The following is a 56,624-nucleotide window of genomic DNA, read 5'->3' as shown; positions in this document are numbered from 1 at the left end:
ACTTCGCCGGTCGAAGGGTTCCAGATATCGTGCGTGCGGGCCGAGCCGCCGCCTGCTCCCCCGGCAATGAAGTGATCAATGGTGCGCAACTTATTCATCAGCTCCACTCTCGCGCGGACGTATGCGCCTTACCTTCTATGACAGAAAGCCCGAAGCCTGCCGCGGAGGCAGACAAGTTCCTCAAACAGGAAGCTACCCTTTCTCACCTATATGTCAACGGTATCGTAGAAATTTGGCGCAGCGAGCGTGGGCGTGGGCCGTCAGCACGATGCAGGCGTATAGCGGCGAGTCATCATAATCCCTTCCTAGTCATCGCAATAAACGAAATTGCTGCACATCAATCTTGCTGCCGCCGTCAGTCTGATAACGGTCTAAAACATAAATCAAATTGTTTGTGACATGTATCACAAATAGAATGCTCTTGGTCTAATATTTTGCGCAATGAGTTAATTAACAGATTTTCGGGCTTTGATGCTTGTAAGCGCCGTTCCGGTTTGCACTATTTTTGCGCTAGCCGGAAGCGCCGTTCGACGGCGCTTCACTGGCGCTTTCCATGTATATGTTGACGATTGCGTGGGATCTTCGCGCCATGTTGTTTGGCGAATAACGGTCGCCACCGCCCGCGAGGACGAGAGCGAGCCATGCTGCGCTCCTGACGAATAAAAGCTTTCAGAAGTTCGCGTTAGTGCGTACATCGCTACTAATCTGCGACCAGAAATTTGCACTATTCTGGGTTAGAATTTCTCGACCCAGAGGCGTTGGGCGGGACTGTCAAGTGACGATCTGATTGACCAAGGAGAAGGAACGTTCGTGAGCTGGTCGATCGGGACCAGCAGCAGACACCGCGCTGCTAGCCCGGATGGTCAGCTTTCGGACAAGACGATTTGCTCGCCCAATGTCCGGGCTTGGGGCACAAAACAGCTACTCCCTAGCTTCACATTCGCGGTTTCACCGCTAACTGGTTCGCCCTCCCTTTACTAATAACGCTTCAAGCATATCAACTTCGTCATCGCTAAGTTTTCCGAAATCAAACTCTTCGTCCGTCTCACGTTCCTCAAGCAGAGGCATGATGAACTTCAGCAATTTGATTTTTTGATCAGGGGTCCCGTTTATCAGACTCTTCACGAGCGATAAGACAGCTGCTTCCTTAATCGTCTTGCGTTGTTGGTGACCGTCAATCGTCACGTTGACCATCTTGCCTAGATGTTTGGCAAGCAGCGTCTGGATCCCAGCACTGCCTTTCGGGCGCCCCCGCGGATTACCTGACTGGCCTGATTGGAACCGCGTTGCCTTCGGCGGTTTGCCGTAGCCAACCTCGTAACCTTCATCATCGTTCACAGCCGTTACCTCCGGCTAGTTCGTTCCCGCTGATCTTGGCAGCTTGATCTGCAGTAGAACCGGGTTCGTATTTTTCGCCGGTCGACAAGTTCACGGGCTTAGTGCCCGTCATCCGCCAATAGCGATCGAGCGCGACGTCCACGTAAGCAGGGTCGAGCTCAATAGCCCCGCATCTACGTCCGGTGCGCTCGGCAGCAAGGATGGTCGTGCCTGACCCTGCAAAGGGGTCGAGCACGAGATCGCCCCTCGAAGAGCAATCAAGGATTGCGTCAGCGGTCAAACCAATCGGCTTGATTGTCGGGTGCATGGTTAGCTTGCAATCGCGGTCTGGCTGGAAGCTATTCATGCCCTCATATTCCCACACATTCGTGCGGTAGCGACCGTGCGCGCCCAACTGGACATTGTTCTGGTGGGGCGCGCTTCCAGCCTTGAACACCGCGACGAGCTCGTGACGCGAGCGGTAAAGAGTGCCCATGCCTCCGTTGGACTTGACCCATACACAAATGTTCTTGAGTTCGGAGTAGACGGTGCTTCCCGCTGCGATCAAATCCGCGATGTGCCGCCAATCCATACAGATAAAATGGATTGAACCGTTATCGCTAGCATCACGCATCCTTGTGCACGCACTGCGGAGAAAGTTCGAAAACACCCTGGGGACATTTCACCGGATGCCTGAACGAATTCTCGATGGCGAGCTTTGCCTAGGCCCGAAACATGGCCACTGATCGGGACGTTGTAAGGCGGATCAGTGAAGATCAACTGTGCCTTGTTGCTGTCAAGCAGGACTTGATAGCTCGCTGGGTCGAGCGCATCGCCGCAGAACAGGCGGTGAGCCCCCAGCTGCCAAAGGTCACCGGGACGGGCGATAGGTGCTAGTTCTCCTAAAGAGGCAATATACTGATCACCATTTTCACTACCTTCCCCTACCCTGTTCTCGCCAATCACCAGGTCGATCTCGCCCATTGCGAAGCCAAGGTCAGTGATTTCGAAGTCGAGGTCCATCTCGAGCAGACCCTGAAGTTCAATTGCGAGGATTTCGTCGTCCCAGCCAGCTAACTCTGCTAGCCGGTTATCAGCAATGATATAGGCTTTGCGCTGCGCCTGGCTAAGGTGGTCGAGGCGGATTGCAGGCACGGCTTCGAGGCCAAGCTTACGCGATGCCTCAAGTCTTCCGTGACCAGCAACGACCTGGTTCGCCTTGTCAATCAGGATCGGGTTGTTGAACCCGAAACGCTCGATCGACGTTGCGATTTGTCCAATCTGCTTTTGACTATGGGTCCGAGCGTTCCGCGGGTCGGCGGACAACTCGCTTGGACTGAAATACTGAACCGATAACGACGTCATCGCTGTCTTCTCCTTTGCGATCATTAGAAAGCAAAAAAAGCGGCTCGCCAATGCTGAAAGGTTGCAGTTCTTCGTGTTACGCAATGCGCGTAACTATCTGACGCGAATTGCGAAAGTTTGTTTCGCAATGCGCGAAACTAGTTCCAGATGTGGAACGTATTAACTGAGCCGTTAGCCTACCGATCTGGGATAAATTTAACCAAAATCGATCAACGAAGTCCGGATTTGTAAGCGGCGTTAATTTAGCCGATTTTATCCCTGTTCGCACCAAACCAATTGCCTGTTGGATCGATTTAATTCCCTGTTCTGGTTATTAGGGAAATTGAGCGCCACGACCGCAGAAAACCTAGCAATAGCGCCGTTGGTAAAGGCGAAATCCTTTTCCGAAACTTCGATTTCCCTGTAAATACCCTGAAAGCAGGGAAAATATGCCTAGAGAGCAGTTCGCAGCAGACTGCGTGCTGCACCAAACAGTCCTGCAAGTGTATACGATAAAGCACTGGACAACCGATAGCTGTGATTTTCGGCCCAGTTCCGCGCGGTTTTGCTCAACGCATCTCGCGATGCTGCAGTGAGAGACATACGTCTGCAATCAGCAAAGGGTCAGGAGAAATCAGCGTTTGTCTCAACTGCTAGGTGAGCAAACTGCACTCGCTGAATTATATGGCAGCTTTGCGCCCGATCTCGGTCATTGTGATCACTCTAAAGTCCGCCGAATGAGGACGGTGAAAGCACCTTCTAGATCCGGCCAGAAAAGGCTTGAGGCAAAAGCGCTATTTCAAACAGTTGCGCGGGGATCTATTCCGCCAAGATGGTTAAAAAAGTTTTCCGAGATTTGATCGCAAGGCTTGCGAGGCCTAAAATGGCTGGATTGTAGCCTGAAAAACAAGAGAGCAAGCCGAATGCTTTCATTCAGCGCTTGGACAAGCAAGTAGCCCTGGAGCAAGAGCTAATGTCACTCATATGGACATCCTGTATCGTAACCTAATCGGCGCCACATATCGGCCTAATACCTGCCTGTTAATTCGCTGCGCTTATTCGTGCCATCCTCCGAAGTCTAAGCGCAGTTCCAATGAATTACACGCAGAAAGCCAGCGCCGGGGCGAATGTAAAAGGGGGAAATGACGTGTAAGTTCCCTGTTTAGCAGGGATGTCGCAGCGAGAGTGGTTCGCTCCGGACTGCGTCGCGCCCCAATTGTGGTCAGAGATGGACGCTCGCTTTTCGATACAGCAACCGACGCAGCGCCGTAAGCCACTGCTTCTGCCTGCCGCGCCATTCCAACTTTCGAGCCGACTCGGTACTTACTGCACAATCCTCAGTTCCTAGCGAGTTGCGAGCGCAGAGGCACACACCATGCGAAGTCAAGCCATGCCTCAGCGCAGGCGCGAGCCTTTGCCTTCGCGATCGATCGCCATCAGTATGCCGAATGCGATCATGACCGTAAGCATGGCCGAGCCCCCATGGCTTATCAGGGGCAGCGGCATACCCATGACCGGCGTCAGGCCGGTCGCAGTCAACATGTTCATCGCGATATAGAGGAACAGCATCACGACCAGCGCCATGGCGGACAGCTTGCCGAACCGGGACCCGGCGCGTGCCGCAACCTGGAACCCCCACCGCAGTAGAAAGAAATAGGCGGCTAAAACGGCAAGTCCGCCGATCATGCCCCACTCCTCAGCAAGGGCCGCGAAAACGAGGTCGGTGTGGTGCTCAGGAAGGTAGCTTAGCCGGGCCTGTGATCCTTCGAGGAAACCGCGCCCCCAGAAGCCGCCCGATCCGATTGCGATCTTCGATTGGATAACGTGGTATCCCGTACCGAGGGGATCGCTTTCCGGATTGAGGAAGCTGAGCAAGCGCTTCTGCTGATAAGGTTCGAGCAGAAAGAGATAGGCAATAGGCGCTGCCACGAGTGCTGCAGCGCCGGTCCCCACGAATATGCCGAGCGGTAGTCCCGCCAGGAACATCATGACGAAGCCCAGTCCGAGCAGAAACACTGCCGCATCGAGGTCAGGCTGGATCAAGACGAGAATTGCTGGCAACGAGACCGCCACGATCGGCGGGACGACCCCCCTCCAGGAGTTGACGTAGCCGGTAGGCAACTGCTCGTAAAAGCGCGCGAGCGAGATTATGATGGCGATCTTCATCAGTTCGGACGGCTGGATCGTCAGCACGCCCAGATTCAGCCACCGCTGGCTGCCTCCGCCCACCTGACCGATAAGTTCGACAAGGATGAGCATCGCCAGCGAAGCGATGTAGGCGGGCCAGGCGATCCGGCGAAGGAACGCCAGCGGCAACCGCCGAACGATCAGCAGTACTGCGCCCAGCAACAGGCAGAAGCGGACGATGTGAGGCAGCGCCCAAGGCGTCCAGCTGCCTCCAGCAGATGAGTAGAGCACCAGACTACCGAAGCTCGCCAGAAGGACAAGCAGGGTCACGACCTTCCACGGTAGGGCGGCAATGGCCGGCGGGACGACGTCACGCATTTCGCTGTAGGTCCTGCTGCAAGGAGAATTGCCGATCCACTGGGGTAGCCGTCAAATTCTAAGCTGATTGCCGACCCCGATCGCGCCGAGTGCGAGCAGCGGCAACCCCGTCCTGGAAGGCGAGGCGGTCGAAACTGGATGGGGAGGGGACTGCGCCTCCATCAAAGCGATACCGCTTCGGCTGCCTGCGCACCGACGGCCTTGTTATTCACCCTGAAGATGTTCCAGCGGACTTTCGGCCCGATTGCCGCGTGCGCCGCCGCTCCTATAGTCCAGTCAGTTTCCGGTTGATAGAAGATTATTCGCTCGATCGACGGTCACGTCTTACAGTTAGTCGTCTAGCCACCGGCGCACGCCAAACCAGCCCAGCACCGACACCGCAACCAGAAAACAAAGGCCCGTCACGCCCCAGAAGGCCCAAGGACGGTCGGCGAACGGAATGCCCTCGACATTCATGCCGAGCAGCCCGGTGATGAAGGTCAGGGGCAGGAAGATGAAGGCAATCACCGCAATCGCGAGCGAACGCTTGTCGACGATCTCGGCCCGCAAGTCGGTCAATTGTTCGTGGAGAAGCGCAGCACGTTCGCGAACGGTTTCCAACTCCTCGGCCATGCGGGCAAAGCGGCCAGCCGCCTCGCGCAATTGCAACCGATCCTCGCTGCTGATCCAAGCGAACGGAAGCTGCGCCATCGACCCGAGCGCGTCACGGTCCGGCGCGACGAAGCGCCGAAGCGCGATTGCCTGCGATCGCAAAACGGCAATGCGGCGGCGAAGGGCATAGATGTTGGCCGTTTCGATCTCGGCTTCGCAGTCGTCGAGCTGATCGCCCAGATTGGCGACTTCCGGATCGAGCTCGGTGCTGATCGCATGCGCGAGCGCGGCGACGAAATCCCCGCCGTCGGAAAGTTTCCCTGCCCGCATGGCGGCTTCGACGCGAGCCATTGCGGTCAACGGATTGCGGGTTACGGAGGTGACGCGCTTGTCCTCCACCCAAACCCGGATGGAAACGAGCTGATCGCTGTCTCGCACGGCTTCCAGCGCATTGCCCCTGAGATTTATGAGCGCAGCATCATTTACTTCATCGCACCGGGGGCGGGTTTCGCTGGCAAGCAGCGCATTTGCAGCGAGATCGGGAACGTAGGATGGCAGATCGGCTCGGCCGTTGTCTCCACGCCGTTCGGTATGCAACCAGACGAAGCCGTCACCTCGATAAGTAGCGCCCTCGCTCGCAGAGATCTCGCGGAAAGCGCCGTTCTCCATCAGAAGAGCACGCATGGTATTCGGGATAAGCTCATCGGGCATGCCAGCGATCTAACGGAAATTTTTCGCCGGGCCACCATTTCCCAGCCTTGAGGCACGACGATCGAAAGCATCAACCACTAATTTACTAGTCGCGGCTATTATCGCCGCAACAGGGTTGCTCCCCTGTTTGGACCCCTGAAGGCCAGTGTACGGACATGCGCTGGCCTTCAACCATCCCGCCTTCAGGCAATCCTCCCATTCCGTCCCGTCTTGAAACGTGGTGATCGGTAGGCTGTCGAGGATTACGAACCCGCCTCATGAAGCCGCTGCGCAGCGATGCATCCTGCGCAAATCACGGTAAAGGCCAGCGCGATCTACCCATGCGCTGGCCTTTGCTAACTCGGTTTCGCTTGCCTAATACGCTCACCGCCGGACGGACGGCGCCGCGATGACAACCGGCGAATACTCCGTTGCTACGCGCCGTCCGAAATGCTTCTTTTCGAGTGAAGAAGCGAGCCGATCGCGCAAACGACGGCGTTCTCGGCATTTTGCGGGTCGGCCAGAACTCCGTTCAGCGTGATTTGCAGGCGATATTTGCCGATCTCGCTGGTTCCGAAATTGATGGTGCAGTGAGGTCCACGCCCCTTCGCAGTGCTTACCTTGTCTTTATTCCGCGTCGTTTCGGCCAAAGCCTCTTCGGCAGCTTCCTGAAGCTCGCTGCGCATAGCGAACAGGTCGATGTCGGGCTCGAAGGTCATCTCGAACTTGTGCTCGGAATTGCCAACCGAATGGGGGCGGACTTTGACGGGAAAGGTGAACAGCAAGCTTTACGGCAGAGTGACTATCCTGCCGGTAGGGACGATCGAACCGCCGGAGTTTTCGAATTCTTCCAGCTGGGCCGCAAGCAGGCTGAGATCGAGAACCTCTCCCTTGGTTGCGCCTACTTCGACCACGTCCCCTACAGAAAAGGCTCTCGTAAACGTGCGCAGTGCCGCTCCGGAGAGACACAGAATCAGTTCTTTGGTTGCCACGACGAGCGCCACGACGACCGCCGTCAACGACAGGGCGAAGGTTCGCAGCTGCGGCGCCCAGATCATGACCAGCCCGATTACCGCGACAAGGAGGAGCAAGTTGCGGAGGTTCGCTGTCCAACGCCGGGCTACTTGTTCGGTCAGGTCTTTTCGTCGCCGCAAGGCTCGGCCCACGATCAGCCTCGCCGCGAACAGAACCAGCAGGAGGGAAACCGAAGCAAACGCATCCGAGGTATAGAATGCGGACGGAATCTCGAAGCTCATTTGTTCTCCGTTCACCGCGGCTTGTTGCAGGTCATCCGGGGTTTCTTGTCGTGCGGCTGAATTGCTGGACACGGCGGCACTTGTAAACCTTCAGTGCGATCATATTTGCCGCGCGTTACCGGGCCCCTCTGGCGAGATCTGCTTCTGCATCGCGATGTCGGAACAAGTGGTTTTTCACGATCATTTGATCTGATGAGGTTCACGATGACATTATTCAGCAACGACAGCAACGCAGGAACCATTGTGGTCAAAGCGCGCCAATGGAACTAGCGCTTTACGTGCTCGACGCAGCCATTGTGGTGGCTGCCGTGGTATCGGCATGGTTCTGGCTGCAGGCCGCGGGCCGTCCCCAGCGCAGAGTCAGTAAATTTGAGGATTTCAATCACGCGGACCTGAACCGTCTGGTAACTGCGCTCAATCGTGCCCGCATCCTCAATGCCCGGGCTGCCGTAGCAACGGCGGCGGCAGCCCTGCTTGGCGGTCTGCATATCGCATTGGGCCTCCTGCTATAACATAACTGCTGCGGGGTCTCGGCCGTCATTTCGGTCGAGAGCTGCCCTGAAGTAGCCGCCTTTCATCGGAATATCTCGATGGAATTTGACGATGAGCTGGCGCATCGCTAAAAGTCGATGGATGCAGACTGTTGCCGCTCTAGATTCCCTTGCTGCCCTCTCTCATCCGACCCGCCTGGATGCCTTCCGGCTTCTCGTGCGTCACGAGCCGGAAGGCCTTTCTACCGGGCAACTCGTCGACGCTTCGGGCCTCAGCCAAAGCACCTTCTCCAGTCATCTTGCCATCCTGGTTGCCGCTGGGCTCGTCGTTCCCGAAAAGCGCGGGCGGCAGATGATCCAGCGCGCTAACATCACTGCCCTGCGCGACCTGATGCTGTTCTTGGCGAAGGACTGCTGCGAGGGACGCGCGGAACTGTGCGAGCCGCTCGTCGCGGAGCTTTCGGACTGCTGCTGAACGTCGCAATTCCGCTGCGCGCTTTTCGAAGGATACGCCAATGACCACCGATGTCGTCATTTACCATAACCCCGAATGCCGGACGTCGCGCAACACGCTGGCGATGATCCGCAACGCGGGGATCGAGCCGCACGTGATCGAATACCTCAAGACACCGCCGTCTCGCTCCATGCTCGAAAGCCTGACCGCGCACATGGGGATCAGCCCTAGGGATTTGCTGCGTCAAAAGGGCACACCCTATGCAGAACTGGGTCTCGACGATGAGAGCCTGCGCGATGCAGCGCTGATCGACGCGATGATGGAGCACCCGATCCTCATCAATCGCCCGCTCGTCGTTTCGCCGCTCGGTGTTCGTCTGTGCCGCCCGTCCGAGGCGGTGCTCGACATCCTCACAGGTCCTCAAAAGGGTGTATTCACCAAGGAGGACGGCGAGCAGGTCGTCGATAAAGCCGGTCAGCGCATCGGCTGATGCTCCTCGCATTGCTCATCTTCGTGGTTACCATTACGCTGGTAATCTGGCAGCCGCGCGGGCTCGGCATCGGGTGGAGCGCAATGGGCGGCGCGCTGGTGGCGCTCGCTACCGGCGTCGTCTCCCTGGCAGATATCCCCTTAGTCTGGGACATCATCTGGAACGCGACGGGGGCGTTCGTCGCAATCATCCTCATCAGCCTGATCCTCGATAGAGCGGGTTTCTTCGAATGGACTGCGCTTCACGTCGCCCGCTGGGGCCGCGGCGACGGGCGCTGGTTGTTCGTCCTCGTGGTCCTGCTCGGAGCAGGTGTCGCAGCGGTTTTCGCCAATGACGGAGCCGCGCTGATCCTTACCCCGATCGTGATCGCGATGCTCCGGGCGCTCGGCTATAACGGCAAGGCGACGCTGGCTTTCGTCATGGCTGCGGGCTTCATCGCCGATACCGCCAGTTTGCCGCTGGTCGTCTCCAACCTCGTCAACATCGTGTCAGCCGATTTCTTCGACATCGGGTTCGGCGAGTACGCGCTGGTCATGGTTCCGGTCGACCTCGCTGCGATCGCGGCGACACTCGTCGCGCTAATGGTGTTCTTCCGCAAGGACATTCCGGCCAGCTACGATGTCGCACAGTTGCGCGCTCCTGCGGACGCGATCCATGACGAGGCTACCTTCCGCGCCGGCTGGATCGTGCTGGCCCTGCTCTTGGCCGGATTCTTCGTGCTCGATCCACTCGGCGTACCGATAAGCGCGGTTGCCGCGATCGGCGCTCTTGCCCTTATCATTATCGCTGCGCGCGGCCCGGCCATCCCGGCCGGCCAGGTCATCCGCGAGGCGCCCTGGCAGGTCGTGATCTTCTCTCTTGGCATGTATCTAGTGGTTTACGGGTTGAGCAACGCCGGGCTTACAAACGCGGTCGCCGGACTTCTCGAACGCTCGGCCGAGGGCGGCGTGTGGGGAGCGGCCTTCGGAACGGGAATCCTGTCTGCCATCCTTTCATCCGGCATGAACAATATGCCCACTGTCCTCGTCGGCGCGTTGTCGATCGACGCCACAGATGCCTCCGGACCGGTTCGCGATGCGATGATCTACGCCAACGTCATCGGCTGCGACCTCGGGCCGAAGATCACTCCTATCGGTTCGCTCGCGACGCTGCTGTGGCTGCACGTACTGGGGCAGAAGGGCGTGAGGATCGGCTGGGGCTATTATTTCCGCGTCGGCATCACGCTGACGACGCCGATCCTGCTGGTGACATTGGCAGCGCTCGCCTTCCGTCTTACGCTGGCTTTAGCTTCAAGCGCCCCTCTTCTTCAAGTTCGGCTCGCGAATGAGCTTCCCATTACGGCCTTGTCGAACCTTATTCTGCGAGGATAGGGTGCGTCGTCGTGACGATGGTCGTACGGGCCTGCCTCGAGCGAAGCAGCCATAAGGCAATCGTTAGCAGGCAGACCGTCCAGAAAATTCCAACGAACGGCGCATCATTGCCTATAGCGAAACGCGCCAGAAGCGTCGTTGCCATACCTGCAGGTACACCTACGACAAGGCCCCACCAGCCCGCACGCAGGTAGGGAGACGGCTTCCCGGCCCTTTCGCGCTTGTCGAGCCAGATAAAGGTTCCGGTTGCGACCACGACGGTCATCGCCAGGCCGAAGACTATGTAGGCGATCTTGACTGGCAGTCCGCCATAGTTTCCGAAGTGCAGATTATACGTCGATGCTGCCAGTTGCTGGCCGACGGTACCATCCGCCATACCTGCCGCACCGCGAAACTCCCCCTGCCCGGAAAAGGCATAGTATTCACCGAAGATGAGGCGTCTCGGATGCTCAGCAACGATCTGCATGTGCTGGCCCGCCGTGCCCGGATCGTGCAGGATGACATAATAGGGGCGGGTCTCGGGGTATTCGCGCTGCATGTAGGCTAGCGCCGGAACTACATCGGGTATTGGAGCGGGCGAAGCGTTGCCTTCGGGTTCGCCGCCGAAAACCGGAGCAAGAGCAGCTTCGCTGTCGCCGCCATAAGCGCTCGCAGCAAGACTCGACCCCGAGATATAGAACAGGCCGATCATCGTCCCCGTGAGCGCAATCGCCAGGGCGAACGGGATTGTCCATACAGCCAGCCGGTTGTGCCAATCGAGCGTCGCGACGTCGTCGCCTCGGCGTGCGCGAAGACGGAAAGCGTCGCGGAAGATGCGTGGATGCGCGGCGATGCCCGAGATGGTGAGCGCAGTAAGCATCGCTCCGAAAAGGCCAACGAGCGACATTCCGACGACTGCCGGCAGGTTGAGGCGGTAGTGAAGGGCGAGAAGAAATTCGGCCCAAGCATTCTCTTCCGGTCTCGCGATCCGGCCCTGCTCATCGATATGCACCGCCTGCGTGTCGGTGGTGATCGTAGTGCGTGGCAGAGCATCGGTCGGCAAATGGACGTAGAGATGGGTGGTGGCAGGCTTGCCGCTTTCGCTGGCGATGACGTTCTCGATCCCGCGCTGGATACTGGCAGGCGCGATCGCAGTCATCTCGGGTGCGTCGCGCTGTTCGAACCGCTGCCATTCTTCGTAAAGCACGATGGCCGTGCCGGTGGCGCAGATCAGGTACAGCAGCGCGCAACATATCAGTCCCAATGCCGAGTGCGCGGAGATCGCCTTGCGGACGGTGTCCTTCGATAATGCGAGCGTCATACCGTGCCCCCTTGTAACAGCAGGAAAGGTGCCGAGACAGCCGCTACACCGAGTACCCAGGCGAACTGTGTACCGCGATGCGACATCATCAGCAGTGCGAAGGATAGTATCGGCCACGCGATTGGGACCGTAGCCAGAACGGCGACATTGCCGTCGGCTTCCGCGCCCCCGGCGCCGATGATCAGTGCGCGCACGGCAAGCGCCAGCAGCACGCTCGCGGCGAGTGCCAGAGGCCCGGCTATCGCGAATGTCAGCAACCCGGATCGTACCGGTGAATCCACCTCGCTACTCCCCCGGTGGCTCGTCCTGATCGTTTTGGCCCGAGCCTTTCGTGCGGGCGTGCGAGCCGCGACGAACAGCACGGCGAAGGCTGCGCCAGTGGCCACAAGGACCGTCACTGCCACGCCCCATTCGCCTGCGGTCTCGTCTCCCACCGCCAACGCAGCCACCAATACCGCCCAGCCGCCCATATTTAGCGCGGTCGAGCGATGAGGTTTGCTCCAGGAAAACCGGAGCAAGGCCACGCCGCCGATAGCCAAGGTGGCTGCCACCCAGATCAGAGCGCCGCCTTCCATCAGAAGTTGACGGTCAGCGAACCGTTGATGCTGCGCTTCTCGCCCGGAAAGCAGTCCCCACGAACAAGGCAAACGGCGTAATATTCTTCGTTGGTGACGTTGCGCGCGGTCAGCCTGAACTCGAACCGGTCGAAGTCGTAGCCGAGCGACAGGTCGCCCACCGTTCGCCCGTCGACACGATAGGTCAGCAGGCTGCCGTCGATCGCCGAAAACCCATTGCTCTCATTGCCGCCGACATAGCGGACGCCCCCGCCGAGACTGAGTCCGTCGAGCATGCCCTGGAAGTTGTACAGCGCGAACAGCGAAGCCTGCCAGTCGGCGATCGAGGTCAGCGCGAAGCCACTCGGATCCTCCGCATCTAGGTAGCTCACATTGCCGTCGAGCCGAAGGCCGCCGATTAAGGCATTGCCCTCGACTTCAAATCCCTGGACTTTCGAGACGCCTTCCTGCTGACTGTTGCCGCCGACGAGTGAGTTGGGATTGGGAAGGTTGGACACTTCGATATCGAATGCCGACAGCGTGACGAGTGCATTGACCCCGGTAGGCTGCCACTTGATGCCTGCCTCGTACTGGCGTCCTTCTTGCGGCAGCAATTGCTGGTTGGTAATAGTGTCGATGCCGACCACCGGCTCGAAACTCTCGGCGTAGCTCACGTAAGGAGAAAGGCCTGCGGGACCACGCCAGAGCAGACCGAAGCTGAGACTGGTGGCGTCATCCTTTTGCGTAATACCGTTTTGAACCCGGTTTTCGACGTCGTCGAACCTTACGCCCGCAGCGGCGACCAGCGAACCCCAGCTCATCTGGTCCGAAATGTAGAACCCGGTCGAATCGACGTAATTGCGCGGACCATTGCCCTGGAACTGCCGAACCTCCTCTACGCTGAGCACATTGTCATAATGCGGATCGAAGGCGTTCAATGTGCCGGCGGCGAACAGATAGGCGGTGTCGGAATCGGTAAACACATCCTGCCGCTGCACGCCGACGAGCAATTCGTGTTCGATCGGCCCGGTGGAGAATTCGCCGCGCAGGCGCGCGTCGATCGCGAGTTGTTCGCTGCGGTTGTCGGCAAGGTAGTAGGTCCACGCGCCGTCGCCGTTCTCGTCGATCCGCGGCACGCCATTGCCCTGGAAGGCGATCCAGGCCTGGCGATAGTCGGCCTGCGAATCGACGTAGCGGCCGACCGCTTCGAACGAAAACGTCTCGCTGAACTGCTGTTCCATGATCAGCGTAAGCGCGAGGCTCTCGGTATCGTAGGCGTTGAAGCCGGGGGCGCCGTGATATTCGTAGGGGTCGATTTCCTGCCCGCTGGCCGACGGGAAGAGCGTCCCGGTTACCGGCAGGAACTGATGCGCGGTGTCCGAACGCTGCTCCGAATAATTGGCCAGGATCGTCACCTCGGTGCCCGTCGCAGGGCGCAGGGTAACCGCGGGCGCGATGACGAGCTTGTCGTCGTTCACCTGTTCGATTTGCGTATCGGAATCGCGTAGGATGCCCACGAAGCGCAATTGCGCCTGGTCTTCCGCGCCGGGGATCGCGATATTGATGTCGGTCGCGATCTGCTTGCGATCGAAGCTGCCATATTCGAGGCGCACTTCGCCCTCGGTCATGCCATGCGGCCGCTTGGTTACCACATTGATGATCCCGCCCGGGGAACCCGCACCGTAAAGAACGGAAGCAGGACCTTTCAGCACCTCCACCTGCTCCAGCGTATAGATATCCTGCCGCGTCGTATTGTAGAACCCGAAAAGGTACTGGAGATTGTCGCGATATTCCGGCGCATCGAGACCGCGCACCTGCGCGAAATCGCCGCGGGTGGAGAAGCCGAAGGGTTCGGCCGTCACGCCTGCCGAATAGGTCAGCGCATCGTCCAGCGACTGAGCGCCCTTCTCCTCGAAATCCTGCTCGGTTTCGATCGAAATGGAACGAGCGGTCTCGATGATCGGCGTGTCGGATTTCGTCGCCCCGAAATCCGTGAGCGCACCGGTGACAACAATCGTCTGCTCGTCCACTTCGTCTTCAGGATCGCCGGTCTGGGCTGAACGATCCTGCGCCAAAGCGGGCGATGCGAAAATCAACGCGAACGAAGCCGTCGTCACAAGAAATATCGGTTTCAAATCTAGCTCCCTGAACACAATCTGACCGCCCGCTAATGCAAGTCATTCGCAATTGCAACACCGATTTGTCCGCGGAGTTTTTCTCGATACTGGAAAAAGAGAGGTGGGGTTCGCACTAGATCGCAACGACTAGTCTAAGATGGAACGGGCAAGTGTAGTAAAGTCGCCTCCCTGCCCCACCGGCCTGAACTTGTAATAAAGATCAAAGCAAAGGGACGTCCTTACCTGTAAGATTCGGCTTACCGATCGACATTTTAAAACGTCGAAGAAAGGTTCGGAAGATGAGCAAGGGCGACAAGAGCAGCTACACCGACAAGCAGAAGCGCAAGGCAGAGCATATCGAAAAAGGGTATGAAGATCGCGGAGTGAGCGAGGACGAGGCGGAACGCCGCGCGTGGGCGACCGTCAATAAGGAATCGGGTGGCGGCAACAAATGCGGTTCCGGACGCGGACACAAGAAATCGCAAGAATCTTCGCGCATGGGCGGCCACAAGAGCGGTTCGAGCCAGAGCCACGAGAAGCGTTCCGAGGCCGCGAAGAAGGGTTGGGAAACCCGCCGCGAACACGGCAACTGACCAATTGGTCGAGCGAGTGCGAGAAGCAGACGGTAAGAAGATTATGGCGCAATGCGCGCGGCATTCCGAACGGATGCTTCCTTAATTGCTTCTCTACCCCTGGTTTACCCTAACCCCTCATCGTTGCTGTTTTTACGGAGATTTCCGATGACGAAAGATAAATGGTCGCGGGACGTTACCGAAAATTCCGACTCTCTTGATCTGGAGGAAGAAGTTTTCACCAAGGACGATCCGCATGAGATTGCGCGATCGCTCAAGCGTTCAGCCGAAAAGAGTTCACGCCGGAAGGGCAGTCCGCTGCAGTCGGCAATGAGCATGCTGACTTTTTATATCAACCGGGCAGGCGACAACCTTTCGGACGACGAACGAGACAAGCTCGAGCAGGCGAAAGACGAGTTACGGGCGCTGTTCGACAGTGACGACGAGTAAGGGAGGTACCGTACAATCTTGCGCTCGCAGTTGTTCGCCAGGACGATATCGTATCGTCGACGAAACCTGCGCGCCTAATCATGTCCGCGGACACTCTTTCGCACCGTCAGCGAAAGATCGTCCGAAGCCGTGCTTTCCACGCCGACCGGCCATTTGGGCAAGTAGGGCTTCTCGAGCTTCGCAATCTCTTCGCTGGTCAGTTCCAATCTGGTGGCCTCTACGGCAGCGGCGATATGGCCGGGCTTGGTGGCACCGACGATGGGAGCGACCGTTTCGGGCTTGGAGTAATGCCACGCTAGCGCGACCGTCGCACGCTCGACGCCGCGGGCAGCAGCGATTTCCCCGACCGCTTCGATGACCGCTCGATCGGCCTCTTCGTGCTGGCGATAAAGGAGCTTTCCGAACCGGTCCGTCTCGCTGCGCACGGTGCTTTCGTCGTGAGATCGCGCCAGCCTGCCCCGCGCGAGGGGGCTCCACGGAATCAGCCCCACCCCCTGATCCGCGCAGAGCGGGATCATCTCGCGTTCCTCTTCGCGGTACAATAGATTGACGTGGTTCTGCATCGATATGAAGCGGGTCCAGCCGTTGGCGCGCGCAGCTTCCTGAGCCTTGGCGAACTGCCAGGCGTACATGCTGGATGCCCCGATATAGCGCGCCTTGCCCCCCTTCACGATGTCGTGGAGCGCTTCCATCGTTTCCTCGATAGGCGTCGCGGTGTCCCATCGGTGGATCTGGTAGAGATCGACGTAGTCCATGTTCAGACGTTTCAGACTGTCGTCGATCGCCTGCATCAGGCTCTTGCGCGAAAGCCCGCCCGCGTTGGGGGCTTGGCGCCAGGGAAGGAACGCCTTGGTCGCAACGACCAGTTCGTCACGGTGCGCGAACTCGGGAAGCAGACGCCCGATTACCTCCTCGGACGATCCGCCCGAATACATGTTGGCGGTGTCGAAGAAGTTGATCCCTGCCTCCACCGCCTGGCGGATGAAGGGACGCGCCTCGTCCTCGCCCAGTACCCAGTCGCCATGCCAGCCGCGAGTAGTGTCGCCGTAACTCATGCAGCCGAGACAAAGCGGCGAGACCTTGAGACCCGAGCGGCCCAGCGTGACGTAATCCATGATGCTCTCCTTCTTCTCTCGACGCCTAGGGGCTGCAGCGGGGAAACGCTAGCGAACCGATCTGTCGCCAGTGTGTCCCCAAGAGGCGGTTGCTAGGCAAACAACCAGTGTTTCGGACGGCCTCCTCAATCCGGAAATATGCACCCCACGGCGGCTTTTCATCTAGCTGTCTTCGAACTGTCGCTTCGCTGTCTTGGTTGCTTGTTAGAGGCGCTCAAACTCAACTCATTCGGGGTCTTTTATGCGCCTTCAATCGTTCGGTCGCTTCGCTTTGCTTAGTGCGGTTTCCTTCCTTCCTCTCAGCGCCTTGTACGCGCAATCGTCAGCCCAGCCCTCTACGAGCGAAGAGCCGGCGGCGCTGGGCGATGTGATCATCGTCACGGCACAGAAGCTCGAGCAGGTTGAGACAGACGTTCCCATTACCATCTCCGCTGTCAGCGGCGCACAGATCGAGGAACTGGGCGTAACCGATCTCGACGAGCTGTCGAGCTACGTGCCCGGCCTGAACATACAGGAGCAAAGCGCCAACAACCCGGGTATCGTTATCCGGGGCGTGACCAGCGATTCCGGTTCCGCGCAACAGGGACCCCGCGTTACCCTCTATTACAACGGGGTCGACATATCCCGGTCGCGTGGCAGCTATCAGGCAATCTACGACCTCGAACGGGTCGAGGTCATCAAGGGGCCGCAGGCAACCTTGTTCGGAACGGCCTCGGCAGTGGGAGCGATCAGCCTTGTATCCGCCAAGCCCCGGCCCGGCTTTGCTGCGGAAGTAACCGGCGGCTACGGCAATTTCGATCAGACCCTGTTATCGGGCTTCGTAAACGCGGGATCCGATACTTTCGGCATCCGCGTGGCAGCCGAATGGCGTACCCGCGACGGTTATGTCCGAAATCTTGCGGAGCGCCAGGAAGAGGACCTCTACTCACAGGATCAGCTGGGTACGCGGGTTTCACTGCGCTGGCGTCCGACGGACCAGACATTGGTCGATCTCGTCGGCACCTACGACCGGCAGCGGAATGGCGGCACTCCGTTCATCTCGGGAAGATTACCCGCGTTCGCCGGTGCGCCGGGAGGCTCCGACAACGCTTTCGAGCCTGCCAATCTTGGCGGCTCGCCCTTCTCCGCTCAAGCCTTGGGCGACGACCAGCTCGGCCTCGATCGCGACGTGTATGACGCCAATCTGACTATCGAGCATCAGTTCGGAGAAAGCTTCACTTTCACCACGGTAAACGGCTACCGGGAGTTCGACAGCGCAGAGGTGTTCGATGCTGACGGATCGGCGGCACCGTTCCTGGAATTCGCCGAGATCGCGGAAGGCTGGCAGGCCAGCCATGAGGGCCGGTTCACCTATGTCGATCCCGCGTGGCGTGCTGCCTTCGGCTGGAACTTCTTTCGTGAGGACGGGGTCCAGAACGTGCCTTTCTCGACCGAGGAGGGCCTGTTCCTTCAGTGCCTGACCAGCCTTGCGACGCCCAGTCCGCTTATCCCTGGCATTCCGTGCGTCGCGCCCGACGGCAGCGTACCGGCGAGCGGCGTTACCGAACTCCTGACGGGCGGCGCGGCCACCGCGATCCCCTACACCTCCGTGTTCGAGAACCGGGGGCGAAACGACAGTTATTCCATCTTTGCCGACGTTACCGCCATTCCCGCAGATGCGATCGAACTCACCGCGGGTGTTCGCTTGCTTATCGAAGAGCGGCGCTCTGCCTTCTTTGCCGACGTACCGGCATCCGTCATTACGGGCTCGCCGCTCATTCCGGGGCAGGTGGACACGGGCGGTGAAGCTTTCGAAGATGAGCAAAGCTTCTCTGCGGTCCTGCCCCGCTTCAATGCCTTGTATCGCCTGACGCCGGAGATAAACCTCTACGGTACGGTTTCCAAAGGGCGCCGCTCTCCGGTCGTCCAGATTGCTGCCGCACAGGTACTCGGCGCACCCACGCAGATCGTGCCCGAAGAAACTGTCTGGAACTACGAGGGCGGCGTCAAAGGCCAGACTGGCATGTTCGGCGGTTCGCTGAGCGTGTTCTACCAGCAGTATGACGGCTTCCAGGTCAGCGTCGTGCAGTCGGACGGAACCTCGCGCACGGAAAGCGCCGGTTCGGCCAGCAATCTGGGCGCAGAGGCGGAGATAACCGCCGATCTCGCTCCTTGGCTCGGACTGTTTCTGAACGGTGCCTACATCGACGCGAAGATCGATGAGGACGAAGCGTTTTCCGGCGCGTTCTCGGGCGCGCGCTTCCGGCTGCAGCCGAAATACCAGGCTTCCGGCGGCATCACGATCGATGCACCTGTTGCCAGTGGTATGCGCTTCTTCGCGACGCCGTCTTTCACATACCGGAGCAAGCTCTTCTTCGAGTTGCCAAACAGCGAGCTCCTGAGCCAAGATGACGTCTTCCTGGTAAATGCGCGTGCAGGCGTTAGCTTTGCCGACGAAAGGTTCGAAATTGCCGGCTTCATTCGCAATGCCTTCGACGAGGAATATCTGCTCGATGCGGGCAATACCGGCGGCGCGTTCGGCATCCCGACGTTCATCCCTGCCGAACCTCGCCTCTATGGTATCCAACTGACCGCGCGGGTAGGCGGATAAGGGAGTAGACGGAATGCAATCGGCGAAAATCAACCGGCGCGGTGTCCTGGGTCTGTTCGGTTCGTCCGGCGCCGCGGCATTGCCGGGTTGCACCACAATTCCCGAAGCGAACGCTGCCGTACGCTTCGCACACGGTGTTGCGAGCGGCGATCCCGCTCCGGACGGTGCCCTGCTCTGGACCCGTGCCAGCGTGGAAGAAGCCGGTGCCGGAGATGTTCCCCTGCGGTGGTTCGTCGTTTCCGGTGCGGCAGGAAGCCCAACCGCAAGCGGTACGGCACTTGCTCGCACAGCGGCGGACCATACGGTAAAGGTCGAGGTAGACGGTCTCGAACCGGGACGCGAATACCGTTATTACTTCACGGGACCCGATGGGACACGGTCTCCGGAGGGAAGGTTCCGCACGCTTCCAGTCGGCGCAACGGACAACGTCGTGCTCGCCGTTGCATCGTGCCAATTATATCCGGGCGGCTATTTCAACGCATACGCGCATATGGCGCAGAGCGAGCGGCTCGACGCGGTTCTGATGCTTGGCGACTACATCTACGAATACGGCGCCGATGGCTACGGGGCCGACATCGGCCAAAGATTGAACCGTCTGCCCGATCCGCTCCACGAAACCGTCACGCTCGAAGATTACCGGCGGCGGCATGCCCAGGTAAAAAGCGATCCCGACATGCAGGCCGCGCACGCCCGCGCAGCCTTCATCTGTGTATGGGACGACCACGAGGTTACCAACGACGGCTGGATCGGCGGTGCGGAAAATCACCAGCCGGAAAGCGAAGGGGACTGGGAGCAGCGCAAGGCAGCCGCCATGCAGGCCTATTTCGAATGGATGCCGATCCGCGATCCGAAACCCGGCCGCGCTGCCAGCGAAATCTACCGAAGCTTCGAATTCGGCGACCTTCTGACCCTCGCCATGCTGGAAACCAGACTGCTCGTTCGCGACAAGCAACTGGAGTTCGCAGGCGACCCAAGTGACGCCAATGCCTACGCACGTTTGCTGACCGCATTGTCCGACGAGAAGCGCGAACTGATCGGAAGCCGGCAGCGTGACTGGCTGCGCGAGACTCTCCGGACCTCCACCGAAGCCGGCAAACCATGGCAAATCGTTGCCAATCAGGTCGTAATGGCGAAAGTCTCCGGACCGCAGCTAAGACGGCAGATGGGGGAGGCGCGCTACGCGCAGATGCTCGCGCAGCTTCCATCCGGTTACGAAGGAAGGCTGCGCGATGCGCAGCTTGCCTACGAAGCAGGAGTGCCGTTCAATCTGGACGCCTGGGATGGCTACCCGGGCGCACGCAAGCGCTTGTACGAGGCTTTCGGAGCCAGCGCATCGAAACCGATCGTGCTTGCAGGAGACAGTCACGCCGGATGGGCCAACAACCTGTTCGACGACGCAGGGGAACTGGTCGCGCTCGAACTAGGCTGCACGGCGATCACCAGTCCTTCCTACGGTTCTCTGCTGCCGGGAATCGGGCGGTATATCGAGGCGGCGAACGAGGAAGTCGCCTACTGCAATCAGGACAAGAAGGGTTATACGCTTCTGACCCTTACCCCGGCAGAAGCGAAAGCGGATTTCATCACTGTGGATACCGTTCTCGACCGTAAATTCGATGCCGAGGTCGATGCATCGTTCGTCGCGTTGGCAGGAGACGAGTTCGCCAACTGGCGCCGCGCGGGTGAAGCTTGAGCGATATCGCCGCTTGATTGCCAGCCATTCCTCCCTGAGGAACGTCAAAAGTTCTTCAAGTCTCGCCAATGTAACATCTCAAGGCAGACTGTAACGCGCGCGATCTACCGACCTTCCGAACAGGGAGGCGCGCATGTCGAAATTGACGAAGCTTGGTCCGAACCGAAATCGACCGGACCAGTTCAAGGACTTGTCCAAAAAAGTTAAAGGCATCGGACCGTCCGGTGCACCGCGAAGGCAATACCGGACAATCTGGATCTCGGACGTTCATTTGGGAACACGCGGATGCAACGACCAGTTGCTGATCGATTTCCTCGACCATTGCGATAGCGAGACCCTCTACCTCGTCGGTGACATCATTGACGGCTGGTGAATGAAGCGGCGCTTCTACTGGCCGGAACGTCATAATGCGATCGTCAGGCGCATCATGAAGCGAGCCAAGAGCGGATCGCGCGTGGTCTATATTCCCGGCAATCACGACGAGATGTTCCGGCAGTTTTCCGGCCTCGATTTCGGCGGGGTCGAGATCCGCCGCAGTGCGGTCCATGAAACGGCAGACGGGCGGCGCCTGTTGGTCCTTCACGGCGACGAGTTCGATGCGGTCGTGATGAGCCAGCGCTGGCTCGCCTTTCTCGGCGACGCAGCCTACACTTTCCTGCTTAAACTGAATGTCGCCATCAACGCGGTACGGCGCCGCCTCAACCTTCCCTACTGGTCTCTTTCCGCCCATGCCAAGCACAAGGTAAAGGATGCGGTCGCCTTCATCTCCCGGTTCGAAGAGACTGTCGCTACAGCAGCGCGGAAAAGGCACCTCGACGGGGTCGTGTGCGGTCATATTCACACCGCCGAACAGCGCGATTTCGACGGCCTAGCATATTACAACGATGGCGACTGGGTCGAGAGTTGCACGGCGCTCGTCGAACATCCGGACGGCCGAATGGAAATCCTTCGCTGGAGCGAGGAGGTTCTCGCCCGAACTACGGAAATCCGAGAGGAGGCGGCGTAATGCGTATCTGTTTTGTAACCGATGCATGGAAACCGCAGGTCAACGGTGTGGTCCGAACTCTCGAGGCTACGCGCCGCGTACTGGAAAATCGCGGCCATCTTGTAGATATCATCTCGCCCGATCGGTTCCGTTCGGCTCCGTGCCCCTCCTACCCGGAGATCCGTCTCGCGCTTGCAGGGGAGAAGCGGGTGGGACCGATGATCGAGAGGTTCAGGCCGCAGGCGCTGCATATCGCTACCGAAGGACCGCTTGGATTTGCCGCGAGACGCTGGGCGAAGCGGTCCGGAATGCCGTTCACGAGCGCCTTTCATACGCATTTTCCGCAATATCTTTCGAAGCGCACGCGGCTGAACGAGGGTTTCTTCTGGCCCGCCCTGCGGCGATTTCACGCGGCCTCCAGCTCCGTACTCTGCGCGACGGACAGTATGAAACGCGAACTTGCGCGCAGGGGCATAGTCCATACGAGCGACTGGGGCCGTGGCGTCGATCTGGCCGCATTCGGTCCTGACGGTCCACCAGATGCCGCGATTCTCGCCCTTGCCGGCGGAAAGCCGAAACTGCTGTTCGTTGGCCGTGTCGCAGTCGAGAAGAACCTGAAGGCCTTTTTGTCACTCGACATCGATGCCGCTAAATTCGTCGTCGGCGATGGACCTCAACGCAGGGAACTGATGCGAGCGTTTCCGGATGCGCACTTCTTGGGTTCGCGCACCGGCGAGGCGCTTGCAGCAGCGTACCGAACGGCCGATTGCTTCGTATTTCCCAGCATGACCGATACCTTCGGCCTTGTCCTGATCGAGGCACTAGCCAGCGGTACTCCGGTAGCGGCGTACGACGCGACGGGGCCGCGAGACATTCTGACGAACGAAGTCGGTGCGATCGGCCCCGACCTAACCGCAAACGTAAAGCGGGCTCTCGCGATCGACCCAGCCGCATGCGTGGCACACGCGAAACGTTTCAGCTGGGAAGCGGCAACCGACCTGTTCGAGAATGCGCTCGTTCCTTTCGGCCCGGCGATGGCAGCGCGCGCGATGGAGACCGCGTGAGCGCCGTGCGGTAAATCGATGAGCATATAACGCAGCCCCCGAACGGCGCTGCGCCGCAGAGCTATCAATCGCCGAACAGTGCGTGTTTCAAACGAGATAAAGCAAGCGATGAGCGCAACCGTCAGAAACGTATTTGCGAGTTGCCGCAGTTTGTTTGTATGTTAGCGCTACCGTAAATTGGGAGAGACAATTTGACACCCCTTAAGACCGCGATTTGCGCTGCTACCGTATCGCTCTTGGCCGCCTGTGCGACCACGCCCATGCAGGAGGGTGATCCGCGCTACATTGCGCAGCCCCTGACCGATGAGATCTATACTGCGGACCCTTCCGCGCGCGTATGGAACGACGGCCGGATATACATCTATGCCAGCCATGACGAGGAAGTACCCGAGGAGTTGTACAACTCGGCCGATGCCTTCGACATGCGGGACTACCAGGTCCTGTCGATGGAACGCCCCGGCGGGCCGGTCACCGTCCACCCGCCCGCACTCGATGTGGAGCAGGTGCCGTGGGCCAAGCGCCAGATGTGGGCGCCCGACGCGGCCTACCGCAACGGCACCTATTTCCTGTATTTTCCGGCCAAGGATGCGAACGACATCTTCCGCATTGGCGCGGCGACCTCGAAATCTCCGACGGGTCCGTTCACGCCGCAAGCCGAGCCGATCGAAGGAAGCTATTCCATCGATCCGGGAATCCTGCGCGATAACGACGGCGAGCACTACATGTATCTCGGCGGCATCTGGGGCGGCCAGCTGCAACGCTGGCCGAACGGTAGCTACGATGCCAGCGTGACCGAGGACGATCCGACACCGCCAGGCGAACCCGCCATTACTCCGGTCGTGGCGCGCATGGCACCCGATATGCTGGAGTTTGCAGAGCCGCTCCGCCCAGTCCAGATACTCGACGAACACGGCGACCCGTTGCTTGCGGGTGATCTAGACCGCCGATTCTTCGAAGGAGCGTGGGTCTTCCGGCGCGGCGACACTTACTATCTCACCTATTCAACGGGCGAGACGCATTACCTCGTCTATGCAACGGGCGACTCGCCTTACGGTCCGTTCACCTATCGCGGCCGCATACTCGAACCGGTAGAGGGTTGGACGACGCATCATTCCATCACGGAGATCGACGGGCAATGGTGGCTGTTCTACCACGATACGCAGCGCTCCGGTCTCACCCATTTGCGTAACGTGAAGATGACCCCGCTCACCTTCCGTGCTGACGGGACCATAGAAACGATCAATCCGATGACTGATCTCGACTAGCCATCGAACAAGGCAGGGGAAGTTCGCCAATGGCGATGCTTCCCCTGTTCGGCGCTGCCGGGAAAATTTTCAGTCCTGATCCCACTGCAGAACAGCTGAACTGACTTGTCATCCTCTATGATCGAAAGCGTTTCAGAGCGTGATCCAGCCGAGCGCCTTCGCGCCCATCCATAGCCCCATGCCGATCATGAACAAATTCTCCGTCAGCGATACGAAGCCGAGGGGAACATTGCTGCTGCCGCCGACACAGGCGCATTTCAGCTCGCGCCTATCGATATAGACCGCTTTGAACACGCTGACCGCGCCGACGGTTCCGATGAACAGGGAAACGGGTACGGAAACGATCGGTAGCGCATGTGCCACCATCAGAACACCGGCGAGCGCCTCGCCGAACGGGTAGATGAAGCCGTAGGGAACCCAGCGCCGCGCGAGCAGATCGTAATTGAGGAACATGGTCGAGAAGCTGCGGATGTCCTGCAACTTCTGGATCGCGAGCAGTGCCATCGAAAGGCTGACGAACCATTCGGCCGCCTGGACCGTGAAGACGCTGTCGAACACATACCAGCTGATCGCCAGCGCAAGGAGCAGCGCGATCCCGAAGATCGCGATGACCGGCTGATAGCTCGTTTCGTCTGCCTTCTGCGTAGACTTTCCGAAATGCTCGCGCAGATCGTCGTAGCCGCCGATGCGCTTTCCATCGATGAAGGTCTGCGGCGTCGTCTTGACGTCGTGCTTTTCCTTGAAGGCGTCGGTTTCCTCACGCGTTTCGAGGTGGTGATCGTCGATCGTAAAGCCTTCGCGCCTGAGCAGGTCGACGGTTTTCAGGCCGTACGGACACACGTGTTCCGGCATTACCATCCGGTAAACGGTGGCTTTCTTCCCGGGATCGGCCCGACCGCTCACGATCCGCGTCCGTCGTAACTCGCCCAGACGCTGCGACCTTCGGGTCCGAACGCGATTACTTCGAAGGGCTGCCGGTGGTCGCCATGTTCCATGCCGGGTGAGCCCATTGGCATGCCAGCAACTGCTAGGCCGGTGACGCCGTCGGGGCGCTCGGCGAGCAACCGCTCGATATCCGCGGCGGGGACATGACCTTCGATGACATAGCCGTCGACCACAGCAGTATGGCACGATCGCAGGTCGGCCGGAACGCCGCGCTCGGCCTTGACCGCGCCCATGTCGGCATGGTCGATCGAGGTGACCTCGTGCTTGCCCCTCTCTTCCATGTGACCGGCCCAGGCGAGACAGCAACCGCAATGAGGATCGCGGTACATGGTGACGCTGGCAGCCTGCGCGGCGCAGGCGGTGAGCGCCGTGCCGAGTATCAAGCTCCCGGCGATACTCCGCTTGGCGATGGCGTTATTGATAAGATGAAGCATCGCAAATTCCCCTTGCTAAATAAGTGACTGACAGCGTGACGAAGCCGGATTCGGCATCAAAGACGCCCACGAATTCATCGTTTAGCTTTCTCGAACAGGTCGATCAATTCGCTGAACTTCTGCTGCTGCTCGACCTCGTCGCCGCTTGAGATCGCTTCCGCGACACAGCATGCGGCATGGCGTTTGAGGATTTCGCTTTCCGCCCTCCCGAGCGCGGCTTTCACGGCCTGCACCTGCGTCAGGATGTCGATGCAGTAGCGGTCGTCTTCGACCATCTGGGCGACGCCGCGAACCTGGCCTTCGATCCGGCGTAAGCGGTTCACGATCTTTCCGCTGTCGTGCGGCATGGTGCTGGCTCCTGAGGCGTCCGCTTGAACGGCTTGTAATACGGTATGGGGGTATATATGTGAACCGCTCTAGGAGATGCAAGTATTATGCCGTCGGTAGCCCTTTCCCGCCGTAAACTGCTCGGCGCCGGTGCGCTCGCGACCGGTGCGCTGGCTATGCCCGCATGGGCACGCGGAGCGGATTTGGCGCACGGCGGCATGATCCGAGCCGGTTTCGACGAAGTTTCGGGTGCGAGCATCGACCTGATCGTCGGCGAGGGAATGCAAGTTGTTCAGGGGCAATACGGTCATGCGGTTGCCGTCAACGGCAGCGTGCCAGGCCCGATGCTGCGGCTGAAGGAAGGAACGACGGTCAGCCTTAACGTTCACAACACCCTGAACGAGGACACTTCGGTTCACTGGCACGGCCTTTTGCTTCCCTTCCACCTCGATGGTGTACCCGGTGTCAGCTTCCCCGGTATCGGACCCGGCGAGACGTTCACCGCCGAATTCCCCGTGCGCCAATCCGGCACCTACTGGTGGCATTCGCACTCGGCTTTGCAGGAACAGACCGGACATTACGGCCCTATCGTCATCGATCCCGCCGGTCCGGACCCGGTGCAGGCGGACCGTGACTATGTGCTGCTGCTGAGCGAGTTCACGCCGATGCATCCGCACCGGATCATGGACCGGCTGAAGAAGGGCGAAGGCTACTTCAACTACCAGCAAACGAGCTTTACCGACGATTATCCGCTGGACGCCGACGAGCGCCGGATGTGGGGCCGGATGCGAATGATGGCGACCGACATTCTCGATGTGACCGGTTCTACCTACACCTATCTCGCAAACGGTCACGGGCCGGAAGAAGGACTGGAGTTCGCGTTCAATCCGGGGGAGCGGGTGCGCATCCGCGTCATCAACGGCAGCGCGATGAGCTTCTTCAATGTGCGCATTCCGGGTGCGGTGATGCATGTCGTAGCCGCGGACGGCCTCAACGTGCGCCCCGTTCCGGTCGAGGAATTCCAGATCGGCACGGCGGAAACCTACGATATCGTGGTCGAGCCGGTTGGCGAGGCGATGACGATCGTGGCGGAAGCGATGGACCGCTCCGGCATGGCTCTCGCGACGCTGGCAAGCAGGCCCGGCGCGCGGGCGGCAGTCCCCCCGCTGCGCGACCCGCCGCTGCTTACGATGGCAGACATGGGCATGAACCACGGCGCGCATGGCGGCGGCGGAATCGATCACAGTTCCATGGATCACTCGGCGATGGGACATGCGATGCCGGCGAAGACAACGGCGCCGGAGCCGATGGACGGTATGGACATGTCGGGCATGGACATGCGCGACACGTCGAAGCTGCCGCCGACGGTGAAAGTCGGTCCTGGCATCGACATGGTGGCCACGAACCCGGTGGACCGGATGGGCGATCCCGGCATCGGGCTCGACAAGGTTCCCCACCGCGTCCTCACCTACAACGATCTGACTGCTCTTAAGCGCAACGACGATCCGCGCACGCCCTCGCGCAAGCTGGAGATCCACCTGACCGGCAATATGGAACGGTACATGTGGTCGTTCGACGGGCAGAAATATTCCTCCGTTACCGACAATCCGATCCGTTTTGCCTATAACGAGCGCGTCAGAGTGAAGTTGGTCAACAATACCATGATGGCGCACCCGATCCATCTGCACGGCCATTTCTTCGAACTGGTCAACGGTGCGCCGGAAGGCTTCCAGCCGCAGAAGCACACCGCGATCGTACAGCCGGGCGGTTATGCCGAGTTCGACGTGACGGCGGACGAGCCGGGCGACTGGGCGTTTCACTGCCATCTTCTCTATCACATGCATTCGGGCATGTTTCAGGTAGTCACCGTCGCCTCGCCGGAGGCCGCATGAGAACCGCGCTGCTTCCAGGTATTGCGATGAGCGCGCTGGCCTCGCCGGTCGCTGCGCAGGACCATTCAATGCATGGATCGCATGGCGAGCCTGCGCAGGACCAGACCGAGTGCGAGAAGGAAGCCGCCAGGCATCGCGCGATGGGCCATGCTGTCCCGGCGGGCGAATGCGCCCCGCCCGAAAGTCCGGAGAAGGATCGTGCGGAGATGGACCACGCGCAAATGGATCATTCTGAGATGGACCACTCGCAGATGGACCATGGAGCGATGAACCATTCGGAGATGGACCATGGTGCGATGCACGGTTCTGAGGCGGAAATCCCCATCCTCCCGCCCCCGCCCTCTGCCGGATCGGGGCCACCGACCGCAGCCGATGCGATCTGGGGCGTAGACGCCATGCGCGACAGCCGCGGCGCGCTCGCCCGCGACGGCGGCGGCATGATGACGAGTGGGCTGATTCTCGACAGGTTTGAGTACCGCTTTCGCGGCGGCGAAGACGGATTTCTGTGGGACGGCGATGCATGGTACGGAGGCGATCTGAACCGCGTTTGGCTCGAATCCGAAGGCGAAGGTGATTTCGAGGGAGGTGTGGAAGACGCGGACGTGGCGCTACTTTACGGACGCGCGATATCGCCCTGGTTCGACCTGCAAGCCGGCGTGCGTCAGGATCTGACCGGGCCGAAGCGAACCTATCTCGATCTCGGCATACAGGGCCTTGCGCCCTATCTGTTCGAGGTCGAAGCGGACGTATATGTATCCAACAAGGGTGACGTAACGGCTACCGCCGAGGTCGAGCTAGACCAGCGCATCACGCAGCGCCTAGTCATCCAGCCGCGCGCAGAAGTCTCGCTATCCGCGCAGGATGTGCCCGAATTGGGTATTGGTGCGGGTCTCGATACGATCGAGGCCGGCGTCCGTTTACGCTACGAGATTGCCCGCGAATTCGCCCCTTACATCGGGATTGAGCAGGAATGGAAAACTGGAGGTAGCGCCGATTACGCGCGTGACGCCGGGGAAGACCCCAGCGCCACGAACTACGTATTGGGTGTGCACTTCTGGTTCTAGACCAGCAAACTCAGACGGAAGTGGTCGACGTCCGGTCCGTCTTTGTGCTGGGCTCACCGAGTTTCTTGGCGAGATAACCGCCTGCACCGATCGCCAGCATGGCAGGCAGGCTCATACGGCGCAGAACCGTCGTCGCCACCACGCCCAGTACGGCGCCAGTCGCACCGTCGATGTCGCCCGTTTTCTTCGCCAGCTTGTCGCCTACGAACGCTCCGATAACCTTGCCAATCATTTGCTTTTCTCCTTTGCCGATCAACGTGCGCCGCGGTGGCTTGTTCCGCTACGGCGCTGTCGTCGCCTTTCCCGCGAGGTTTGCGCTTCCGCGCTGAAACTGCGGGGCGTTCGCCTCCAGTCTCCGTCTGCAAAAATGACCGTGTCACCAGCGATGACGTCGCCAGCGGCGTAATAGTCCCAGTCCCGGTGGATCATGTCGGGCGGTCCGAAGACCTTGACCGCATTCCAGTAACGATCGTCCCGAAACCCGACGAAGTGTACAAGGAATTTGCGGCGCGCCATCGTGAACCAACGGATGAGGACGGCGGCGTTTCCGTCAGTGTGCCGAGCGCGCCCCGCCCGTTCCCGCCGTTTCCGAAGCAACGCCGAAGGCATCAACGTATTCGCCGAGCTCCGACTGTACCATCTCCGGGGTCAGTCCGAATTGCGCCAGACTGTAATTATGCGGATGCCGCTTGAGTGCGCGCGAGCGGTCGATGAAGCCCTGCATTTCGGTCCACGCCGGAGCGATGTCCATTCCCAGGAAGTCGTAAATGCGCCCCATGGTGCTGCGCCAGTCGCGCTCCATGCTTTCGTAGTGGATGTCGATCCGACGCTCGGCCGGTACACGGCTCCGCGCTGCCATCATGCGTTCGACTTCGACGCGGGTCTTGCGCAGCCATTCGCGCCCGAGTTCGTTCGCATCGGCGTGGTCCGAATAAATGATCGTCTGGTTCCAGGCGAGCGAGGCCGCGCTGCCGACTACCGCATTGGGGTCGCGGTGGGTGAAGATGACGCGGGCGTCCGGAAATACGTTCAGCAGCGCATCTAGGTCGAGCATGTGCTGCGGCGTCTTCAATATCCACGGGCGGATGCTGGACACCTGCTGCGACCAGCCGACCAGACGAAGCAGGTTCGCCATGTGCTCGTAGGCTGGCGTTGCGTCCTCTCCTTCGCACCAGCGCCCGTAGGACGGGACCATCCACTGCGCCTCGTGCTTCATGCCCCACATCGAATTGACGAGCAGGCCGAGTTCCTCTTCGGGCTCGTAAGGGCCAGTGGGGTGAATGTTCAGCGTGCGCGGATTGGCGAGCCGCGCAACCTTCATGATGCGGCCGGCGAGCACCGGGCGGAAGTCTTTCTTCCTGCCGGCCAGAACCTCTTCGAAGTCGGGCCGCGGGACGGGGCTTATGGTCTCAAAACTGCGCATGAAGCTGAAGCGCTGATCGCTCGCAAGCAGGCGGTGGAGCCGCGTCGTACCCGATCGCATCGGGCCTACGATAACGACCGGACGCCTGATGGGACGAGCCAGGATCTCCGGATGGCGCGCAAACCACATCTGCGCCCATAGCCGGTCTTTCAGGACCTTGTGAAACTGCTGCATGGCGGAAAAATCGCCCGCCGGGTTCAGCTTCGCCTCGGCCCGGATCGATTCGAGCAGGACATCGAAAGGTCGCTCGAACCAGTCCGATCCGAAATCTTCGAGCCCGGTCGCCTCTGCCGCATCGTCCAGCAGTGCCTGCTTTTCGAGCCGCGCAGGTTTTACCCAGCCCATCTTGCGGCCCGCCACGACGACTTTCTCCGCAATGTCTATGAAGGCGGTTCGCTTCGGCGGCGTTCTCGGTACGCTTCGATCGGAAATGGCATCCCCCTGTATTCAACTGTCTCCGGTGCGGCGTCCCCCTAGTCGCTGCAGCAACCTTTCGCGAATAGGAAGACAAAAGCCTGACGGGTTCAAGGTTCCGCGCTTCGCCTCTGGCAATTCGCACTGCGAGCGGGCATAGGCCCGCGTCATGCACGATATCCGCTTAATCAGGGAAGAACCTGACGCTTTCGATGCGGCATTGGCGAAGCGAGGAGCGGAGCCGGCAGCCCAGCAAATCCTCGATCTCGACACGCGCCGCCGCGCGGTCGCAACGCGGATGCAGGAACTGCAATCGCGCCGCAACGAGGCTTCCAAGGCAATCGGGCAGGCCATGGGCAAGGGCGATACGGTCAGGGCCGACGCGCTGAAAGCGGAAGTGGCGGACATCAAGAAATCGCTTCCCGAACTGGAGGAGCAGGACCGCGAACTCGGCAAGCAGGTCGAAGACGCACTCGCCGCCCTGCCCAACCGCCCGGCGGACGACGTGCCGGAGGGCGCGGACGAAGCGGACAATGTCGAGTTAGCGCGCTGGGGCGAACCGCGCAGCTTCGATTTCGAGCCGCGGGAACACGCCGATTTCGCACCTGCGCTCGGCATGGATTTCGAGACTGGCGCGAACATTTCCGGCGCGCGTTTCACCTTCCTGCGCGGCGATATGGCGCGGCTGCACCGAGCGCTCGGCCAATTCATGCTCGATCGGCAGACGAGCGAGAACGGCTACACCGAATGTGCCCCGCCGCTGCTGGTCCGCGATGAGGCGCTGTTCGGAACGGGGCAGCTGCCCAAGTTTGCGGATGACCTGTTTGCTACGACCGACGACCGCTGGCTCATTCCTACGGCCGAGGTCAGTCTGACCAATGCCGTACGCGAGCAAATCTTGGACGATGCCGCCCTTCCCCTGCGCATGACGGCGCTCACGCAATGTTTCCGCAGCGAAGCGGGCTCGGCGGGTAAGGATACGCGCGGGTTCATCCGCCAGCACCAGTTCGAAAAGGTCGAACTCGTCGCGATCACCAGGCCCGAAGACAGCGATGCCGAGCACGAGCGCATGACCGAAGCTGCGGAAGGCGTACTGCGCGCACTTGGTCTTCCTTATCGCAAGATGTTGCTCTGCACCGGCGACATGGGCTTCGGCGCGCGCAAAACCTACGACCTCGAAGTTTGGCTGCCGGGGCAAGGCGCGTACCGGGAAATCAGCTCGGTCTCAAATACCGGCGACTTTCAGGCGCGGCGAATGAATGCGCGCTACCGGCCCGAGGGCGCAAAGAAAACCGAGTTCGTCCATACACTCAACGGCAGCGCGCTCGCAGTCGGACGGACGCTGGTCGCGGTGCTGGAAAACTATCAGAACGCCGACGGCAGCGTTACCGTGCCTGAAGCGCTTGCGCCCTATATGGGCGGCGTTACGAGACTGGACCCTGCAGCCTGATGCGCATTCTGCTGACCAACGACGACGGCATCCACGCGCCCGGCCTCGAAGTCCTGGAAGAGATCGCGGCGCAGCTCAGCGACGACATCTGGGTGTGCGCTCCGGCGGAAGAACAATCGGGCGCCGGGCATTCGCTGACGCTGAACCATCCGGTTCGCCTTCGCAAATATCACGACCGCCGTTTCTCGGTATCCGGCACACCGACCGATTCGGTCATGCTGGCGCTGCGCGAAGTCATGGACGCGCCGCCCGACCTGATCCTGTCGGGCGTCAACCGCGGCGCCAATCTGGCTGACGACATCACCTATTCGGGTACGGTCTCCGCCGCGATCGAAGGCGCGCTGGCCGGTATCCGGTCGATCGCGCTCAGCCAGGTCTACGATCGCGAAGGAATGGGCGACGAAGTGCCCTTCACCCCGGCGCGCGAATGGGGTGCGAAGGTCATCGGCCGACTGATCGGCGCTCCGCTGGCAGAACGCACGCTACTCAACGTCAATTTTCCGCCCATCGCTTCGTCCGCGATCAAGGGGGTACGCGCGGCACGCCAAGGCTTTCACGATTACTCGCGCGGAAGTGTGGTCGAAGGACGCGATCCACGCGGGCACAAGTACTTCTGGTTCGGCCTCCACGCGATCGAGCATACGCTCGACCACGGAACCGATCTCGAGGCGATCAACGACGGCTACATTTCCGTCACGCCGCTTCAGCTGGACCTGACCCATCATTCCTCGATGGGTAACCTGGCCGAGCGGTTGGATGCTGCCGGCGCATGAGCAGCCGCGACGAACCGAAAACCGATCGGATCGAGGCGACAAGCACTGGCCGTCACGTGCGCGGTCCGACGTTCAAGCCGCTCCGCCGCGCGGTGAAGGTTCCGGTCTGGGGCGACCTCGGGATCCGGCTCGGTCTTGCGATCTTCCTCCTCTTCATCGTCGTGATGATTCACTGGTGGGACCGCGAGGGGCTGGTCGACAATCTGGACGGCGAAGTCAGCTTCCTCGACGTCGTCTATTTCACGATGATTTCGGTTACCACGACCGGTTTCGGCGACATCGCCCCGATCAGCGACCGGGCGCGCATGGTCGAGGCAATCATCGTGACCCCGATCCGTTTTGCCGTCTTCTTCATTTTCGTCGGTACGGCCTACAATTTCATCATCAAGAGAAGCTGGGAGAAATGGCGCATGTCCCGAATCCAGGAACAGCTCACCGATCATATCGTCGTACTCGGCTACGGCGTGTCCGGCTCCGAAGCGGTCACAGAACTCATCGAGCGCGGTACCGATCCTAGGGAAATAGTGGTCATCGATCCGAGCGAGGACCGCCTCATGGAAGCCGAAAAGCTCGGCTGCAATGTCATGGCGGCAGACGCGACGCGCGACGAAACGCTGAAGGCGGTCAGGATTGGGACGGCCAAGAACGTCCTCGTTTCTGCGGGACGGGACGATACATCGATTTTGTTGGTGCTGACGGTGCGCGCGCTTGCCCCTGATGTGCCGATCAGCGTGGTCGTGCGGGCTGACGACAACGAATCGCTCGCCCGTCAGGCCGGCGCGAACAACGTCATCAACCCGGTTCGCTTTACTGGCCTGCTGCTCGCAGGCTCTGCGAAAGGCGCGCACATCGCCGATTACCTTGCCGATCTCGCTTCGGTTTCGGGCCGAGTTCAGTTGGTGGAGCGAGAAATTACCGAAGAGGAATGCGGCTGTTCCATAGCCGCGCTGCGTACCGGCGGGCGGGGTCTGCGCATTTATCGGGATGGCCGGGCACTCGGTTTCTGGGAGGAGGAATGCGAAAACCTCCAGCCCGGCGATATCGTGGTCGAGATCATTCCGACCGAAAGCGGCGAGAAGAAGGGCGACGGACACGGCAACCGTTAAGCGGCTGTCCGGGACGCAACTGCGGCTTTGTGTGGCAAATCGCGTTAGGCAGGTGTAGGGCGCGCCTGCCATGAATACCGCCACCACCCTGCCCGACCAGAAGAAGGTCGGAATGGTCAGCCTCGGCTGTCCGAAGGCGCTCGTCGATAGCGAGCGGATCCTTACGCGCCTTCGTGCCGATGGTTATGCGATGAGTCCCGATTACGCGGGCGCTGACGTCGTGCTCGTCAACACCTGCGGCTTCCTCGACAGCGCCAAGGAAGAAAGCCTCGCCGCCATCGGTGAAGCGATTTCCGAGAACGGCCGCGTCATTGTAACCGGCTGCATGGGTGATGAAGCGGAAGCGATCCGCGCTGCTCATCCGCAGGTGCTAGCCGTGACCGGCGCGCACCAATATGAGCAAGTCGTCGACGCAGTTCACGAGCATGCCCCGCCGAGCCAGGGTCCTTACGTCGATCTGATACCGCAGCCAGACATCAAGCTGACGCCGCGTCACTACAGCTACCTCAAGATTTCCGAGGGCTGCAACCACTCCTGCGCTTTCTGTATCATCCCGGATCTGCGCGGAAAACTAAGCAGTCGGCGCGTCGACGCGGTGCTGCGCGAGGCGGAGAAGCTGGTCGAAGCGGGCACGAAAGAACTGCTCGTCATCAGCCAGGATACCTCGGCCTACGGGGTCGATACGCGGCATGAAGTTCGGACTTGGAAAGGCCGCGAGGTCCGCGCACATATGACCGATCTCGCTCGCGAACTCGGCAGACTCGACATTGGCGGCGGCACTCCGCCGTGGGTGAGGTTGCACTATGTGTACCCTTACCCGCATGTCGATGCGGTCATTCCGCTCATGGCCGAAGGGCTTCTGACACCGTATCTCGATATTCCTTTTCAGCATGCCGCGCCTTCGGTTCTGAAGCGGATGAAACGTCCGGCTAATGAAGCCACGGTGTTGCAGCGGCTGAAGAACTGGCGTGAAATCTGCCCGGAAATCGCTGTTCGCTCCAGCTTCGTGCTAGGGTTTCCTGGCGAGACGGAAGAGGATTTTCGCTATCTGCTCGAATGGCTGGAGGAAGCGCAACTCGACCGAGTCGGAGCCTTCAAGTTCGAGCCGGTTGCCGGGGCGCAGGCTAATGCCTTGCCCGATCAGGTCGCGGAAGAAGTGAAGGCAGAGCGTTATGCCCGCTTCATGGAAGTTTCCGCCCGGATCAGCGCGGCAAAACTCGGCGCTAAGGTCGGGCGCACGATGCCGGTAATTATCGACGAGGTCGGCGAACCGGACGAGGATGGCGACATCGGCGCTACCGGCCGGAGCCAGACGGACGCGCCCGAAATCGATGGCAATGTGCTTCTGCGTTCCGTGTCTCATACGCTTGTGGCAGGTGATATCGTGGACGTGCTTATCGAAGATGCGGACGAGCATGACCTCTATGGTGTGCACATTTAACCATACCCCCAGTTCCATCGGACGGCGAGAGCCCTAGTCTTAAGCCATTTTTAGCCTTCTTCGCGCAGTGATACAGCGCGATGGAAGCATTCCTGCAATCCCTCGGCACCAATGGCGACGGTCGGACCCGGAAACCGGGGCACGATGGTCTGCTGAAGGAGCGCCTCAAGCACGCCTTCTGGGCGGCGGCCATTACGGGCGTCCTGATGGCGCTGATGTTCTTCAAACCGTTCGATCAGTGGATCTGGACCGTGCAGTCGCGCATGCTTCCGAAGGATGCATCCGGCGATATCGTGCTTATACTTTCAGATCAGGACCTAGCGGATCCTGCTCATCCGGAACGCCGTATTCAGCTAGCACAGCTTATCGAGAAGCTTGACCGTGCGGGTGCAGAAAAGATTGCTGTTGATGTAATATTCGAGGAAGCTAGTAGTCCAAAAGCGGATCGAAGCTTAGGATTCGCACTGCGTAAAGCTACTTCAGAAGTATATACCTCTAGCAAAACGGATATTACGACTAAAGGCGGAAGCGCGATCCGTAAAATTATTCCAGAGGTTGGCAAAAATTCAACCCAAGTTTCGTCAACCAGCTACTTTGATCTCTTTGGTTACGCTTGGTATCTTCCAGCGCAAGAAAGAGACGGGCACCAAACTATTGACCATTTGAGTCTCATATTATCTAAGCGCGAACCAAGTTTCCCGGAATTGCAAATTGACTACCGCTTTCGAGCAGAAACGGTCCCATTTATAAACTTTAGAGACAGGACTGCAATAAATAGCAACGACGCGCTTTCTGCATTTGTGCAAGGCAAATCAGTTGTCATAGCCAATAGTCAAAAAGTACCTGGTTCATCAGAAGCGATACCTGGTCATCTCGAAATTGCAGAATCGTACATCGCGATCATTGGTGCTGAAACGCTCAAGAACGGCGGACTCCGTCTTATTCTAGGCTCGAAAATATTTCTAATTGTGACGGTGATAATAATTGGCGCACTGTTTTCTACCGTGCTTTCAGAACGGTTGAGATATGTATTGTACATCACTGCCGCTTTTGTTCCACTATTATCAGTCGCAGCTATAACGTGGAATATCAGAATCGAGCCTTGTGCTGCATCAGCGTTTCTTGTTTTTTATTCGATTCCGCGAACGTTTATGCGACGGCGACGCAGTGCCCTTCTGAAAGATCCCGAAACCGGCATGCCTAGTCTTAAAGCCTTAGAGCATCGCATTTCGACCGAGAATGTTTGCGGAAATGTGGTCGTCGCCAAAATCCATGGTTTTGAGAAAGTTCTTAAAGTGCTCGATAGCGGTTCGCGAACAGAATATGTCCTTCGGATCGTCGAACGGCTTCGCGCTACTGACCCTGCCTTAAAGCTTTACGTTCATAGTCATTATTTCGCGTGGATCGCAGAGCCATCGGACGTTTCTAATGTCATCGATCATTTAGAAGGTATGCGCGCTCTGTTTGCCGCGCCTGTCGTTGTTGCCGGGCAGATGATCGACATCGGTATAACATTCGGCGTAGCATCGCTTGTTAATGGTCCGAAAGCTCTGGCTTCCGCGTCAGCGGCGGCAGTCGAAACGAGTGAAGCAAGTGAACCGATTGTCGTTGCAACCGAAGATCTGGAAAACGACCTCCAGTGGAATATCTCGATGCGGGCCCGGATCGACACGGCAATGGAAGCGGGTGAACTGCACTGTGTTTATCAGCCTAAAGTCAACGTGCTCACCGGGCGCATGTACGGTGTGGAAGCGCTTGTACGATGGGATGACGCCGAGCGCGGCCCGATTTCGCCGATGACGTTCATTCCGCAATGTGAAAAAGCCGGACGGATGGAGGACCTAACGCGCTACGTCCTGCAGACGGCGTGCAATGCCGGGCGTTACTTCCATGCAAACGGGCAGCTTATCACCATGTCGGTGAACGTCTCTTCGATCCTGTTCGCCGATCTTAAAATAGCACGTATCGTTCAGGATACACTGCTGGCTAGCTCTTTTGACGCACGGCACCTTATGCTTGAAGTCACAGAAACGGCGCGCATAAGTGATTTCGAAACCGCGATTGAGGTGCTGACGCAGATCAGGTCGCTTGGCGTACGCATATCCATCGACGATTTCGGAATGGGCTCAGCCAATTTCGAAACTTTCGTTCGCCTACCGTTCGACGAACTAAAAATCGATCGGCTCTTTGTAAACCGCATGGTCGAAGACCCCAAAGCGCGAGCAATTGTTGCGAGTCTCGTGCGCCTCGGAAAAGATGCTAGCATATCGGTCGTAGCGGAGGGTGTAGAGAACGAGCAGGAGCTTGAAGTTCTTCGGAAACTCGGGGGGACCAACGTACAAGGTTATGCACTCTCGCGGCCTCTTTCCCTCGGCCAAGCCGTTCGGTTCGGGCAGATGGAGAACGAATTAGTTAACAAGCTAGCTTAACGCTTTACTTCGGGAAATGGTTAAGGCATTCTTAAGCTCTCTAAACAGGGGAGCATTTGTTATGTGGAGTTTCTGGAACTGGCTTTACGGCCAACCGCGTACCTAATGGCGGATTAACGAAGGGGCCTGGTTTCCGGGCCCCTTTCTTTTGGTGCCAAGCAAACACGGTTAAGATCGTTCTCAACCAGCCGAGAACCTAGCTTCCGAGCTTTCGGAAACGAAACGGTTCGCTCGTCGGTTGAAGCTTGCATGACCATCTCCATCGACGTTTCCTTCGCCTACTCGGGAGACCAGCCGACCGACGTCCTGCTCCAATTCGAAGCGGCCGCCATTCCCGAGCAACAGATTCTTTCTTGCGATACGAAGCTAGGCGACGCGGAACACATCGCGCGTATTCCTGCACAGGACGATATCGGCGAGCGCATATGGGTGCGTTCAGAAGGTCGGTTTGAGATCGATTACAAAGCCGAGGTCGAAGTCCAGCGCCTGATCGCTGATGTCTCGGAACTGTGCCAGCTCGACACGCACGATCTGCCGGGCGAATCGGTGCAGTATCTGTTCGACTCGCGCTATTGCCAGGCGGACCGGATGCAGAGCTTCGTCGAGGACGAATTCGGCGAACTTTCGGGCGGTAAGCGCGTCATGGCGATGCATAACTGGATCAGCAGCCATTTCTCCTACGTACCCGGCGCCAGCAACGCGAACACGACCGCGGTCGACAGTTTCATCGAGCGACGCGGGATTTGCCGCGATTATGCCCACGTTATGGTGACCCTTGCACGCGCGTCGTCGATCCCCGCCCGCTTCGTGAGCTGTTTTGCACCCGGCGTTGAGCCGCCTGATTTTCACGCGGTAGCCGAAGTCTTCCTGGAAGATCAGTCGACTCCCGGCGGCGGAGCTTGGTACCTGGTCGATGCCACCGGCATGGGCACGGCGAGCGACATCGTGAAGATCGGCGTTGGCCGGGATGCGGCCGATGTCAGCTTCATGACCAGCTTCGGCCTTACCGAGTTCATCGAAAAGACCGTCACCGTCTCGCAAAGTTGATCGCGAGGCCGCCAACGCTGATGAATACGACTGCGCCCGTTGGAACGCGCGCGGCGTTGCTGATAGGGGTATCTCCCGGTCGATGGCTCGACCGACAGGATGAGGGCACAAGCGAATGACGTTCACGGCCAACCGATTGCTGCTGTTCGGAGCGACCGGCGACCTGTCCCAGCGCATGCTGCTACCTTCGCTTTGCGCGCTCGATGCTGACGATCTTCTCGGAGCCGACCTGAAGATTATCGGCACCGCCCGCACCGAAATGTCCGACGGTGACTTCCGCAATTTCGCACGGGAGGCACTTGAGAAATATCTTCCGCGCGACCGGCGGGGCGGAATGGCCGACTTCCTGAACCGGCTTACCTATCAGTCGCTCGATGCTTTAACGGAAGAGGGATACCGTGAACTGGCCGACAAGGTCGGCGACCCTAGTGGCGGGTTGGCGATCTTCCTCTCCACTGCGCCAAGCCTGTTCGAGCCGACCATCGCCGGCCTCGATAAGGTCGGATTGGCAAGCGAGAACGTAAGGATCGGGCTGGAAAAGCCGCTCGGCACCGACCTCGCGTCCTCGCAGGAAATCAACGATGCGGTTGCGAGCGCCTTCGACGAGAGCCGCATCTACCGCATCGACCATTATCTCGGCAAGGAAACGGTGCAGAACTTGCTCGCGCTCCGGTTTGCTAACATCATGCTCGAGCCTGTCTGGAACTCGAACTATGTCGAGCACGTCCAGATCACTGTGGCCGAAACCGTCGGTCTTGAATCGCGTGTTGCCTATTACGACGACAGCGGTGCGCTGCGCGACATGGTGCAAAACCACATGCTGCAACTGCTCGCACTGGTTGCGATGGAGCCGCCGACCAGCTTCGATGCGACGGCCATCCGTGACGAAAAGGTCAAGGTTCTGCGTGCGCTTCGCAGCGTCGATGCGGCGGATACGGTCAGGGGGCAATACCGGGCCGGCGCGATCGACGGTAAATCCGTGCCTGGCTACGACGAGGAACTCGGCAAAGATTCGGACACCGAAACCTTCGTGGCGATCAAGGCGCATGTCGATAACTGGCGCTGGAAAGGCGTCCCCTTTTACATGCGCACCGGAAAACGGCTGCCCGAGCGTACTACGGAAATCGTCGTCCAGTTCCGCGGAATTCCGCACTCGATCTTCGAGGAGCGCGGCGCGCACACGAAGCCCAACCAACTTGTCATCGGTATACAGCCGCAGGAAAACATCCAGCTATCCATGATGGCGAAGATGCCGGGGCTGGACCGCGAGGGCATCAGGCTGCGCAGCGTTCCGCTCGACATAGCGATGCCTGACGCCTTCACCGGCACGCATCGGCGGATCGCCTACGAGCGGCTGCTGCTCGATCTCATCGAAGGCGACCAGACGCTGTTCGTGCGCCGAGACGAAATCGAGGCGCAGTGGGAATGGATCGATGCGATCAGGGAGCAATGGAAAGGCGAAGGCGCCAAGCCCAAACCCTACAGTGCCGGAAGCTGGGGACCAAGCGCAGCCATTGCCCTAACCGAACGAAACGGCGTCAGTTGGCATGAGTAAACCGCTATGAGCAAACTACATCCCGTCATCGAATCCGTTACCAAGCGGGTTATCGAGAAATCCGCTGAGAGCCGGGCGCGATATCTCGGCCTTATCGGCGAAGCGGCGGAGCGCGATCCGAACCGTCATGTCATGTCCTGCTCCAACCTCGCCCATGCGTTTGCGGGCGCCGAAGAGGACCAGGCTGCGATCAAGGCAGCAAGCGGACCGAACATCGGCATCGTGACTGCTTATAACGACATGTTGTCCGCCCATCAGCCCTACGGCCGATACCCGGAGATGATGAAAATCCACGCCCGCGAGGTCGGTGCCACGGCCCAGGTCGCAGGCGGAACGCCAGCCATGTGCGATGGGGTGACGCAGGGGCAGGACGGCATGGAACTGTCGCTGTTCAGCCGTGATGCAATAGCGCTTTCGACGGCGCTCGCCTTGAGCCATGCCGTGTACGACAGCGTCGCGCTGCTCGGCATTTGCGACAAGATCGTGCCCGGCCTGATGATCGGTGCCTTGCGCTTCGGTCATCTGCCTGCGGTTTTCGTACCGAGCGGACCCATGCCGACCGGAATTTCCAACAAGGAAAAGCAGAAGGTTCGCCAGCTGTACGCCGAAGGAAAGGCGACGCGTGACGAACTGCTCGAAAGCGAAAGCGCGAGCTACCATTCGCCGGGCACCTGCACCTTTTACGGCACGGCCAACTCCAACCAGATGATGATGGAGATCATGGGCCTGCATGTGCCGGGCGCTGCATTTGTCACGCCGGGAACGGGCCTACGGCAGAAGCTGACGCGCGCCGCGACCCACCGGCTTTCCGAGATTACGCGCGACGGCAACGACTTCCGCCCGCTTGCCCACTGCGTCGACGAAAAGGCGATCGTCAACGCGGCGATCGGTTTGCTCGCGACCGGGGGATCGACCAATCACGCCATCCACATTCCCGCGATGGCGCGAGCCGCCGGGATCGTCTTCGACTGGACCGACCTTGCCGAACTGTCGCGGGTGGTGCCGCTGCTTGCCCGTGTCTATCCCAACGGTTCGGGCGACGTGAACCATTTCCATGCCGCCGGCGGCATGGGCTACATCGTCGGAGAACTGCTCGAGAACGGCCTCGCCCACCGCGACCTGCGCACCATATGGGGCGGCGACCTGAGCGACTACACCCGCGAGCCGATGCTCGACGATGGCGAACTCGTCTGGCGCGAGATCGGCGAAAGCGGCGACGATAACATGCTCAGTACGGTGGCCGAACCTTTCCAGCCCGACGGAGGCATGCGTCTGCTGGAAGGCAATCTGGGCCGCGCATGCTTCAAGTCGAGCGCGGTCGAGCGGCGTTTCTGGACCACCGAGGCACCGTGCCGGGTCTTCCAGACGCAGAAGGATGTCAACCTGGCCTTCGAACGCGGCGAACTCGACCGCGACGTCGTCGTCGTCGTCCGCTTCCAGGGTCCGCGTGCCAACGGAATGCCCGAACTGCACAAGCTGACCCCGGCGCTCGGCGTCCTGCAGGACCGCGGCTATCACGTCGCGTTAGTCACGGACGGGCGGATGTCGGGCGCGAGCGGCAAGGTGCCCGCCGCCATCCATTGTGCGCCCGAAGCTCTCGGCGGCGGCCCGCTCTCGAAATTGCAGGACGGCGACGTGGTCAAGGTCTGCGCCGAAACGGGCGAGCTATCGACGACTGCCGACCTGACTTCTCGCGTCTCGGCCGCCGACCCGGCGCCGGACATGGGCCTCGGACGCGAACTCTTCGCGATGTTCCGAAGCCTTGCGGACGAAGCCGAGCGCGGCGGCTCCGCCATGCTCGCAACCGCCGGCCTGTAAGGAAAGACGCATATGAGTACGGATATCGTCTCGGTCGACATCGGGGGAACCCATGCCCGCTTCGCGATCGCCTCGATCGGAGCGGACGGCACGATCGAACTCGGTGAACCCGAAACGCTCCACACCGAAGACCACGCCAGCTTCCAGACGGCGTGGGAAGATTTCCGGGAGCGGCAGGGCGGCAGCCTGCCCGAAGCCGTATCGATGGCAATTGCGGGTCCGGTAGGCGGCGACGTCATCCGCTTCACCAACAACCCGTGGGTCATCCGCCCCGCCCTCGTGTGCTCGAAGCTCGGCGTCTCACGCTACAAGATCGTCAACGACTTTGAGGCCGTCGCGCATGCCGTCGCTCGTGCGCCCGACGACCAGTTCCTGCACCTGACGGGACCGGAAGGCCCCCTGCCCGATACCGGCCGGATTACCGTCCTCGGGCCGGGCACGGGGCTCGGCGTCGCCTATCTCTTCCGCCAGCCGGGCCATTACCGCGTGCAGGCGACCGAGGGCGGCCACATCGACTTCGCACCGCTCGACCAGATCGAGGATGCGATCCTCGCGCGGCTCCGCAAACGCCACAACCGCGTGTCGGCGGAGCGGGTCGTATCGGGTCCCGCCATCGTCGACATCTACCAGACGCTCGCGGCGATGGAGAAGAAGTCCGTGCCCGAGCGCGACGACGTCGACCTTTGGACCACCGGCATGTCGGGCGAGGACAGCCTTGCCGCCGCCGCAGTCGACCGGTTCTGCCTCTCGCTCGGCAGTGTGGCTGGCGATCTCGCGCTAGCGCAGGGCGGCTTCCAGGGCGTCGTCATCGCTGGCGGCCTCGGCTACCGTATTCGCGACACGCTGATCGGATCTGGCTTTGCCGAGCGTTTTCGCGCCAAGGGCCGGTTCGAAAGCCTCATGGCGAGCATCCCCGTCAAGCTCATCACCCAACCCCAGCCCGGCCTGTTCGGCGCGGCTGCGGCATTCGCCCGCGATCACGGAGTTTCCCAATGAACGACATCGATTCCATCATGCGCGCCGCGCCGGTCGTTCCGGTGATCGTGGTCGAGGATGTCCGCCATGCCGAGCCGCTGGCCGAGGCGCTGGTCGCAGGCGGCCTGAAGGCGCTCGAAGTGACGCTGCGCACCCCTGCCGCGCTCGAAGCGATCCGCATCATGAAGCAGGTCGACGGCGCGGTCGTCGGCGCGGGGACTGTGACCAATCCCGAAGAGCTCGAAGACGCGCTCGAAGCGGGGAGCGAGTTCATCGTCTCGCCCGGCCTGACGGACCCGTTGGCGAAAGCGGCGATCGGCAACGGCGTGCCGTTCCTGCCGGGCATCGCGACTGCCGCGGACATCATGCGCGGACGCGACCACGGCCTGACGCACTTCAAGTTCTTCCCGGCGATGGCGGCGGGCGGACTGCCCGCTTTGAAAGCCCTCGCCGCGCCATTCGCACAGTGCCGGTTCTGCCCCACCGGCGGCATCAGTGAGGGCAACGCCGCCGAATGGCTTGCCTTCGATCCGGTGCTCTGCGTTGGCGGAAGCTGGGTCGCGCCGATGGGCGAGCCGAACAAGGCCGAGATCGAAGCGCTTGCGCGCGCGGCTGCGGGCCTCGGGAAATGAGCCGTCCCCTCAAAACCGTCGATCAATGCGTCGACCGCCTGCAATATCTGCACGAGCGCACGCACGAGACCCCGCTGTTCAACCCGGTGTTCCAACTCTCGCTCGATCTGTCGCGGCAACTCGAGGCCGGCGAATTCGACCTCGACGATATGGAGAACCTGATCGCGGAGCTCGAATGCGAAGCGCTGCAAGGACGCGCCTCGCGGCTGCGCAATCTGACGAAACCGGACCAGACCGATCTCAGCGGCCTGATCGACGAAGAAGCGGGCATCGATGGCGCGATCCGGCGCTGGAACCGGCCGCAGATGCACGCCGTCTTTACCGCGCATCCGACCTTCTTGATGACGCCGCAGCAGTCGCGCGCGCTGGCCGAGGCGGCCTCGCAAAGCGGTGAAATCGGCACGGACGTATGCATCGCCCCGAGCGCCCGGCCGGCCATTACGCTGCAATACGAGCACGACCGCGCCATGGCCGCGATCGCCAACGCGCAGGATGCGCGCGACACGATCAACCGCAGCCTGCTGCGCCGCGTCCATCAGACCTGGCCCGACAGCGCCGCCGAATTTACGCCGATGCCGTTCAAGTTCGCGACCTGGGTCGGATACGACATGGATGGACGGACCGACATCGCCTGGTACGATTCCATCGGGTTCCGCCTCTCGGAGAAAGCCCAGCGGCTGAAGCGCTACGTCGCCGCGCTCGAGCGGATCGATGGGCAGCACAGCCTGCTCGCCTCGCTACGCCGCGCCGCCGACTATGCGCAGGAACGTGCGGACGATTTCGCGGGCGATCTGTCATCTCCCGAAGCGCTGTCGAACGCCGCGAACAGGCTGACCCGCGAGCACGCCGACAAGCTGCTGTCGCTCACGCCGGTCATCGATGCGCTGGAAGACGAGGCCGGTGAAGCGCCGCTGGACCGCGCCGTGGAACTGCGGACGCTTGCCGCCGCGATGCGTGCCGATGGCCTTGGCATGGGCCTCATCCATTTCCGCGTGAACTCGAGCCAGCTCCACAACGCCATCCGCCGCCGGATGGACCCCGAAACCACCCTCGATCTTGCGAGCCGGGGCGCGGTGAAGGCGCTGCGCGACATGCTGGCCAAGGTAAAACCGCTGCGCTCCAACTTCGCAGCGCTCGCCATCGAAAGCAGTACCGCGATCCGCCAGTTTCTCGCGATGGCGCAGATCATCCAGCATATCGACGGCGATGCGCCTATTCGGATGCTTATCGCCGAATGCGAGCAGCCGGCGACGGTCCTCGCCGCACTATATTTCTCCGAGCTTTTCGGAATTGCGGACAAGGTCGACGTATCGCCGCTCTTCGAGACCGAGAACGCGCTGGAACACGGCGGCCGCTTCCTCGATGCTTTGCTTTCCGAGCCCGCGTTCCAGCAATATGCCCGCAAGCGCGGCCGGATCGCAATCCAGACCGGCTTCTCCGATGCAGGCCGCTTCGTCGGGCAAATTCCGGCCGGGCTTTCGATCGAGCGGCTGCAGGGGCGGCTCGCGCAGGCGATGCGGAAAAACGATCTAACCGATGTGTCCGCGCTGATCTTCAACACGCACGGCGAAGGCATGGGCCGCGGCGCGCATCCCGGCGGCTTTGCCGACCGGCTCGAATGGCCGCTCTCCCCTTGGGCGCGCTCGCGGTTCAACAAGGCGGGTATTCACCTCGAGCCCGAAGCCAGCTTCCAAGGCGGCGACGGCTACCAGTTCTTCGCGACGCCCGAACTAGCGCTCGCCACGCTGACACGGATCGCGGAACTGCGCCCGGCGGAGGCGAACGATGCGGGCAAGGATCCGCTCTACAAGCGAACCGACCTCAGCCTCGATTTCTATCGCGCCATCCGCTCGCACCAGCGCGACTATCTCACGAGCCGCGTCTATTCGCGCGCGATTACGGCGTTCGGGCTCGGTCTGCTCAACGAGACCGGCAGCCGCAAATCGCGCCGGCAGAGCGACCTTGCCGCCGAGCGCGAGATGTCGCTGCGGCAGATCCGCGCGATCCCGCATAACGCGATCCTCCAGCAGCTCGGCTATCCGGTGAACATTATCGCCGGGGTCGGCACGGCAGCGGAAGGAAATTACGAGGACCTAGCCGCGCTCATCAACAAGAGCGCGCGCGGGAAGCAGATGATCCGCCTGGTGCGCGCCTCCAACAATCTCGCCAGCATCAAGACTGTGGCCGCTTACGGCGAGCTGTTCAACGCTGCCTTCTGGGCGAGCCGCACCTATCGCGGGACGGAAGGGCATCTGTCCGATGCGTGCCAGTACCTCGCGGAATATCTGACGCGCGACGACCGGGCGGGCGTGTTCCGCCGCCTTGCTTCGCAGCTGCGTACCGATGCGCTCAAGTTATACCGCCTGCTCGGCCTCATCCCGAACGAGAACCCGCTCGACGGGCGCGAGGAAGTGCGCCGCAGGATCGGCGTGCTGCAAGCCGTGAGGCTGGCGCTGCTCCAGCACATGTTCCTGAAAGCGGTATCGATCCCGACGTTCAGCCGGGCCAACGACATCAGCCGCGACGATGTACTGGAGATGGTCTTCACACTGAGGATAGAGGATGCGCTGGCGCAGCTGCGCCGCGCGTATCCCACGCGTTTCCCGCAGATCGGCGACTTCGCGGTCGAGGAAGAGAGCAACTATCCCGACGGCGCGGGCGACGGCTACACGGCGATCCGGCGCGACTACATCGATCCGATCGAGCGTTCGCACGACCTCAATCTGCGCATCAGTGCCGCGATCGCGAACGAGTTCGGCGCGCACGGTTGACGCGGACTAGTTCGTGGTCCGCCGCGCCGGTTCGCGGGTGAAATTCCAGATGTCGCCGCGGGCTTCTGCAAGCACGCCGGCGACGTTCCGCTTTCCGCCTGCTTCGAGTGCGGCGACGAGATCGGCAACCTGCCCCCCGCGCGGTTCACCGCCAAGCGCTGTGAGGATGCGAGCGACGACGCTTTTACGGATGACGCTCGGACCGGCGGGCCTATATTTGGCGCCAGCTTCGGTGAGGCTCACGCACTCTGCCCATTCCGCGTCGGCGTAGCTCGTCAGCGCCGCCTCGCACTCCGCCAAATGCGCTGCGCTTTGCGCCACCGCCACCGGATCGAGCCAGTCGTTCTCCGCCAGCGCCTCCCGGATGCGGACGCGGTCGAAAGCGGGATTGTCGTTCGACGGGTCGCTGATGAAGCCGATCCCGGACTCTACCGCGACGGCCACGAGTTCGTTCTTCCGCCACGACAAGAGCGGCCGCAGCAAGGGGATATTCGTACCCGGAACGAGCTTACGCGCACGGATGCCGGCCAGCCCTTCGACCCCGCTGCCCCGGTTAAGGCGCATGAGCAGCGTCTCGGCCTGATCGTCGGCATGATGCGCAGTTAGCAGCGCGGAAAGATTCTCGCTCTCCAGCCAGTCCGCCATCGCCGCATAGCGAGCGCGCCGCGCTTCGCTCTGCACATTGCCCTGCCCCACCGTGACTTTCAGCATGGTGTGTGGAACGCCGAGAGCCGCGCACGCATCCGCGACGAATGCCGCTTCGGCAGCGCTTTCCTCGCGCAGGCCGTGGTCGACCGTCGCCGCGGCAACGTGTTCAGGGAACGCTCTCTGCGCCAGCCACAGCAACGCCACCGAGTCCGGACCGCCGGACACAGCGATGCCTAAACGGCCCTCAACTGCACCAAGACGGGTAAGATCGCGCCTGAAGCGCTCGATCAGGTCGTCTGAAAAAGGCTTATCAATTGCAGCTGACCTTGCGGCGGTTCGCTTCGTACTGAGACTGCAGCCTGCCGCTTGCGAGCGCCGGATAGGTATCGCCGAATTCGGCCAGCGCGATGCAGGCCCGCTCCGTATCGTTCGACGAGATCATCGCTTCGGCGAGATAGAGGAGACTGTCGGCAGCGCGGGCGCCCTGCTTGTCCGCTTGGTAGTTTTCGAGGAACCACGGCGCGGCCTGCTTCGGCTTGTTGTCGTCGAGATAGGCCCGGCCGAGCAGGTTGCGGCCGAAGGAAATGCGCGAGTGGTTCGGGTTCGCCTGCACGTAGGACGTCAGCTGCTGCTGCGCTTCGGGAAAGAAGCCCGCGTCCCACAGGCGAAAGCCGTAGACATACTCGTCGTCTGCCGCATCGCCGGTCGAGGGCTTCGTGATCGCCTGGACGGCAGCCAATCGCGCCGGGCTTACGCTCCCGCCGGTGGAAGCCTGAGCCGGTGCAGCGGCCGCCTGGCCGGTTTGCGGCAGGTTGCCCTGGATCGCGCCTTCGCGCGGCAGTTCGGCCACCGCCGGAGCAACCGGACGAGCCTCGAGAGCTTCGAGCCGGCCGCTCATCTCGCGCAGCATGTTGTCGTTGGTTTCCGTCTGCGCGGTGATGCGCTGAATCTGCCGCTCGAGCGCGTCGAGCCGCGAGAGGACGTCGGTCAGCGCGCTGGTCGAAGGAGCGGCAACCGCCGGCTGGCCGGTCTGCGCCTGACTCGGACTGATTTCAGGCTCGAAAAACTTGCCGTCCGCGCCCGGAAAGACCCGCCGCTGCAGCGCGCGTATTTCCCGCTCCACCTTGCGGAGCCGCGCATCGGCGTTCTCCTGCGCAAAAGCGGGCACCGGGCTTGCCAACAGCGAGGCCGCGATACCGCTGGCGATCGCCATGCGAAAGGTGCGGGTGGTCATGTCGTTCTGCTCCACATTCTTCGTTCGTGATTGCGCCGTTAAGTCATTCGGCGGTGCAAGATATCAGGCGCTAACAGTCCCTGTCTTAACCGCGCTTTGCTGTTTGTCAGAGCGCGGGGTTCGCGTTTTCACCGGTCGCGGCGTTCGAAATGCCGTTCGGGGAGGCGGCGGCGCCGTTCGCGGCAGCGGCATCGGTATCCTCGCGCGCGAGCAAGGCTGCCGCGGAGATCGGCTGATCGCGCATGATGAAATCGTCTTCCGCCAGCTTCGGCACGCTCTCGCCCGCGATCGTGATTGCGAAGGCGTCAGGACGTCCGGTCCAGATCTGCGGCCCTTCGGCATCGCGCGGCAGAGCGTATGTTTCGCCCTTGGACATCTCCGCCTCGAACAGCCGCTCTCCGCTCGCGTCGTAGAACCTCGCCCACACCCCGTCCTCGAGCGCGGTGAATACCACTTCTCCGTTTGGATCGGGCGTATTCACCGCCGCGGCTTGTGCCGCGGCAGGAGCGGTCGTCGCCGCCGCAACCGGCTCATCCTCGGTTATCGGCGCTGGCCCCATGCCGGGCGCGAAATAGCTGCGATAAAAGGCGAAGATACCGCCGAGCAGCAGGACCGCCGCGATGATCCCGACCCATGCGAGGCTGCGTGAAGGGACGCGGGCCGGATCGCCCGGTTCGAATTTCGCCGGGTGCTCGTTGAAACTGGTCGACGATACGGACAGGTCCTCGCGCACCTTGGCGGTGATGTCCTTTTCGTCGAGGCCCAGCATCTTCGCATAAGTGCGTGAAAAGCCGACGGCATAGGTCCGCGCGGGCAAGGCGGCGAAATCGCCGTTCTCGATCGCGACGAGGTGGCGTTCGGGGATGCGGGTTTCCGCGGCGACCTGGCTCAGTTCGAGGCCCTGACGTTCGCGTTCCTGGCGCAGCGTCTCGCCGGCGCCAAGCTGGCGATGCGCTGCGTCCGAAGCCTCGCCGCCTTCGTCCCAAGTCCCGTCTGCGTCGTGTACGTCCTGCACCATTAAATATTACTGCCCAACCTGACCCATTTTGTGTCTGAAACATTTGTCACAGATTAAAGAGCGCGCCAAGTGCGGCCCGTCGCTCGTCCGGTAAATATCGCCGCAAAAATGTGCGGAATCAATCGAGATCGATGCCGTGTTCGCTCGCCCATGCGGTCAGCTCGCTACGCATGTTTTCCGGCGGTGCGGCCAGCCAACCCTGCATGGCGGGCTTGAGTTCGGTCAGGTCGATCTTGCGGACCAGTTCCTTGATCGGACCGACCGCCGCCGGCGTGATCGACAGCCGCGTAATGCCGAGCCCCAGAAGCGCAATCGCCTCCAGCCGCCGCCCGCCCATTTCCCCGCACACGCCGAGGTCGATGGTATGGCCGACCAGCGACTGCACCACGCGGTTGAGGAAGCGCAGGATCGGCGGATTGATCCAGTCGTAGCGCTCGGCAAGCCGCGGGTCCGAGCGGTCGGCGGCGAACAGGAACTGGGTCAGGTCGTTGGTCCCGATCGACAGGAACGACAGGCGCGGCGCAAGCTGATCCAGTACCTCTGCCAGAGCGGGCACCTCCAGCATCGCGCCGAACCGGATCTGCTCGGGAAGCTGGCTCTTGCGCTGGCGCAGAAACTCGGCCTGATCGTCGAAGATCGCCTTGGCTGCGTCGAATTCCCAAGGCTCGCTGACCATCGGGAACATGACGTTGAGCGAGCGGCCCGCCGCCGCTTCGAGCAAGGCGCGGGCCTGCACCTTGAGCAGACCGTCGCGTTCGAGCGCGAGGCGCAGCGCGCGCCAGCCCAGCGCCGGGTTTTCGTCGCCCGACGCGCCGTTTTGCGAACGCAGGTACGGCACGGACTTGTCCCCGCCGATATCGACGGTGCGGAAGATGACCGGCTTGTCCCCTGCCACATCGAGCACGTCGCGGTAGAGGCGCGTCTGCTTCTCGCGCCGCGGCATGGTTGCAGAAACGAGGAACTGGAACTCGGTACGGAACAGGCCGATCCCGTCCGCGCCGGTAAGCTGCAGTGCCGACATGTCGTCGCGCAGCCCGGCGTTCATCTGCACCTGGATGCGCGTTCCGCAGCGCGTGAACGGCTCGACGTCGCGCAATTCCGCGTAGGCGGCGCGCTTTTCGCGGTGCTTTGCCGAGCGCGCCTCGAACGCATCCAGCATCGGCTGCGTCGGGCGAAGGGTGATCAGCCCCTGGTCCGCGTCGAGGAGAATGTCCTCCCCGTCGCGCACCTTGCCGCGTAGACCGCCGACCCGGCCCAGCACCGGAATGCCCATTGCCCGCGCAACGATGACCACGTGCGCGGTAAGCGAGCCTTCCTCCAGCACGACGCCTTTCAGACGCCGGCTGTCGTATTCGAGCAGTTCCGCCGGGCCGAGATTCCGTGCGACGAGGATGGAATCGCGCCGCAGACCCTGCGTTGCCGCCGTGCCGAGCTGGCCGGAGACGATGCGGATAAGGCGGTTCGCCAGATCCTCCAGATCGTGCATCCGGTCGGCAAGCAGCGGATCGTCGATCTCGCGCATCCGCATGCGCGTATGCTGCTGCACGCGCTCGATCGCCGCTTCCGCCGTCAGTCCGCTGTCGATCGCCTCGTTGATCCGGCGGGACCAGCCCTCGTCATAGGCGAACATCTTGTAGGTCTCGAGCACTTCCTCGTGCTCGCCGCCCTTGCCGAACTCGATCTGCGAAGCCATCGCGTCGATCTGCTCGCGCATCCGGTCGAACGCGCGGTAAACCCGCTGGCGCTCAGCCTCGGTATCCTCGGCCACGACCTGCACGATCTCGACGCGCGGCTGGTGATAGACCGCGCGGCCCGCCGCCAGCCCCTTCACCAGCGTCAGGCCGCTGATCATTTCCGGCCCGGTCTCGCGCTTGTCGAGCCCGAGCGCCGTTTCCTCGTCGACCAGTTCGTTATGGGCGATCAGTTCGGACAGCACCATCGCGGTCGTCTGCAATGCCTCAATCTCGACGTCTTCGTAGCGGCGGGGATCGGTATGCTGGACGCACAAGACGCCCACGACCCGCTCGCGGTAGACGATCGGAACCCCGGCGAAGGAGTGGTATTTCTCCTCGCCCGTTTCGGGGCGGTAGAGAAAGTTGGGATGCGAGCGCGCTTCCGCGAGGTTCAGCATCTCCATCCTGTCGGCGATCGTGCCCGTCAGCCCTTCGCCAATGCTCATGCGCGTGACGTGGACCGCGCTCTGGTTGAGGCCGCGGGTGGCGAACAGCTCGAGCATCCCGTCGCGCAGAAGGTAGATCGAGCAGACCTCGCTATCGAGGCTTTCGCCCACGATTTCCGCGACGCGGTCGAGCTTGCCCTGCGCGTGAACACGCGAGGCCATGATCTCGTGCATCCCGGTAAGGATCGAGCGGGCGGAAGCTGCAGCAGACATCTAGCCTGGCGGGTTACAGCAAATCCGGACCATTGCCAAAGGGTTGTGAGCGGTTTTGTCCGCCCCGCCGGACGTTACGTATCCGGCGGGTTGCAGCGTGCCCGTCAGAGGCGCGCCAGCTCTTCCTTGATGCGCAGTTTCTCGCGCTTGAGCTTCTTGATGACCATGTCGTCCGGGGCCGGCCGGTTCTGCTCGCGCTGAAGCCGTTCGTCGATGCCGGCATGCTTCATGGTGAGAGTGGCGGAGTGGGACGACTGCATCTTTTTCTCCTTCGTCAGCGTTCGTTCTTGACCCGGTGCGCCTTCCCGCCGGGGCGGAAGTTGGCGCCGTGTCCGAGTCGACACGAACGAGTATCAAATCATATTTAAGGGAGGTTGCGAAGGGTCCTTTCGCGCTGACGCGACGATAGCGGTTTGTTATGCGATGAAGTGCTACAGGCCCCGCGGGATTACGAATGCGATTCGGGAAAGACGGTTAGGTGAACGAGCAGGAACTGCGTAAGAAACTGGCTCTCTTGCAGTCCGAACATCGCGATCTCGACGCGGCCATCGCGGCGCTGACCCATGCGGGGCAGGAGCGCGGCTTCGTCGATCAGCTGCAACTCGCGCGGCTAAAGAAGCGTAAGCTAATTCTGAAGGATCAGGTCGCGGCGATTGAGGATGTGCTGGTGCCCGACATCATTGCGTAAGAACTGGCGCGGACATTGCCCCGCTCCGGCACAGTCGTGCGGCAAATCTGTGCCATGGGTTCCAGCAAGGGACAATTACCGAATAGAGACACCGGGGCGGCGCCAAACTCCTAGTATTGTGCGGGTCGCGCGCTTATTTGCGCTTTCATGACCGCCGCCGGCAACCTGCAAAGCGACACCGCCCCCCGCGGCGAAATGCTCAATCGTCAGATCGTGGACGATCTCTATTCCGAAGCCTTGCTATTAGCCGACGAGGCGCGCGCCGTTTTCGACATGCGCGGCGGTTCCGACGATGCTCTTCCGGCGACCACGAAACTGGCGCTGTCGGTCGAGGGGTTGAAGACGACGACCCGGATCATGCACGTGCTCGCGTGGCTGCTGAACCAGCGCGCATTCTTCGCCGGCGACCTTACGCTGAAGCAGCTCGCTGCGCACGGACGCCTGCCGAAAGACCGCGCATCGGACGCGCGGCAGGTCGAACTGCTGCCGGCCCTGACGCAGCATATTGTCGAGCGGACCGAACAGCTTCATGCCCGCGTCGCCCGGCTCGAACTGCGCGCCGCGAGCGAGCCGCCGCAAACGCAGGACGGCGGCGTCCATGCGATCCAGGACAAGCTGAGAAACGCCTTCCCCTCGGCCTAGCGCCGCGCGTTTTCAGGCAGCGCCGAGAGCATTGCGCCACTGCGCCAGCCGCCGCTCCCGCACGTCCCCGGCCATATCGGGCGCGAACATCCGCGTCGCGCCGCGCATCGCCTCGCTCGCCGCTTCGAGCGTTGCATGCACGCCGGCCCCTACTGCCGCCAGCATGGCCGCGCCCAGCGCCGTCGTTTCGACGAAATCCGGCCGCTCGACCGGCAGGCCAAGGATGTTGGCGATGTCCTGCGCCATCCAGTCGTTCGCGCTCATCCCGCCGTCGATCTTGAGGCCGGTCCATTCCGCCCCGTCGGCCGCGAAGGCCTGTGCGAGGTCGTGCGTCTGGTAGCTCATCGCTTCGAGCGCGGCGCGGGCGATCTCCGCCCGACCAGTAGCGAAGCTCAGCCCCGCGATGACGCCGCGCGCGTCCGCCTGCCAGTGGGGCGCGCCGAGGCCGGAGAGCGCCGGCACGATGACCACCCCGCCGCTGTCGGGAATGGAGCGGGCAAGCGTTTCGGTTTCCGCCGCGGTACCGAGCACGCCTAGCGCATCGCGCAGCCACTGAACGAGGCTACCCGCGACGAACACCGACCCTTCGAGCGCGTAGGTCCGCTTACCCGCAAGCTGGTAGAGCACCGTGCCCAGCAGCCGGTGGCCCGAACGCGGTACCTGTTCGCCGCTGTTCGCGAGGATGAACGCTCCGGTACCGTAGGTCGCCTTCGTGTCGCCTAGTGAGAGGCAGCCCTGCCCGATCGTCGCCGCCTGCTGGTCGCCGGCCATGCCGCAGATGCGGACCGGCGCTCCGAAGAGTTCGGGCAGGCTGGTACCGAAGTGCCCGGCGCAGTCCGTCACCTCCGCCAAAGCGCCGTGAGGCATGCCGAAGAGGTCGCACAACTCCTCGGAAAAACCGGCACCTCCGAGCGGCATCAGCAAAGTTCGTGACGCGTTGCTGGCGTCCGACAGGAAAGCGCCGCCTGTCAGCTTGAAGACCAGCCAGCTTTCGACCGTGCCGAGCGCCAGCGTGCCGCGCTTCGCCGCATCGGCCACCGCCTCGTCGTAATCGAGCAGCCACCGCATCTTGGTCGCTGAGAAATACGGGTCGAGCAAAAGGCCCGTGCGCGACTGCACGAAGGATTCCTTCCCCGCCTCCTTCAATTCGCGGCACATCTGCGCACTGCGCCGGTCCTGCCAGACGATCGCGCGCGACAGCGGCTCTCCGGTCGTGCGGTCCCACGCGACGACCGTCTCGCGCTGGTTGGTGATGCCGATCGCGGCGATGCGGTCCGCCCCGCCCGCCTTCTCGACCATTTCGCGGGCGCAGGCGAGCGTGCGGTGCCAGATCTCTCGCGCATCGTGCTCGACCCGGCCGGAGGCGGGATAGTGCTGCGTCAGTTCGGCCTGCGCGCTTCCGAGAAGGCTGCCGTCCGCCGCGAACAGCATTGCGCGGGTGGATGTCGTTCCCTCGTCGAGGACCAGTATCTGTTCGCTCATTCTCTCCCCTTACCGATATCGCGCGCCAGAGGCGATTGTGGACACGGGCGGCCCCCATCCCCATATCGCGCACATGGCAATGCCTCCCGAACCCTGGCCCACCGGAACGACCGTAGAAGTCGAGCCGCTGGTGCGCCGCGTGCTTGCACCCAACCCCTCGCCTTATACCTATACCGGCACGCAAACCTATATCGTCGGGAACGCGGGCGATGTCGCGGTGATCGATCCCGGTCCGAACGAGGAAGCGCATATCGAGGCGATCCTTGCGGGCATCGGCGATGCGAAACTCAGCGCGATCATGTGTACGCATACCCACCGCGACCATTCGCCCGCCGCTGCGCCGCTGTCGGAGCGGACCGGAGCGCCCGTCGTAGGCTGCGCTCCCCTCACCCTCGACGACAACGGGCCGCGCGCCGATGCGCCTTTCGACAAGACCTACGCGCCCGACCGGGTGCTGGTGGACGGCGAGGCGATGACCGGGACCGGATGGACGCTGCGCGCGCTCCACACCCCCGGACACACTTCGAACCACCTGTGCTTCGCACTCGAGGAAAGCGGCGCGCTGTTCACCGGCGATCACGTGATGGGCTGGTCCACCAGTGTCGTCGTTCCGCCCGACGGCGACATGGGCGATTACATGACGAGCCTCGAACGCCTCGGCGCGCGCGAGGACCGCGTTTACTACCCAGCGCACGGCGAGCCGGTCGAGAAACCGCGCCAGCTCGTTCGCGGAATGCTGGGCCACCGCCGCCAGCGCGAAAACCAGATCTTGCGGCTGCTGGGCGAGGCGGCGCGCGCGGTGTCGGGCTTCATTCCGGCGATGTACAAGGGGCTGGACGAACGGCTGATCCCGGCGGCGGAGATGTCGGTGACCGCCCATCTGATCGATCTGGAACGGCGCGGGCTGGTCCGGCGTAATGGAGAGATATGGCAAACAAGCTAGACCGCCGCGAGCCGGTAACCCCGCCGCGCCCATACGCAGAGCGTCCTACTCCCGCCCCGCCCCGCATCGCTCCGTGGATCATCGTCGCCGTGCTGCTGGCGGTGACGGCCTACCTCGGCTGGCGCGCGTTCTTCTACGAGGAAGAAGGCGATCCCGTGGGCAGCGCGATGCTGGCCTTCGAGCGGCAGAACACGCTCACCGTCTTCTCCTCCCGCTTCGAAGTCGTCGCGGAGAGCGAGGATACGCGCGGCGTTCTCGGCGTACCGATCTTGCGTTCGCGGCAGGCGACGATCGTTCCGGCGAGCGTCGAATACCGGCTCGACCTGTCGGGCATGGAGCGCAGCGACTTCGACTGGCAGCCCGAAGCGCAGACGCTGACCGTCACACTGCCGCAGATCAGGACCAGCCGACCCAATATCGACGAAGGTGCGGCGCGCACCTTTACCGAGGGCACCTGGGTGACGCGCGATGCCAGCGCCGATCTCGCGCGCAACAATTCGCAGCAGGCCGAGCGCCGGGCGAGTGCCTTCGCCAAGAACCCGGAAGTCCTCGCGCTTGCGCGGCAGGCAGCGAAGGACGCGGTGCGCCAGAACCTTACCGTGCCGCTGCAAATCGCGGGCTATTCCGACGCGGTGGTCAACGTGCGTTTCGAAGACGAGAACTAGTTACCGATTGACGCCAAAGCCCCACCCGCAGTAAATTACGGTCGAGGGTCGCTTCAACCACGGGACGGGGTTCGAGGCATGGCAACATTAGCTCCACAGCGTACGCGTTCGGTAGCGGGCGGCACGCGTTTCTTCACGATCATGGCGTTCGTCATGTCGGCGATCATCGTCGCCGGCTTTTCGGTCAATCTCGCGTTCGGCCGCTC

Annotated in this window: 51 protein-coding genes and 1 pseudogene (1 of these 52 running past the window's edge); 29 read left to right on the top strand and 23 right to left on the bottom strand. The window is 61.3% G+C overall.

Translation table 11 applies throughout. The features are described 5' to 3' along the window. Positions 1-954: 954 nt before the first annotated feature. The 7 genes from HUV48_RS08260 to HUV48_RS08235 all read right to left on the bottom strand — a co-directional run bounded on the left by HUV48_RS08260 (position 955) and on the right by HUV48_RS08235 (position 7,703). The gene (locus HUV48_RS08260) at positions 955-1,338 is read right to left on the bottom strand and encodes a DUF5681 domain-containing protein (protein ID WP_176267286.1); all 384 of its coding nucleotides are present in this window, start codon (positions 1,336-1,338) and stop codon (positions 955-957) included. Beyond that, on the bottom strand, positions 1,328-1,951 hold the full coding sequence (locus tag HUV48_RS14235; protein ID WP_217906726.1) for a DNA-methyltransferase: 624 nt from the start codon (positions 1,949-1,951) through the stop codon (positions 1,328-1,330). Before HUV48_RS14235 ends, HUV48_RS08260 begins: the two co-directional genes overlap by 11 nt. After that, on the bottom strand, positions 1,882-2,682 hold the full coding sequence (locus HUV48_RS14230; protein WP_217906725.1) for a ParB/Srx family N-terminal domain-containing protein: 801 nt from the start codon (positions 2,680-2,682) through the stop codon (positions 1,882-1,884). Before HUV48_RS14230 ends, HUV48_RS14235 begins: the two co-directional genes overlap by 70 nt. Positions 2,683-4,056: 1,374 nt before the next feature. Further along, positions 4,057-5,166, bottom strand: coding sequence for a rod shape-determining protein RodA (gene rodA, locus HUV48_RS08250; protein WP_176267285.1), 1,110 nt, complete (start codon positions 5,164-5,166; stop codon positions 4,057-4,059). Between the two features lie 330 nt (positions 5,167-5,496). Continuing rightward, on the bottom strand, positions 5,497-6,468 hold the full coding sequence (locus HUV48_RS08245; RefSeq protein ID WP_176267284.1) for a CorA family divalent cation transporter: 972 nt from the start codon (positions 6,466-6,468) through the stop codon (positions 5,497-5,499). Positions 6,469-6,881: 413 nt separating this feature from the next. Further along, positions 6,882-7,232 carry a hypothetical protein gene (locus HUV48_RS08240; protein WP_176267283.1) on the bottom strand — a complete coding sequence of 117 codons (351 nt, stop codon included), beginning with the start codon at positions 7,230-7,232 and terminating at the stop codon, positions 6,882-6,884. A gap of 3 nt (positions 7,233-7,235) precedes the next feature. After that, positions 7,236-7,703, bottom strand: a complete 468-nt coding sequence (locus tag HUV48_RS08235) for a mechanosensitive ion channel domain-containing protein (RefSeq protein ID WP_176267282.1) — start codon at positions 7,701-7,703, stop codon at positions 7,236-7,238. 260 nt (positions 7,704-7,963) lie between these two features. Here HUV48_RS08235 and HUV48_RS08230 point away from each other — a divergent pair, with 260 nt between their 5' ends. The 4 genes from HUV48_RS08230 to HUV48_RS08215 all read left to right on the top strand — a co-directional run bounded on the left by HUV48_RS08230 (position 7,964) and on the right by HUV48_RS08215 (position 10,508). Further along, positions 7,964-8,215 carry a hypothetical protein gene (locus HUV48_RS08230; protein ID WP_176267281.1) on the top strand — a complete coding sequence of 84 codons (252 nt, stop codon included), beginning with the start codon at positions 7,964-7,966 and terminating at the stop codon, positions 8,213-8,215. Positions 8,216-8,336: 121 nt separating this feature from the next. Then, positions 8,337-8,669, top strand: coding sequence for an ArsR/SmtB family transcription factor (locus tag HUV48_RS08225; protein ID WP_176267354.1), 333 nt, complete (start codon positions 8,337-8,339; stop codon positions 8,667-8,669). A 40-nt stretch (positions 8,670-8,709) separates the two neighbouring features. After that, positions 8,710-9,138 carry an arsenate reductase (glutaredoxin) gene (gene arsC, locus HUV48_RS08220; protein ID WP_176267280.1) on the top strand — a complete coding sequence of 143 codons (429 nt, stop codon included), beginning with the start codon at positions 8,710-8,712 and terminating at the stop codon, positions 9,136-9,138. Further along, positions 9,138-10,508, top strand: coding sequence for an arsenic transporter (locus HUV48_RS08215; RefSeq protein WP_439822690.1), 1,371 nt, complete (start codon positions 9,138-9,140; stop codon positions 10,506-10,508). The genes arsC and HUV48_RS08215 overlap by 1 nt, the downstream gene beginning before the upstream one ends. Here the strand turns inward: HUV48_RS08215 and HUV48_RS08210 are convergent. The 3 genes from HUV48_RS08210 to HUV48_RS08200 form a co-directional block, all read right to left on the bottom strand. Beyond that, positions 10,492-11,808, bottom strand: coding sequence for a PepSY-associated TM helix domain-containing protein (locus HUV48_RS08210; protein ID WP_176267279.1), 1,317 nt, complete (start codon positions 11,806-11,808; stop codon positions 10,492-10,494). The two genes, HUV48_RS08215 and HUV48_RS08210, sit on opposite strands and share 17 nt — an antisense overlap. Then, a complete protein-coding gene (locus HUV48_RS08205) occupies positions 11,805-12,278 on the bottom strand; it encodes a hypothetical protein (RefSeq protein ID WP_225871575.1) in 474 nt (157 codons plus the stop codon). Before HUV48_RS08205 ends, HUV48_RS08210 begins: the two co-directional genes overlap by 4 nt. A 104-nt stretch (positions 12,279-12,382) precedes the next feature. Next, positions 12,383-14,497 (bottom strand): TonB-dependent siderophore receptor, encoded by a 2,115-nt coding sequence (locus HUV48_RS08200; RefSeq protein ID WP_176267277.1) that lies wholly within the window; start codon positions 14,495-14,497, stop codon positions 12,383-12,385. A gap of 281 nt (positions 14,498-14,778) precedes the next feature. On the opposite strand from HUV48_RS08200, the gene HUV48_RS08195 reads away from it, so the two are divergent. Together HUV48_RS08195 and HUV48_RS08190 are read left to right on the top strand one after the other, a co-directional pair. Then, positions 14,779-15,072 (top strand): plasmid stabilization protein, encoded by a 294-nt coding sequence (locus HUV48_RS08195; protein WP_176267276.1) that lies wholly within the window; start codon positions 14,779-14,781, stop codon positions 15,070-15,072. Between the two features lie 147 nt (positions 15,073-15,219). Continuing rightward, positions 15,220-15,501 carry a DUF3175 domain-containing protein gene (locus HUV48_RS08190; protein ID WP_176267275.1) on the top strand — a complete coding sequence of 94 codons (282 nt, stop codon included), beginning with the start codon at positions 15,220-15,222 and terminating at the stop codon, positions 15,499-15,501. A gap of 74 nt (positions 15,502-15,575) precedes the next feature. Here HUV48_RS08190 and HUV48_RS08185 read toward each other — a convergent pair whose 3' ends face one another. Next, positions 15,576-16,616 (bottom strand): aldo/keto reductase, encoded by a 1,041-nt coding sequence (locus HUV48_RS08185; protein WP_176267274.1) that lies wholly within the window; start codon positions 16,614-16,616, stop codon positions 15,576-15,578. 241 nt (positions 16,617-16,857) lie between these two features. Here HUV48_RS08185 and HUV48_RS08180 point away from each other — a divergent pair, with 241 nt between their 5' ends. From HUV48_RS08180 to HUV48_RS08160, 5 genes and pseudogenes are all read left to right on the top strand, one after another. Further along, positions 16,858-19,206 carry a TonB-dependent receptor gene (locus HUV48_RS08180; RefSeq protein WP_176267273.1) on the top strand — a complete coding sequence of 783 codons (2,349 nt, stop codon included), beginning with the start codon at positions 16,858-16,860 and terminating at the stop codon, positions 19,204-19,206. 13 nt (positions 19,207-19,219) lie between these two features. Then, complete coding sequence (locus HUV48_RS08175) at positions 19,220-20,896, top strand: alkaline phosphatase D family protein (protein WP_176267272.1); 1,677 nt, start codon at positions 19,220-19,222, stop codon at positions 20,894-20,896. 190 nt (positions 20,897-21,086) lie between these two features. Beyond that, a pseudogene (locus tag HUV48_RS08170) lies at positions 21,087-21,902 on the top strand (UDP-2,3-diacylglucosamine diphosphatase). Then, positions 21,902-22,945 carry a glycosyltransferase family 4 protein gene (locus HUV48_RS08165; RefSeq protein WP_176267271.1) on the top strand — a complete coding sequence of 348 codons (1,044 nt, stop codon included), beginning with the start codon at positions 21,902-21,904 and terminating at the stop codon, positions 22,943-22,945. Before HUV48_RS08170 ends, HUV48_RS08165 begins: the two are co-directional and overlap by 1 nt. Positions 22,946-23,136: 191 nt before the next feature. Beyond that, entirely contained in the window at positions 23,137-24,210 is a 1,074-nt protein-coding gene (locus HUV48_RS08160) for a glycoside hydrolase family 43 protein (RefSeq protein ID WP_404799924.1), read from the top strand. A 132-nt stretch (positions 24,211-24,342) separates the two neighbouring features. On the opposite strand, the gene HUV48_RS08155 is transcribed toward HUV48_RS08160, so the two are convergent. The 3 genes from HUV48_RS08155 to HUV48_RS08145 all read right to left on the bottom strand — a co-directional run bounded on the left by HUV48_RS08155 (position 24,343) and on the right by HUV48_RS08145 (position 25,936). Then, positions 24,343-25,068, bottom strand: coding sequence for a MauE/DoxX family redox-associated membrane protein (locus tag HUV48_RS08155; protein ID WP_176267352.1), 726 nt, complete (start codon positions 25,066-25,068; stop codon positions 24,343-24,345). A gap of 41 nt (positions 25,069-25,109) precedes the next feature. After that, complete coding sequence (locus tag HUV48_RS08150) at positions 25,110-25,589, bottom strand: DUF411 domain-containing protein (RefSeq protein ID WP_176267270.1); 480 nt, start codon at positions 25,587-25,589, stop codon at positions 25,110-25,112. A 74-nt stretch (positions 25,590-25,663) separates the two neighbouring features. After that, the gene (locus HUV48_RS08145) at positions 25,664-25,936 is read right to left on the bottom strand and encodes a metal-sensitive transcriptional regulator (RefSeq protein ID WP_176267269.1); all 273 of its coding nucleotides are present in this window, start codon (positions 25,934-25,936) and stop codon (positions 25,664-25,666) included. Positions 25,937-26,023: 87 nt separating this feature from the next. Here HUV48_RS08145 and HUV48_RS08140 point away from each other — a divergent pair, with 87 nt between their 5' ends. Then, positions 26,024-27,808, top strand: coding sequence for a copper resistance system multicopper oxidase (locus HUV48_RS08140; RefSeq protein ID WP_176267268.1), 1,785 nt, complete (start codon positions 26,024-26,026; stop codon positions 27,806-27,808). After that, entirely contained in the window at positions 27,805-28,872 is a 1,068-nt protein-coding gene (locus HUV48_RS08135; RefSeq protein ID WP_176267267.1) for a copper resistance protein B, read from the top strand. The genes HUV48_RS08140 and HUV48_RS08135 overlap by 4 nt, the downstream gene beginning before the upstream one ends. 10 nt (positions 28,873-28,882) lie before the next feature. Here HUV48_RS08135 and HUV48_RS08130 read toward each other — a convergent pair whose 3' ends face one another. Genes HUV48_RS08130 through HUV48_RS08120 form a run of 3 tightly spaced genes read right to left on the bottom strand, consistent with a single transcriptional unit; the run spans position 28,883 to position 30,655 of the window. Then, the gene (locus tag HUV48_RS08130; RefSeq protein WP_176267266.1) at positions 28,883-29,104 is read right to left on the bottom strand and encodes a hypothetical protein; all 222 of its coding nucleotides are present in this window, start codon (positions 29,102-29,104) and stop codon (positions 28,883-28,885) included. Between the two features lie 20 nt (positions 29,105-29,124). Continuing rightward, entirely contained in the window at positions 29,125-29,388 is a 264-nt protein-coding gene (locus tag HUV48_RS08125; RefSeq protein ID WP_176266726.1) for a hypothetical protein, read from the bottom strand. Positions 29,389-29,422: 34 nt separating this feature from the next. Further along, a complete protein-coding gene (locus HUV48_RS08120) occupies positions 29,423-30,655 on the bottom strand; it encodes a sulfotransferase family protein (RefSeq protein WP_318656068.1) in 1,233 nt (410 codons plus the stop codon). A gap of 223 nt (positions 30,656-30,878) precedes the next feature. Between HUV48_RS08120 and serS the strand changes: the two genes are divergently transcribed. The 11 genes from serS to HUV48_RS08065 all read left to right on the top strand — a co-directional run bounded on the left by serS (position 30,879) and on the right by HUV48_RS08065 (position 46,706). Then, positions 30,879-32,159 (top strand): serine--tRNA ligase, encoded by a 1,281-nt coding sequence (serS, locus tag HUV48_RS08115; RefSeq protein WP_176267265.1) that lies wholly within the window; start codon positions 30,879-30,881, stop codon positions 32,157-32,159. Further along, positions 32,159-32,932, top strand: coding sequence for a 5'/3'-nucleotidase SurE (surE, locus tag HUV48_RS08110; RefSeq protein ID WP_176267264.1), 774 nt, complete (start codon positions 32,159-32,161; stop codon positions 32,930-32,932). The genes serS and surE overlap by 1 nt, the downstream gene beginning before the upstream one ends. After that, the gene (locus HUV48_RS08105; protein ID WP_176267263.1) at positions 32,929-34,038 is read left to right on the top strand and encodes a potassium channel family protein; all 1,110 of its coding nucleotides are present in this window, start codon (positions 32,929-32,931) and stop codon (positions 34,036-34,038) included. The genes surE and HUV48_RS08105 overlap by 4 nt, the downstream gene beginning before the upstream one ends. 70 nt (positions 34,039-34,108) lie before the next feature. Next, positions 34,109-35,479, top strand: a complete 1,371-nt coding sequence (gene rimO / locus HUV48_RS08100; protein WP_176267262.1) for a 30S ribosomal protein S12 methylthiotransferase RimO — start codon at positions 34,109-34,111, stop codon at positions 35,477-35,479. Between the two features lie 80 nt (positions 35,480-35,559). Then, positions 35,560-37,908, top strand: coding sequence for an EAL domain-containing protein (locus HUV48_RS08095; protein ID WP_176267261.1), 2,349 nt, complete (start codon positions 35,560-35,562; stop codon positions 37,906-37,908). Between the two features lie 249 nt (positions 37,909-38,157). Next, positions 38,158-38,955, top strand: a complete 798-nt coding sequence (locus HUV48_RS08090) for a transglutaminase-like domain-containing protein (RefSeq protein WP_176267260.1) — start codon at positions 38,158-38,160, stop codon at positions 38,953-38,955. A gap of 115 nt (positions 38,956-39,070) precedes the next feature. Continuing rightward, entirely contained in the window at positions 39,071-40,510 is a 1,440-nt protein-coding gene (gene zwf / locus HUV48_RS08085; RefSeq protein WP_176267259.1) for a glucose-6-phosphate dehydrogenase, read from the top strand. 6 nt (positions 40,511-40,516) lie between these two features. Further along, the gene (edd, locus tag HUV48_RS08080) at positions 40,517-42,328 is read left to right on the top strand and encodes a phosphogluconate dehydratase (RefSeq protein ID WP_176267258.1); all 1,812 of its coding nucleotides are present in this window, start codon (positions 40,517-40,519) and stop codon (positions 42,326-42,328) included. Between the two features lie 12 nt (positions 42,329-42,340). Next, on the top strand, positions 42,341-43,324 hold the full coding sequence (glk, locus tag HUV48_RS08075; RefSeq protein WP_176267257.1) for a glucokinase: 984 nt from the start codon (positions 42,341-42,343) through the stop codon (positions 43,322-43,324). Then, complete coding sequence (gene eda, locus HUV48_RS08070; RefSeq protein ID WP_176267256.1) at positions 43,321-43,935, top strand: bifunctional 4-hydroxy-2-oxoglutarate aldolase/2-dehydro-3-deoxy-phosphogluconate aldolase; 615 nt, start codon at positions 43,321-43,323, stop codon at positions 43,933-43,935. The genes glk and eda overlap by 4 nt, the downstream gene beginning before the upstream one ends. Continuing rightward, on the top strand, positions 43,932-46,706 hold the full coding sequence (locus HUV48_RS08065) for a phosphoenolpyruvate carboxylase (RefSeq protein ID WP_176267255.1): 2,775 nt from the start codon (positions 43,932-43,934) through the stop codon (positions 46,704-46,706). Before eda ends, HUV48_RS08065 begins: the two co-directional genes overlap by 4 nt. 6 nt (positions 46,707-46,712) lie before the next feature. Here the strand turns inward: HUV48_RS08065 and tilS are convergent, their stop codons facing one another. The 5 genes from tilS to HUV48_RS08040 all read right to left on the bottom strand — a co-directional run bounded on the left by tilS (position 46,713) and on the right by HUV48_RS08040 (position 52,258). Continuing rightward, the gene (tilS, locus tag HUV48_RS08060) at positions 46,713-47,642 is read right to left on the bottom strand and encodes a tRNA lysidine(34) synthetase TilS (protein ID WP_318656071.1); all 930 of its coding nucleotides are present in this window, start codon (positions 47,640-47,642) and stop codon (positions 46,713-46,715) included. Between the two features lie 22 nt (positions 47,643-47,664). Next, positions 47,665-48,588, bottom strand: coding sequence for a tetratricopeptide repeat protein (locus HUV48_RS08055; RefSeq protein WP_176267253.1), 924 nt, complete (start codon positions 48,586-48,588; stop codon positions 47,665-47,667). A gap of 106 nt (positions 48,589-48,694) precedes the next feature. Then, complete coding sequence (locus HUV48_RS08050; RefSeq protein ID WP_176267252.1) at positions 48,695-49,606, bottom strand: helix-turn-helix domain-containing protein; 912 nt, start codon at positions 49,604-49,606, stop codon at positions 48,695-48,697. 118 nt (positions 49,607-49,724) lie between these two features. Beyond that, positions 49,725-51,998: a phosphoenolpyruvate--protein phosphotransferase gene (ptsP, locus tag HUV48_RS08045; RefSeq protein ID WP_176267251.1), complete on the bottom strand. Its 2,274-nt coding sequence runs from the start codon at positions 51,996-51,998 to the stop codon at positions 49,725-49,727. 104 nt (positions 51,999-52,102) lie between these two features. Beyond that, positions 52,103-52,258, bottom strand: coding sequence for a YdcH family protein (locus tag HUV48_RS08040; protein WP_176267250.1), 156 nt, complete (start codon positions 52,256-52,258; stop codon positions 52,103-52,105). Positions 52,259-52,476: 218 nt separating this feature from the next. Between HUV48_RS08040 and HUV48_RS08035 the strand changes: the two genes are divergently transcribed. Then, positions 52,477-52,686 (top strand): YdcH family protein, encoded by a 210-nt coding sequence (locus tag HUV48_RS08035; protein WP_176267249.1) that lies wholly within the window; start codon positions 52,477-52,479, stop codon positions 52,684-52,686. A gap of 147 nt (positions 52,687-52,833) precedes the next feature. Beyond that, positions 52,834-53,328 (top strand): DUF1465 family protein, encoded by a 495-nt coding sequence (locus HUV48_RS08030; RefSeq protein WP_176267248.1) that lies wholly within the window; start codon positions 52,834-52,836, stop codon positions 53,326-53,328. Between the two features lie 12 nt (positions 53,329-53,340). Here the strand turns inward: HUV48_RS08030 and HUV48_RS08025 are convergent, their stop codons facing one another. Beyond that, positions 53,341-54,810: an FGGY family carbohydrate kinase gene (locus HUV48_RS08025; protein WP_176267247.1), complete on the bottom strand. Its 1,470-nt coding sequence runs from the start codon at positions 54,808-54,810 to the stop codon at positions 53,341-53,343. 73 nt (positions 54,811-54,883) lie between these two features. On the opposite strand from HUV48_RS08025, the gene HUV48_RS08020 reads away from it, so the two are divergent. From HUV48_RS08020 to HUV48_RS08010, 3 genes are all read left to right on the top strand, one after another. Further along, positions 54,884-55,753, top strand: a complete 870-nt coding sequence (locus HUV48_RS08020; RefSeq protein WP_176267246.1) for an MBL fold metallo-hydrolase — start codon at positions 54,884-54,886, stop codon at positions 55,751-55,753. After that, positions 55,738-56,418 carry a DUF4230 domain-containing protein gene (locus HUV48_RS08015; RefSeq protein ID WP_176267245.1) on the top strand — a complete coding sequence of 227 codons (681 nt, stop codon included), beginning with the start codon at positions 55,738-55,740 and terminating at the stop codon, positions 56,416-56,418. The genes HUV48_RS08020 and HUV48_RS08015 overlap by 16 nt, the downstream gene beginning before the upstream one ends. 78 nt (positions 56,419-56,496) lie before the next feature. Next, positions 56,497-56,624 carry the 5' end (the start) of a hypothetical protein gene (locus HUV48_RS08010; protein ID WP_176267244.1) on the top strand. It continues 649 nt past the right edge of the window, so 128 of the gene's 777 nt are visible here — the first part of the coding sequence; the start codon lies at positions 56,497-56,499; its stop codon lies off the right edge, out of view.

The sequence above is a fragment of the Qipengyuania atrilutea genome (genome assembly GCF_013370205.1).
Lineage (GTDB): Bacteria > Pseudomonadota > Alphaproteobacteria > Sphingomonadales > Sphingomonadaceae > Actirhodobacter > Actirhodobacter atriluteus.
This window is presented reverse-complemented; position numbering and strand designations above follow the sequence as displayed.

Coding starts and splice junctions, on each gene's coding strand:
- edd (WP_176267258.1), top strand. CDS start 40,517: ATGAGCAAACTACATCCCGTCATCGAATCCGTTACCAAGCGGGTTATC.
- HUV48_RS08185 (WP_176267274.1), bottom strand. CDS start 16,616: ATGGATTACGTCACGCTGGGCCGCTCGGGTCTCAAGGTCTCGCCGCTT.
- glk (WP_176267257.1), top strand. CDS start 42,341: ATGAGTACGGATATCGTCTCGGTCGACATCGGGGGAACCCATGCCCGC.
- HUV48_RS08030 (WP_176267248.1), top strand. CDS start 52,834: ATGACCGCCGCCGGCAACCTGCAAAGCGACACCGCCCCCCGCGGCGAA.
- HUV48_RS08190 (WP_176267275.1), top strand. CDS start 15,220: ATGACGAAAGATAAATGGTCGCGGGACGTTACCGAAAATTCCGACTCT.
- HUV48_RS08225 (WP_176267354.1), top strand. CDS start 8,337: ATGCAGACTGTTGCCGCTCTAGATTCCCTTGCTGCCCTCTCTCATCCG.
- HUV48_RS08245 (WP_176267284.1), bottom strand. CDS start 6,468: ATGCCCGATGAGCTTATCCCGAATACCATGCGTGCTCTTCTGATGGAG.
- HUV48_RS08065 (WP_176267255.1), top strand. CDS start 43,932: ATGAGCCGTCCCCTCAAAACCGTCGATCAATGCGTCGACCGCCTGCAA.
- zwf (WP_176267259.1), top strand. CDS start 39,071: ATGACGTTCACGGCCAACCGATTGCTGCTGTTCGGAGCGACCGGCGAC.
- HUV48_RS08210 (WP_176267279.1), bottom strand. CDS start 11,808: ATGACGCTCGCATTATCGAAGGACACCGTCCGCAAGGCGATCTCCGCG.
- HUV48_RS08090 (WP_176267260.1), top strand. CDS start 38,158: ATGACCATCTCCATCGACGTTTCCTTCGCCTACTCGGGAGACCAGCCG.
- HUV48_RS08020 (WP_176267246.1), top strand. CDS start 54,884: ATGGCAATGCCTCCCGAACCCTGGCCCACCGGAACGACCGTAGAAGTC.
- HUV48_RS14235 (WP_217906726.1), bottom strand. CDS start 1,951: ATGCGTGATGCTAGCGATAACGGTTCAATCCATTTTATCTGTATGGAT.
- HUV48_RS08125 (WP_176266726.1), bottom strand. CDS start 29,388: ATGGCGCGCCGCAAATTCCTTGTACACTTCGTCGGGTTTCGGGACGAT.
- HUV48_RS08155 (WP_176267352.1), bottom strand. CDS start 25,068: ATGGTAATGCCGGAACACGTGTGTCCGTACGGCCTGAAAACCGTCGAC.
- HUV48_RS14230 (WP_217906725.1), bottom strand. CDS start 2,682: ATGACGTCGTTATCGGTTCAGTATTTCAGTCCAAGCGAGTTGTCCGCC.
- ptsP (WP_176267251.1), bottom strand. CDS start 51,998: ATGTCTGCTGCAGCTTCCGCCCGCTCGATCCTTACCGGGATGCACGAG.
- HUV48_RS08145 (WP_176267269.1), bottom strand. CDS start 25,936: ATGCCGCACGACAGCGGAAAGATCGTGAACCGCTTACGCCGGATCGAA.
- HUV48_RS08040 (WP_176267250.1), bottom strand. CDS start 52,258: ATGCAGTCGTCCCACTCCGCCACTCTCACCATGAAGCATGCCGGCATC.
- surE (WP_176267264.1), top strand. CDS start 32,159: ATGCGCATTCTGCTGACCAACGACGACGGCATCCACGCGCCCGGCCTC.
- arsC (WP_176267280.1), top strand. CDS start 8,710: ATGACCACCGATGTCGTCATTTACCATAACCCCGAATGCCGGACGTCG.
- eda (WP_176267256.1), top strand. CDS start 43,321: ATGAACGACATCGATTCCATCATGCGCGCCGCGCCGGTCGTTCCGGTG.
- HUV48_RS08215 (WP_439822690.1), top strand. CDS start 9,138: ATGCTCCTCGCATTGCTCATCTTCGTGGTTACCATTACGCTGGTAATC.
- HUV48_RS08130 (WP_176267266.1), bottom strand. CDS start 29,104: ATGATTGGCAAGGTTATCGGAGCGTTCGTAGGCGACAAGCTGGCGAAG.
- HUV48_RS08205 (WP_225871575.1), bottom strand. CDS start 12,278: ATGGGCGGCTGGGCGGTATTGGTGGCTGCGTTGGCGGTGGGAGACGAG.
- HUV48_RS08095 (WP_176267261.1), top strand. CDS start 35,560: ATGGAAGCATTCCTGCAATCCCTCGGCACCAATGGCGACGGTCGGACC.
- HUV48_RS08180 (WP_176267273.1), top strand. CDS start 16,858: ATGCGCCTTCAATCGTTCGGTCGCTTCGCTTTGCTTAGTGCGGTTTCC.
- rodA (WP_176267285.1), bottom strand. CDS start 5,166: ATGCGTGACGTCGTCCCGCCGGCCATTGCCGCCCTACCGTGGAAGGTC.
- HUV48_RS08025 (WP_176267247.1), bottom strand. CDS start 54,810: ATGAGCGAACAGATACTGGTCCTCGACGAGGGAACGACATCCACCCGC.
- HUV48_RS08135 (WP_176267267.1), top strand. CDS start 27,805: ATGAGAACCGCGCTGCTTCCAGGTATTGCGATGAGCGCGCTGGCCTCG.
- HUV48_RS08165 (WP_176267271.1), top strand. CDS start 21,902: ATGCGTATCTGTTTTGTAACCGATGCATGGAAACCGCAGGTCAACGGT.
- HUV48_RS08150 (WP_176267270.1), bottom strand. CDS start 25,589: ATGCTTCATCTTATCAATAACGCCATCGCCAAGCGGAGTATCGCCGGG.
- HUV48_RS08055 (WP_176267253.1), bottom strand. CDS start 48,588: ATGACCACCCGCACCTTTCGCATGGCGATCGCCAGCGGTATCGCGGCC.
- serS (WP_176267265.1), top strand. CDS start 30,879: ATGCACGATATCCGCTTAATCAGGGAAGAACCTGACGCTTTCGATGCG.
- HUV48_RS08195 (WP_176267276.1), top strand. CDS start 14,779: ATGAGCAAGGGCGACAAGAGCAGCTACACCGACAAGCAGAAGCGCAAG.
- HUV48_RS08175 (WP_176267272.1), top strand. CDS start 19,220: ATGCAATCGGCGAAAATCAACCGGCGCGGTGTCCTGGGTCTGTTCGGT.
- HUV48_RS08235 (WP_176267282.1), bottom strand. CDS start 7,703: ATGAGCTTCGAGATTCCGTCCGCATTCTATACCTCGGATGCGTTTGCT.
- HUV48_RS08050 (WP_176267252.1), bottom strand. CDS start 49,606: ATGGTGCAGGACGTACACGACGCAGACGGGACTTGGGACGAAGGCGGC.
- HUV48_RS08140 (WP_176267268.1), top strand. CDS start 26,024: ATGCCGTCGGTAGCCCTTTCCCGCCGTAAACTGCTCGGCGCCGGTGCG.
- HUV48_RS08015 (WP_176267245.1), top strand. CDS start 55,738: ATGGCAAACAAGCTAGACCGCCGCGAGCCGGTAACCCCGCCGCGCCCA.
- HUV48_RS08230 (WP_176267281.1), top strand. CDS start 7,964: ATGGAACTAGCGCTTTACGTGCTCGACGCAGCCATTGTGGTGGCTGCC.
- HUV48_RS08105 (WP_176267263.1), top strand. CDS start 32,929: ATGAGCAGCCGCGACGAACCGAAAACCGATCGGATCGAGGCGACAAGC.
- rimO (WP_176267262.1), top strand. CDS start 34,109: ATGAATACCGCCACCACCCTGCCCGACCAGAAGAAGGTCGGAATGGTC.